This is a genomic window from Streptomyces sp. NPDC060064 (assembly GCF_042736455.1).
Lineage (GTDB): Bacteria > Actinomycetota > Actinomycetes > Streptomycetales > Streptomycetaceae > Streptomyces.
Genome location: NZ_JBHWWF010000001.1, coordinates 153,885 through 209,643, shown reverse-complemented (window position 1 = coordinate 209,643; position 55,759 = coordinate 153,885). Strand labels below are relative to the sequence as shown.

Genomic DNA, 55,759 nt, shown 5'->3' with positions numbered 1-55,759 from the left:
CCCGGGCGGCGTACTCGACAAATGCAAGGGCGGATCGCAACACGGCGGCAAGGACGACTGCAAGAGGGGAGCGACGGGCCCGACCGGCCCGAAGGGCGCGACCGGTGCAACTGGCGCCACCGGTGCGACTGGCCCCACAGGGACGGGTTCGACCGGTCCGACGGGCCCGCAGGGTGTGCCGGGTACGCCGGGCGGCCTGACTGGTCCGACTGGTCCGACCGGTGCACCGGGAACGGGCACGACCGGCCCGACCGGACCGACCGGGACGGGAACGACCGGCCCAACCGGACCGACCGGCACACAGGGGGACCCAGGCACGCCCGGCGGACCTGGCGCCACCGGCCCGACCGGACCGACCGGGACGGGAACGACCGGCCCAACCGGACCGACCGGCCCGCAGGGTGACCCAGGCACGCCCGGCGGACCTGGCGCCACCGGCCCGACCGGACCGACCGGGACGGGAACGACCGGCCCAACCGGACCGACCGGCACACAGGGGGACCCAGGCACGCCCGGCGGACCAGGTGCCACCGGCCCGACCGGACCGACCGGTGCACCGGGAACGGGTACAACCGGTCCGACGGGCCCGCAGGGTGACCCAGGCACGCCCGGCGGACCTGGCGCCACCGGCCCGACCGGACCGACCGGGACGGGAACGACCGGCCCAACCGGTCCGACCGGCCCGCAGGGTGACCCAGGTACGCCCGGCGGACCTGGCGCCACCGGCCCGACCGGACCGACCGGGACGGGAACGACCGGACCGACGGGCCCGCAGGGTGTGCCGGGTACGCCCGGCGGACCAGGTGCCACCGGTCCGACAGGACCGACCGGACCGACCGGCACGCAGGGTGTGCCGGGTACGCCGGGCGGGCCTGGCGCCACCGGTGCGACCGGACCGACAGGGGCGACCGGGCCCACGGGACCTGCCGTGCCCACACCGAATGTCGGCGTGGGTGTCACATCCACCACCGGCCAGACCATCGCGTCCGGCGTCGTCACTCAGATCGCTTTCGACGCCGCCATCTACGACACGAACGCGATGTTCGATAACCCGTCCGACACTTTGGTGGTCAACACGCCTGGGCGCTACCTCCTCAAGTCAAGGCTGGAATGGAACATCTTCGTTCCGATTCCGAACCAGAATCGTCAACTACGCATCCGAGTCAACGGCAACAACGTCGCCCTCGACCTGCAGGACACCCTAATTACGTCGCAATTCGGACTGATTTCGCAGGAGGCATCCGTGATTGTTCCGCTGAATGTCGGTGACAGGATCTCCCTCGCTGTCTTCCAGAACACTGGAAACAACGCCTTGTCTGTGGGGGCCCCTCCCCTCGCTCCGCAGCTCCAGGCGGAGTGGCTGGCGCCGTAGACAGCGCCCTCGGTCCGGTGGATTCTGTGACGGCCTGCCGGTTTGTCCGGCAGGCCGTCTCGCTGAGCCTCGCGGCTCGGCCACAAACGAAACATCGTCAAGTCGTCTCACGGCAGCGCCAGTTCCGCCCAGATTGTCTTGCCGACGACACGGTCGGCCGTGCCCCACGTCGTGGCGAGTGCCTCGACCAGCAGCAGGCCGCGGCCCGTCTCCGAGTCGGGGGTCGGGGGCCTCGGGGCCGGTTCGCGGTCTGCGCGGGCGTCCGAAACCTCGATGCGGAGCGTCGTCGGGCAGAGCGTAAGGCGCAACTCGAAGTCACGGCCCGGGACGCGGGCATGGGTGACCGCGTTCGCCGCGAGTTCCGCGACGATCAGCGCGGCCGAGTCGGAGAGGTCGCTCCCGTACGGGATGCCCCAGCCGTCGAGTTGGTGGACCGCGAGGTGGCGGGCCAGGCGGGCGCCCCGGCGCGTGGCGCTGAAGCGCTGCGTGAACTCGGCGGCGGGGGCGGCTGTTTCGGCTTTCATGTCACTGAGCGTGGTCGGTTCGCCGTACCCTGACCAGGAGCGAGATCGCGACGCTGGGTAACTGTACGGGTACGGACGGCGGGCTGTACGGGGCGTCGGCCGTGACCGAGAAGGCGGTACGGCATGACGGAAGAACGGCCGGAGCGGCCGGCTGAAGTGGACGGAACGGCGCATCTCTTCAGCGCTCTCGGCAAGCAGATCAAGGTCCTGCGGGAGAACGTCTCGATGAGCCAGCGGGAGCTGGGGGTGGCGGCGCACTGCGGGGAGGACCTGATTTCCGCGATGGAACGGGGCGTACGGACACCGCAGCCCGACTTTCTGGTGCGGGCTGATGAGTTGCTGGCAGCCGGAGGCGTGCTGAAGGCCGCGGTGGAGGACGTACGAGAGGCACAGACGAAGGCGCGGACGCGGCATCCGGATTGGTTCCGGGACTTCGCGAAGGCCGAGGCAGAGGCCGTCGCGCTGCACGAGTACAGCAACCAAGCGGTGCCTGGGCTCCTGCAGACCGAGGAGTACGCACGGGCGCTCTTCACTCAACGGCGGCCTCTGCTGGACGAGGCGACCATCGAAAAGCGAGTGACGGACCGACTGGCCCGTCAGCAGATCTTCGAGCGCTGGCCTGCACCGACCTCCAGCTATGTGCTCGAAGAAGCCATGCTGCAACGGCCGCTCGGTGGACGGACGGTCCACGCCCACCAGTTGCGAAAGCTATTGCGCATCGGACGTATGCGGACTGTAGAGCTCCAGGTGATGCCGACTGATCGCGAGGAACACTCAGCGATGGACGGCGCGTTCACCCTACTGACTCCCAAGGGACGACAGCAGGTTGCGTACATGGAGATCTACGGACACCCCAGGTTGATCACCGATCCGGAGGTGGTCCATGTCTTCACCGAACGCTATGGGATTATCCGGGCGCAGGCTCTCACGCCCCGGGAGTCACTGGCTTTCATCGAGAAGATGCTGGGAGAACGATGAGCACCGAGCAACTCCACTGGTTCAAGAGCAGCTACAGCGGTGCCGAAGGTGGCACATGCGTCGAGGTCGCCGCCTGCCCCTCAGCCATCCATATCCGGGACTCCAAGGTCACCGAAGGTCCCCAACTCGCCGTCGCCCCAGCCACCTGGTCCGCCTTCGTCTCGTACGCGCAGCGACACCCGACCGGCTGAGGTCCCCGCGTGTCTGACTGATTCGGCGACGACCTGTCGGCAAGCTCGGGCCACGTGACCACATTACGACTGATCGCCATCGCCCTGCTGACCGTCGCCGCCGTGCCCGCCGCCGCCCTGCTCCCCGCCGACGGGCCCCGCACCGGCGCGCCCACCGTGCAGGCACCCGGTGCGCCCGGCGCTCCCGGTGCGCCCGGGGGCTACAGGTACTGCGCGTACTCGTCCAGCACCCTCAGCACCTCCGGCTCACCCGCCGGCGGCAGCTGCAGCACGACCTCCTCCACGCCCAACTCCACGTAGTGCGCCATCTTCCCGGGCGTCGGCAGGACCGCGTACGGCACCACCTGCAAGCTCTCCGGGTCGCGGCCCGCGGCCGACCAGGCCTCCCGAAGCATCGGGACCGACTCCGCAAGGCCCCGGCCGCCGATCGGGAGCCAGCCGTCCGCGTACTCCACGATGTGCGAGAAGAGCTTCGGGCCGGCCGCTCCCCCGATGAGCGTGCGCGGGCCGCTCACCGGCTTGGGGTAGGCGTAGGAGGCCCTCACGGAACCGAACTCGCCCTTGTACGGGGTCGGTTCCGGCGCCCACAGCGCCCGCATCAGTGCCATCCGGTCCCGGACCAGCTCGCGCCGCTTCGTCCACTCCACGCCGTGGTCCGCGGCCTCCTCCTTGTTCCAGCCGTAGCCGAGGCCGAGCGTGAACCGGCCGCCCGACAGATGGTCGAGGGTCGCGATCTGCTTGGCCAGGTCGATCGGGTCGTGCTGGGCGACGAGCGTGATGCCCGTGCCGAGGCCGAGCCGCGACGTGACCGCCGCGGCCTGGCCGAGTGCGACAAACGGGTCGAGGGTGCGGCCGTACTCCGGCGGCAGCTCGCCACCCGCCGGGTACGGGGTCGCGCGCTCCACCGGGATATGGGTGTGTTCCGGCAGATAGAGCCCGCCGAATCCGCGCTCCTCCAGCTCGCGCGCGAGCCGCACGGGCGTGATCGTCTCGTCCGTGAGGAAGATCGTGGTCGAGATCCGCATACGGAACCTCCGTCATCGTCTGTGGTGGCGGCCCAAACGTATGCCGTACGGTGCCACATGCCGAGAGCTCGGCAACCTAAGCAACGACAGCAACCACGGGGAGAAAACACATCATGATGCGTATCCGCATCGCCACCACCGCACTTGTGCTGTCCGGGGCACTGTTCGCGGGCGCGCCCGCCGCGTCGGCGGCCTACGCGCCCACCGCGGCCGTCGCCGCGCAGACGACCGTGCAGAAAACCGTTCAGAAGACCGCCGCCGCGCCCGGGGCCGGGTCGTCCGTCGCCAAGGCGTCGACGACCGTGAGCACCCTGAGCACGGCCGGCAAGAAGAGCAAGAAGAAGAAAAAGAAGAAGAGCGGCCTCTCCGCCGGGCTGATCATCGGTCTGATCCTCGGCCTCGCGGTGCTCGTGATCATCGTGCTGCTGCTGATGCGGCGCAACCGGAGTGACGCCTGAGCCGTAACGGTGGCCGGAAATCCCACTTGAAAGCCAGGAGCAACCCGGCACGCCCCTTCCCTTGCCCAGCAGTTCACGGCTCAATACCAGGGTTCGAGTACATCACTCCTGTCCCTCTCACCACCCCTGGGGAGCCGACGGCATGTGCAACGACGAACACGCGATGGACAGACGCGGACTGCTCGTGACGGGAGCCGCTGCGGCGCTTACGTTGGGCACTGTGAGCTTCGCGAACGCCGCGCCGAACAACGGTGGACAGACCAACAGCGAACCCAGCCAGGTCGTGCGCGGCACGCTGCCGCCCGGCTCCCCCGACTTCGTGTATCTCCCGGTCGAGATCCCGAAGGGCGTACGCGAGATCCACGTGGCGTACACCTACGAGCGGCCCGTCGTTCCGCCCGGCACGCAGGGCAACGCCCTCGACATCGGCATCTTCGACGAGCGCGGCACGGAGCTGGGCGGAGACGGCTTCCGCGGCTGGTCGGGCGGCGCGCGCACGGAGTTCTTCATCCGCGCGGACGAGGCGACGCCGGGCTACATCCCGGGCCCGGTACGCGCAGGCACCTGGAACATCGCGCTGGGCCCGTACACCGTCTCGCCGCAGGGTCTCGCGTACGAAGTCACCATCACGCTCCGGTACGGCGCGCCCGGCAAGACCCCCGAGCCGGTCTATCCGCCGGAGCGGGCCAAGGGCCGCGGCCGCGCCTGGTACCGCGGTGACTGCCATCTGCACTCCTGGTACTCGGACGGCAAGCGCACTCCCGCCGAGATCGCGGCGCTCGCCCGTGCCGCCGGGCTCGACTTCATCAACACCTCCGAGCACAACACGCACTCCGCGCACGCCCACTGGGCCGACCAGGCGGGCGACGACCTGCTGATCCTCACCGGCGAGGAGGTCACCACGCGCAACGGCCACGTCGTCGCGCTCGGCACCGACCCCGGCACCTTCATCGACTGGCGCTACCGGGCCCGCGACAACCGCTTCGGCCACTACGCGCGCGAGATCAGGCGCTCCGGCGGCCTGGTCGTGCCGGCCCATCCGCACGCCACCTGCATCGGCTGCAACTGGAAGTTCGGCTTCGGAGAGGCGGACGCGGTGGAGGTGTGGAACGGCGCGTACACGCCCGACGACGAGGTCTCGCTGCAGTCCTGGGACAACACGCTGGTCGCGTCCGTACGCTCAGGACGGCGCTGGACCCCGGCGATGGGCAACAGCGACGCGCACCGCGACCCGGACCCCGTCGGCACTCCGCAGACCGTGGTCCTCGCGGACGACCTGACGCGCGAGGCGATCCTCGACGGCATCCGGGCCGGGCGCAGCTATGTCGCCGAGTCGAAGGCGGTGTCGCTCTCCTTCTCGGCGGCGGGCGGCCGCGGCCGCCATGCGGGCATCGGCGAACGGCTGCACGTCGACGCCGACGACGCGGTGACCCTGCGCCTGGAGGTCGGCGGCGCCCCGAGCTGCTCGGTCCGCTTCGTCACCGACCAGGGTGTGCTGCACACGGCGGCACTCCCGGCGACGGGGGCGGGCACGGTGGAGTGGCACACGACGGCGGCGTACGCGGCGTATGTACGGGCGGAGGTCCGGCACGCGGTGGTGATCCCGGGGCTGCCGGGGCCGTTGGCGGCGTTCACCAACCCGGTGTTCCTCGGCGCCTGACCCGTTTCGCGAACTCGTCGGAACGAATCGCCGGTTCGGCTCCTCTGTGGGGTGACGTATCCGCTCACCGAGGAGGTCCTCATGGAAACGAACCGGCGTGCCGCCGCCCGGGCTGTGGCGGGCGTACTGACCGCCGACGGGCTGTTGCACGTGTTCTGGGCGACCGGCAGCCACTGGCCGGCCGACGACCCGAAGGCCCTGTCGTACGCGGTGCTCGGCGCCGATGTGCCGTTCACCCCGCCCGTGCTCCTGCCGCTCGCCGCGCTGCTGTTCACTGCGGCGGGCCTGGTGACCGCGTGCGCCCGGCGCCGGGGGCGACTGCTCCAGGCGGCCACCGTTGCCGTTGCCTGCGGTACGGCACTGCGTGGGCTGGTCGGTCTGGCCTGGGCCTTCGGGGTACGGGCGGGCCTCGACGACGGCGCCGGATCCACCTTCTACTGGCTGAACCTGGCGCTCTACACTCCGCTGTGCCTGGCTCTGGCGGCCGCGGCACTGCGGGTGGCGAGGGAGCGGAGTGAGTGACGACGTCCAGCGGCTGGTGCGGGCCGCGCAACGCGGCGACACCATCGCGATGAACGACCTCCTCGATGTCCTCACCCCGTACGCGGGCCGCATCTGCACCCCGATCGCGCTCGCCGACGGCCCGGACGCCGTCCAGGAGACGCTGGTCGCCGTCTTCCGAGGGCTGCGTTCCCTGAAGGAACCGGCGGCGCTCTACGGATGGGTACGGGCGATCGCCTGCCGGGAGGCGGTCCGGGTCGCCCGCAGGTCCGCCCGTTCAGTACCGGCCGATCTCACCACCCTCCCCCAGCGGGGCGATCCTCAACTCGCCGCGGACATCGGGGACGTACTGACCCGGCTCTCGCCCGAACACCGGGCGGTCCTCGTCCTGCGGGACATCGAGGGCCTCGACGAACAGTCCGCGGCCGAACTGCTCGGCCTCCGCGTCGGCACCGTCAAGTCACGGCTGCACCGGGCCCGGGACTCCTTCAGGAAGGCGTGGTCATCGTGACAACCGTCAACTGGCCGCCCGCCGCGGGCCTCGACCCGGTGCGGCGGCTGTACGCACTGGCCGCCGGCGTCCCCGGCGCCACGATCACCGAGCGCGAGATCGAGGCGGACTACGCCGAGGTCTGGCCGCTCCTCGCCGACCTGGACGGCGAACTCGCCCACCTGGTCCCCGACATGCGCCGCCTGCGGGTGACCCGTATCGACGGCGACCGCGTGGAGGCGGTTGCGCGGAGCCGCTTCGGCATGCGGGCCCGCTTCGACGGCGTACTGCGCCCGGGCTGGGTCTGGCTCCAGAGCCGCTTCATCCTGATGGGAGTGGCGGCGATCCCCTGCGGCGAGGGCCGCACCCGGGTGGCTTTCACGGGCGGCATCCGCATCCCGGGACGCGCGGCGCTGATCCCGGTGGGGGTGGGGCGCGCGGGGCGCAGGGTGCTGGGACGGCTCGAGAGGCGGGTGGCGGCGGCGCGAACGGGGTGAGGCGGTCGGCTGCCGTGGGCGCCCGCCGCGGGCAACCGCCAGACCCCGGACTGCCAACGGGGTCTGATCACGAGGCGTGTCGCGGCGCGCGGGGCCGGCGTCGAGCCTCAGCCCGGCCACACCACCGCCTGCAGCTCGCTGTACGCCTGCAGCGCGTACGAGCCCACATCCCGCCCGACCCCGCTCTTCTTGAACCCTCCGAACGGCGCCTCCATGTTCCGGCCGATGGTGTTCACCCCGACCCCGCCCGCCCGCAGCTCTCCCGCCACCCGGAACGCCCGCGCCACGTCCCCCGACCAGACATAGTCGATCAGGCCGTAGTCGCTGTCGTTCGCCAGCGCGATGCCCTCGTCCTCGTCGTCGAAGGGGACCACGACGACCACCGGGCCGAAGATCTCCTCCCGCACCACTCGCATGTCGTTCGTGCAGTCCGCGAACAGCGTCGGGGCGACATAGAAACCCTTGTCGTACGCAGGTCGCTCGCCGCCCGCAACCAGCCGAGCGCCTTCCTTCCTGCCCAGTTCGACGTACGACTCGACCCGGTCGCGGTGGGCCGCCGAGATCACCGGGCCGACCACCGTGCCCTGCGCCGCCGGATCGCCGACCCTCATACGGGGCAGACAGCCGGTCAGCTTCTCGACCAGGAGGTCGTGGATCCCGCGCTGCGCGATCACCCGCGTCGGCGCCGTACAGATCTGGCCGCTGTAGAAGGAGAACGTCGTGCCGATGCCCATCACCGCCAAGTCCACGTCCGCGTCGTCGAAGACGAGCGCCGCGCCCTTGCCGCCCAGCTCCATGAGCTGCCGCTTCATCCCGCGGCCGCAGACTTCCGCGATGCGCTGTCCGACCGCCGTCGAGCCGGTGAAGCTGACCATGTCGACGTCCGGGGAGTCGACGGCGGCCTCGCCGACGGCCGGTGCGGAGCCGGTCACCACGTTCACGACACCGGGCGGCGCGCCCGCCTCCGCCAGGGCCTCGGCCATCCTGTAGACGGACAGGGGGTCCTGCGGGGCGGGCTTCACGACCACCGTGTTGCCCATGGCGAGCGCGGGAGCGACCTTGCCGGCCGGGTTGGCCCAGGGGTTGTTGTACGAGGTGATGCAGGTGACGACGCCGACCGGGCGGCGTACGGCGAGCGCCCCGAAGACGCCCGCCTTCCCCATCGGTCCCGCGGCGTTGATCTGCGGGGGCAGCCCCTCCTCCACGGGCTCCAGCGCGCCCTTCGCGTACCGCCGGAAGCGGGCCGCGCCGACGGCGACCTGCATGCCGCGCGCCGTCGCGGTCGTCGCGCCGCTCTCGGCCTGGGCGAGGCGGGCGTACGGCTCGGCCTCGCGCTGGATGACATCGGCGGCGGCGTCCAGGATCCGGGCGCGCTCCTGCGGTTTCGTACGCGACCAGGCGGTGAAGGCCTCGCGGGCGGCGGCGGCCGCCGCGTACACCTGCTCGCGGCTCGCCTCGGGCGCGAACCCGACGACCTCCTCGGTGGCCGGGTTGACGACCTCGTAGTGGCCGCCGTCCGGCTCGACCCACTCCCCGCCGATGAACAGCTTCTGCCGCACCGCTTGCCGCACCGGCTCGGGCCCACCCCGCCCCGCCGTCACTGGAGTTCGCCCTGCCCTGACGCATCGGCTGTCCCCTGCGGCCTGCTTTCCGGCCGGGGGTTTGGCGGTTGTCCCTGGGGAAGATGCAGCGTACTCACGGTGCTCGTGTCACGGCCGGACCTGAGCACCGCGCCCGGTACCGCGCCCGTCACCTCGTCGTCCCGTATCGTCTCGACGCCGTTGACGCGCACCGACACGATGCCGATGGCCTTCGCGTCCAGGCGCGGGCTGTCGCCGGGCAGGTCGTGTACGAGCGTGGCCGGGCCCGCCTCGATCCGTTCCGGGTCGAAGAGGACGAGGTCGGCGTGCCAGCCCTCCTGGACACGGCCGCGTTCGCGCAGACCGAAGAGTTGTGCCGGGTCGTCGGTCAGCATCTTCACGGCCTCCTCGAGGCCGACGAGTTTCCGGCCGCGCAGACAGTCGCCGATGAAGCGGGTCGTGTACGGCGCTCCGCACATCCGGTCCAGGTGCGCGCCCGCGTCGGAGCCGCCGAGCATGACGTCCTCGTGCTGCCAGGTCTGCCGGCGCAGGTCCCAGGAGTCGGGGTCGTTGTCGGTGGGCATCGGCCAAAGGACCGTACGCAGCCCGTCGTTGGCGCAGATCTCGACCAGGCAGTGGAAGGCGTCCTGGCCGCGCTCGGCGGCGATGTCCTTCACGACGCGCCCACTCAGGCCCTCGTTCTCCTTGGAGTATGTGTCGCCTATGACATAGCGGCCGAAGTTCGCGAGCCGACGGAAGACTCCGGCCTCCTTGGAGTCGGCGTGGCGCAGCATTTCGGCGCGTACGTCCGCGTCGCGGAGTTTCGCGATCCGCTCGGGGACGGGGAGGGAGAGAATCTCGCCCCAGCCGGGGATGAGGTTCAGTGCGCAGAAGGTGCCCAGCGACATGTTCATCGGCGTGAGGATCGGCATGGTCAGCGCGACGATGCGGCCACCGGACTTCCTCGCCCGCTCACTCGCCTCGAGCTGGCGCGGCACGCGCTCGGGCACGGACGCGTCGATGGTCAGCACATTCCAGTTCAGCGGCCGTCCGGCCGCGGCGCTCATCTCGACGAACAGGTCGATCTCCTCGTCGGCGAACTGGTCCAGGCAGCCCGCGACAATCGCTTCGAGCTGGGTGCCTTCGTGTTCGGCGACGGCCCGCGAGAGGGCGAGGAGCTCCTCGGGCTTCGCGTGGCGGGATGCGACCGGCTTTCCGTCGCCGTCGGAGTGGGTGGAGGACTGGGTGGTGGAGAGTCCCCACGCCCCCGCGTCCATCGCGTCGTGGAAGAGCCTGATCATGTCGTCGAGCTGCTCGGGCGTGGGTTGCCCGCCGACCGCGTCGGGGCCCATGACATGCCGGCGCAGCGCGCAATGGCCCACCATGAAGCCCGCGTTGACGGCGATCCGGCCTTCCAGGGCGTCCAGATACTCGCCGAAGGTGTGCCAGCTCCACGGCGCGCCCTCCTCCAACGCGACCAGCGACATGCCCTCCACCTTGGACATCATGCGGCGGGTGTAGTCGGCGTCCTCGGGACGGTCGGGGTTGAGCGGGGCGAGGGTGAAGCCGCAGTTGCCGCCGGCGACGGTCGTCACTCCGTGGTTCATGGAGGGGGTGGCGAACGGGTCCCAGAAGAGCTGGGCGTCGTAGTGCGTGTGCGGGTCGACGAAGCCGGGGGTGAGGACGAGCCCCGACGCGTCCTCGCTCGTCCTGGCCTCCTCGGCGACGGTCCCGGGTTCGGCGATGAGGGCGATGCGCCCGTCCCGTATCCCGACGTCGGCGAGGTACGCGGGCGCGCCGGTCCCGTCCACGACGGTCGCCGAGCGAATGAGGTGGTCGAGCATGACGGGTCCCTCCAGCGCGGGGTTGGTCGTTGTCGGTCGTTTCATGGCTCCGGCCGGGGCGCGTGCGGCAGGCCGCTGCCGACGGGCACCCGGCCGGAACCCGGGGACGGCGGTCCGGGAGGCCGCCGCCGTTCTGTGGGGGCGGGGGGTTTTCCCCTACCCGCCCCTTCCCGTAACCGGGGGCTCCGCCCCCGGACCCCCGCGCCTCAATCGCCGGCGGGGCTGAAGTTTCCGCCGGCGATCAGCCCGCCGCCTGGCGGAAGCGGGTCGTCCGATGCACCGGGTCCGTGTCGATCTGCGGGATCACATGTTCACCGATCAGCTTGATCGTGTTGATGGTGTCCTCGTACGAGATCCCGATCGGGAGCCCGAAGGAGAGCTGGTCCGCGCCCGCCTGCTCCCAGCGCTTGCACTGCTGCAGCACCTCGCCCGGGTCGCCGCAGATCATCAGCTCCTCCGCGATGAGCAGCTCGATGATCTCCGCGCTGTACTCGGGCAGCAGCTCCGGCCACTCGGGGATGCCCTCGGGCCGCGGGAAGGTGTCGTGGTAGCGGAAGAGCAACGACTGCAGATAGTTCAGTCCGCCGCCGACGGCTGTCTCGACGGCCTTGTCGTGCGTCTCGGCGCAGATCGCCGTCGACGTCACCATCACGTTGTCGTTGACGAAGTCGCCGATCGCCTTCGCCTCCTTGACGGCCGTCTTGTACGACTCGACGACCCACTCCATGTCGGAGACCTTCTGCACGCTGAAGCCCAGGACGCCGAGGCCCTTCTTGCCCGCCATGGCGTACGAGGACGGGGAGCCGGCCGCGTACCACATCGCCGGGTGGGACTTCCCGTACGGCTTCGGCAGAATCTTCCGCGGCGGCAGCGACCAGTGCTTGCCCTGGAAGCCGACGTACTCCTCCTGGAGCCACATCTTGGGGAATTCTGCGATGGTCTCTTCCCAGAGTTCTTTGGTGTGGTTCATATCGGTGATGCCGGGCATGAAGCCGAGAATCTCGTGGCTGCCGGCGCCACGGCCCGACCCGAACTCGAAGCGTCCTTCCGAGAGATGGTCGAGCATGGCGACCTTCTCCGCGACCTTCACAGGGTGGTTCACGGGCGCCAGCGGGTTGAAGATGCCCGAGCCCAGATGGATCCGGTCCGTCGCGTGTGCGAGGTACCCGAGGTACACATCGTTCGCCGACAGATGCGAGTACTCCTCCAGGAAGTGGTGCTCGGAGGCCCAGGCGTACTTGAAGCCGGACTTGTCCGCCTGGATGACGTACTCGGTCTCCTCCATCAGCACGTTGTGCTCCGCGAGCGGGTCGGTCTCGGCGCGCTTGCCGACGTATCCCTGTACAAAGAGCCCGAATTCCAAAGGGGTTCACCGTCCCTTTTACTTTCTGACGTACCGTCAGATCCCGATGCGGTCGACTGTTCCACCGCCTGCGCGAGGCGTCAATACCTGACGTCCAGTCAGAAAAGGCTCACTCCGGCGAGCCAGCCGCCGTCGATGACGAACGGCTGCCCGGTGATGTACGAGGAGTCCTCACTGCTCAGGAAGAGCACCAGCTTCGCCACCTCCTCCGGCTCCCCGACCCGGCCGAGCGGCACAAGCTTCCGGTACAGCTCGCCGACCGCCGCCGGGTCCACGCCGCCCGGGTTGCTCATCGGCGTGTCCACCGCACCCGGGCAGACCGCGTTGACGCGGATCTTCCTGGCGGCCAGCTCCAGCGCGGCGACCCGGGTCAGGCCGAGGATCGCGTGCTTGGTCGCGGCGTACGCACCCACGCCGGCCATGCCCGTCAGGGCCGTGTACGAGGCTGTGTTGACGATCGTCCCGCCGCCGGCCGCCTCGATCTCGGGCGCGACGTTACGTATGCCGAGGAAGCAGCCGATCTGATTGACCTGGATGATCTGCTGGAACTCCTCCAGCGGCGTGGAGACCAGCTCGTTGAAGCGCAGGATCCCCGCGTTGTTGACCAGCCCGTCGATCTTCCCGAACGCGTCCTTCGCCGCGGCCACGGCGGCGGTCCAGTCGGTCTCCCGGCTCACATCCAGATGGACGTACGCGGCCGTGCCCTCACCCAGCTCCTTGGCGAGAGCCTCGCCCTGGTCGTCCAGCACATCTGCGAGCACCACCTTCGCGCCCTCCGCCACGAAGAGCCGCGCCTCCTGCTCGCCCTGCCCGCGCGCCGCGCCCGTGATGAGGACGACGCGTCCGTCGAGCTTTCCCATCCCACTCTCCTCAGTTCAGGTGCGGAGCAACGTCGGCGGCGAAGGCCGCCATCTGATCGGTGAGTTCGGTGCGGCTCCGGCTGCGGAACCGGACCTGGATCTGGTGCACGCCCATCGCGGCGTAGGCGCGCAGCGACTCGGCGAGCGCGTCGGGCTTTCCGTTCAGGGTCCGCCGGCCGGTGTCCCAGTCCGGCTCGCCCACGTACAGCGGCTCGGTGATGGCGCCGATCTCGATGGGATCGGTGACGCCTGCTTCCTCGCGCAGCGTCCTCAACCTGGCGATCTGGGCGGGGAGTTTGCCGCGCGGGTCGCCCTGGGGCAGCCAGCCGTCACCCCGTACGGCGGCCCGGCGCACGGCGGCGGGCGAGGAGCCGCCCACCCAGATGGGTATCCGCCGCTGAACGGGCCTGGGCCGCTGCCCGAGCCCGCTGAAGGAGAACCGCTCGCCGGTGAACTCGGGGTACTCCTCCGGGCCGAGCGCCGCCCTGAGCGCGTCGATGGTCTCGTCGAGTACGGGCCCCCGCGCGGCGAAGTCCACGCCGAGCGCCTCGAACTCCTCCTGCACATGCCCGGCCCCGACCCCGAGGATCAGCCGTCCGCCGGAGAGATGGTCCAGGGTCGCGTACTGCTTGGCGCTCAGGAGCGGGTGCCGCAGCCCGACGACGGCCACATGACTGAGCAGCAGCACACGCTCGGTGATCCCCGCGAGGTAGGAGAGCGTGGCGACGGGGTCGTACCAGACGGTGGACATGGCACCGGCGAGCCGGCGCGGGATCGCGACATGGTCACAGCTCGCGAGATACGCGAACCCGGCCCGGTCGGCGACCCTGGCGATCTCGGCAAGATCCTCGGCTCCGGCGCCGGTCTCCCACGGCTCCGCGTAGATGGTGCTCTGCGACTGGATCGGGAGCTGCATCCCGTACGACAGCCGCCCCTCGGGCAGTACGTGCACGGCGCCGCCTCCTCACCTGATCTGACGCTTCGTCAACTATCGGGACGGGGTCATCGTCATACCTGACGGTTCATCAGACAAGGGGTGCGGTGACGCGAGTGTGGCTCGCTGCCGGGGGGCGTCGCCTCAGCCGAGCAGGGCGTACACGGTGGAGGCCCGCGCGGCGACGTCCTGCGAGCCGTCGGCGGTCATGGTGACGTCCGCGAACGCCATGCGCCGGCCGAGCTTGGTGATCCTGACGTCGATCAGGACGTCCGTGCCGGTGATCGCGCGCTGGAAGGTGCTGGACTGCTGGACGGTCGTCATCGGCGCGAAGCCGCCGAGGGCGGAGGCGACGGCGACGACGGTGGCGGTGTCGGCCGCCGCCATGAGCGCCTGCCCGGAGAGAGCGCCGCCTTCACGGGCGAGGCGATCGCTCCAGGGGAGGCGGAGGATCGCATGCCGTTCACCGGCCTCGACGACGGAGAGCCCGAGGTCGAGCACCCAGGGGGCGAAGTTGTCGGCAAGGATCTTGTCGGCTTGAGCGGGGGTGAGCGTCATCCCCCGATAGTGCCGCGCACCCAGTCATGTGGCGAGCGTCGGCCTCAGTTGCCCGGTCATGTGGCGGAGGTGGGCCGAGCGGTGCGGGGTCACCGGGGGTGATTCCCCTATCCCGCCCCTTCCCGAAACCGGGGGCTGCGCCCCCAGACCCCCTGCCGGGGAAGGGGTACGTGGGGGCTGGCGCCCCCACGCCCCTGAGCGGCAGCTTCGCCAGTTGCTCGGTCATGTGGTGAGCGTGGGCCGGGGGCGTTGTCGGTTGCTGTCCGGTGGGTGGTTTCCTCCGGCGAACCGCTGTACCCCCGCGGCGGGCCCCGGGCCGCTGGTCAACCCCGGCGGACCGCACCCGTGCCGTCCGGGTGGGGAGGGGGCGTGCAGTGTCGCCCCCGTTGCTGTAGCCATGGCGGGCTCCAATAGTTCGCTGGGCGAACTTGTCGACGGCGGTGACAACCATGGCGGGGCGAGGCGGTGGAGCAGGCACAGGCGGCGCTCCTCCGGCTCCTCGGAGGCCCCCGGCGGACCGGGGCCCAGCGGGTCGTCGATCGGCAGGAAGACGGCCGCCCGGTCGTCGGGGAACGCGGCCGCTCGATCCTTGAGGTACCGCCGGACCTGTCGCTTCGCCCGCGGCCCACGTCCGTGGTGCGATGGAACTGGGGGCGGAAAGGAGAGCGATCATGCCCGCAGCGAAGCGAACGAGTGTCGCCGCCTCGGTGTCGGTCCGCCCGCTGCTTGAGCCGGACCTGGATCGGGCCGACGAGATCTTCAGGGTCGCCTTCGGGACCTTCCTCGGGGCCCCTGAGCCGGAGACGTTCTTCGGGACCGCCGACTATGTCCGCACCCGCTGGGCGGCAGATCCACACGCGGCCTTCGCAGCGACCGTCGAGGGCGAGGTCGTCGGATCGAACTTCGCCGCCAACTGGGGCAGCGTCGGGTTCTTCGGCCCGCTGACCGTACGTCCGGATCTGTGGGACCAGGGCATCGGCAGGCGCCTCATGGAACCGGTCATGGCCTGCTTCGACACCTGGGAGAACCGCCACCTCGGCCTGTTCACCTTCTCGCACAGTCCCAAGCACCTCGAGCTCTACCGCCGGTACGGTTTCTGGCCCCGATTCCTTACAGCCATCATGAAGAAACAGGTCGCCGTCAGTGCCGCAGTCCCCGGCCGAGTGCTGTACGGGGAGCTGACCGCCGCTGAGCGGCCCGACGCACTGAGCCTCAGTCGCGCACTGACGGGGGCCGTGTACGAGGGCCTGAGCTTGGAGCGCGAGATCATGGCCACACAGGCGCAGGGGCTCGGTGACACCATCCTCCTCGAGGGCGCCGACTCCGACCTCGACGGTCTGGCTGTCTGCCACTGCGGAGCGGGGTCGGAGGCCGGTGAGGACGTGTGCTTCGTCAAATTCGGCGCCGTACGCCCTGGCCCGGACGCCGCGGACCGGTTCGAACGACTGCTGAATGCGTGCGAGCAGCTGGCCACCGAGAAGGGACTGGGGCAACTGGACGCCGGAATGAACCTGGCCCGCCAGGATGCCTACCGGCGCATGGTCGACCGCGGCTTCCGTACCTGGCTGCAAGGCGTGACCATGCACAAGCCCAACGAACCTGGCTACAGCCACCCAGACGCCTACGTGATCGACGACTGGCGCTGAGTCCACCGCCATACTCGGCTTCGGGGAAGACCCGATGCCGTCAGGCCGCCTCCAACCGCAACTGCTCGCGGAAAGCACGCCGTTCGTCGGTCAGCCCGCCCCCTTGCGCATACCTCATGCAGTCGGCATACCGCAGGGACCACGAGACGTCAGCCCCTACGACACCACGCTTTGAAGGTCAGTAGTTGCTCGGTCATGCGGTCGGGGTGGGCCGGGGGCGTTGTCGGTTGCTGTCCGTGGGTGGTTTCCTCCGGCGAACCGCGAACCGCGAACCGCGAACCGCGAACCGCGAACCGCGAACCGCGAACTGCGAGCACGCGGCGGGCCGCACCCGTGTCGTTCGGGTGGGGAGGTGCCGTGCAGGGTCGTCCCCGCAGGGGATTGGCGGCAAAACCGGGGTCACGCACCAAGACCCTGTACGCCGCCGACCCCGAGGAGTCGAGCCCGGAGGGGCACCGGAGCCCGCACCCGACAAGACCGGACGCCCCAGGCCCGGGCAACAAGCACCCGCACCCCGCCGGAGGCAACCCGCACCCGACAAGACCGGACGCCCCCGCCGGAGGCAACCCGCACCCCAGGCCCGGGCCACAAGCACCCGCACCCCGCCGGAGGCACGGGCCCGGGCCACAAGACCCCGCGCTACCCGCCCAACCACAGGCCCTCCGGTGTCAGGCCCAGCAGCTCAATCGCGTTGCCGCGCACTATCCGGTCCACCACATCCGGCGCCAAGTGGCCCATCTGGCTCTCCCCGACCTCCTTCGACTTCGGCCACGTCGAGTCCGAGTGCGGATAGTCCGTCTCGTACAGCACGTTCCCCACTCCGATCGCGTCCAGGTTCTTCAGCCCGAACGCGTCATCGAAGAAGCACCCGTACACATGCTCCGCGAACAGCTCCGACGGCGGCCGCAGCACCTTGTCCGCCACCCCGCCCCACCCGCGGTTCTCCGCCCAGACCACATCCGCGCGCTCCAGGATGTACGGGATCCAGCCGATCTGACCCTCCGCGTACATGATCTTCAGAGCCGGGAAGCGTTCGAACTTGCCGCTCATCAGCCAGTCGACCATCGAGAAGCAGCAGTTGGCGAAGGTGATCGTCGATCCGACGGCGGGCGGCGCATCGGCGGACGTCGACGGCATCCTCGACGACGAGCCGATGTGCATCGCGATCACCGTCCCCGTCTCGTCGCACGCCCGCAGGAACGGGTCCCATTCGTCCGTGTGCACCGACGGCAGCCCGAGGTACGGAGGTATCTCCGAGAAGGCCACCGCCCGCACGCCCCGCGCCGCATTGCGCCGGACCTCCTCCGCCGCCAACTCCGCGTCCCACAGCGGGATCAGGGTCAGCGGAATCAGACGCCCGCGCGCCTCGGGGCCGCACCACTCCTCCACCATCCAGTCGTTGTACGCCCGCACCCCGAGCAGCCCCAGTTCGCGGTCCTTCGCCTCGGTGAAGGTCTGGCCGCAGAAGCGCGGGAAGGTCGGGAAGCAGAGCGCCGACTGGACGTGGTTGACGTCCATGTCGGCGAGGCGCTCCGGCACGCCGAACGAGCCGGGCCGCATCTGCTCGTACGTGATGACCTCGAGTTTGATCTCGTCGCGGTCGTAGCCGACCGCCGTGTCGAGGCGGGTCAGCGGCCGGTGCAGATCCTCGTAGACCCACCAGTCGCCGATCGGCCCGTCGTCGCCCTTCGCCCCCATCACCGGGGCGAACCTGCCGCCCAGGAACGTCATTTCCTTCAGTGGCGCCCGGACGATGCGCGGGCCGATGTCCTGGTACTTCGACGGGAGCCGGTCCCGCCAGACGTTGGGGGGCTCAACCGTGTGGTCGTCCACCGAGATGATCTTCGGGAAGGTCTCCATGCGCCCCACGGTAGCGCCAATCTGACGAGCCGTCAGCTAGCGGGGCGGCGCGGAAAACCTCCCGGACGAGCGCCCGCGGTTCACTATAAACCCCGTCTATACATCGTGTGTATAGTGCGATGGCGTGCGCGGCCGGTCAACGGCAGAGCGCCGTATTCCGTGTGCCCGCCATCCACCGAGGGGGATATTCGCCATGCCCGGAAAAAGGACGAAAGCGAAGGTCACCGCCGCCGCGCTCGCAGTCGCCGCCCTGGCGCTGACACTCGGCGGCTGTTCGATGGAGACCACCTCACCGGGCGCCGCCAGGAACCACGCGGCCTCGGACGCCAAGCCGCTGTCCGCCGGGGGCGTCGACTGCGGAAAGGCCACGTGCATAGCCCTGACCTTCGACGCCGGGCCCGGCAAGGACACGGCCCGACTCCTCGACACCCTGAAGGAGAAGAAGGTTCACGCAACCTTCTTCCTGCTCGGCAAGAACCATGTGCTCAAGCACCCCGACGTCGTACGCCGAATGGCCGACGAGGGGCATGAGGTGGCCAATCACACCTGGTCGCACCGTCGGCTCGACGAACTGGGCGCCGACGAGATACGCGAAGAGCTCTCCCGTACGCAGGAGGCCATCGCCAGGATCACCGGCCGCAGGCCCACTCTGATGCGCCCGCCGCAGGGCCGTACCAGCGACGACGTCACCAAGGTCAGCCGGGAGCTCGGCCTCGCCCAGATCCTGTGGAGCGCCACCGCCAAGGACTTCTCCACCACCGACTCCGAGCTCATCAAGAGCCGGATACTCGACCAGGCGGGGCGCGACGGCATCATCCTGCTGCACGACATCTACGACGGAACCGTGCCCGCCGTGCCCGGCATCATCGACGAGCTGAAGAGGCGCGGCTACACCTTCGTCACCGTGCCCGAGCTGCTCGCGCCCGGCAAGGCCAACCCGGGAGAGGTGTACCGCCCGTGACGGGAGCTTCCGGCAGAGATCACGGACGGAGATCGGCAACAGAGGGTTAGCGCACAAGCCGACGCGGGCAGGGGCGATGTGGAGGTGCCCCGCTGCTGACGGGGCCACCATGCACAGGGCAGACTGTCGAGGGCGATTCCGGCAGTACGGGGGCAGGGAGCAGCTATGGACCGTGACAGCGGGCCACGCGTACCGGAGCAGCGGACTCCGATGCAGAGCAGCATCATTGACCTGCGCTTCAGCGTGCTCGGCCCGGTGCGTGCCTGGCGCGGCGGGGAGGCTCTGCCGTCCGGTTCGCCGCAGCAGCGCGCCCTGCTGGCCGCGCTGTTGCTGCGAGACGGCCGCACCGCGACCGCTTCCGAGCTGATCGACGCGATCTGGGGCGAGGACCCTCCTTCGCAGGCGCTCGCGGCGGTACGGACGTACGCCTCGCGCCTGCGCAAGGTGCTGTCCGCGGACGCGCTGGTCAGCGAGTCGGGCGGCTATGCGATACGGGTCAGGGGCGAGGCCCTCGACCTCGTGGTGGCACAGGAGTTGGCGGCGGAGGCGGACAAGGCGCGCGCGGCCGGGGACCGCAACCAGGCCCGCGCACTGGTGGACAAGTCGCTGGGCCTGTGGGACGGCGAGCCGCTGGCCAATGTGCCGGGGCCGTACGCCGAGAACCAGCGGGCCCGGCTGGAGGAGTGGCGGCTTCAGCTCCTCGAGACCCGGCTCGACCTCTGCCTGGAGGTCGGCGCCCATGCGGAGGCGGTGTCGGAGCTGACCGCGCTCACCGCGGCACATCCGCTGCGGGAGCGGCTGCGCGAGCTGCTGATGCTGGCGCTGTACCGCAGCGGACGCCAGGCCGAGGCGCTGGCCGTGTACGCCGACACCCGCCGGCTGCTCGCCGAGGAACTGGGCGTCGACCCGCGCCCGGAGCTCGCCAAGCTCCAGCAGCGCATTCTGCAGGCCGACGCGGAACTGGCCCGGCCGAGCGAGGAGCCGGCCCGGGCCCCGCATGTCGCCCGGCCCGCGCAACTTCCCGCCACAGTGCCGGACTTCACCGGACGTGCCTCCTTCGTGCGCGAACTGGGCGACCAGCTGGCCACCGCCGAGGGCTCCGTCATGGCCGTCTCGGCGCTCGCGGGCATAGGCGGCGTCGGCAAGACGACTCTCGCGGTCCATGTGGCCCATGAGGCCCGCCCGCACTTCCCGGACGGCCAGCTGTACGTCGACCTGCAGGGCGCCGGCAATCGCGCCGCCGATCCGGAGACGGTCCTGGGCGCGTTCCTGCGGGCCCTCGGCACCGCGGACTCCGCCATTCCGGACTCGCTGGACGAGCGGGCCGCGCTCTACCGCTCGACGCTGGACGGCCTGCGCGTCCTGCTCCTCCTCGACAACGCGCGGGACGCCGCCCAGATCCGTCCGCTGCTGCCCGGCACGGCGGGCTGCGCGGCGCTGGTCACCAGCCGGGTCCGGATGGTGGACCTGGCCGGGGCACACCTCGTCGACCTGGATGTGATGTCGCCGGAGGAGGCCCTGCAGCTCTTCACCAAGATCGTGGGTGAGGAGCGGGTCACCTCCGAGCGTGAGGCGGCGCTCGATGTGGTCGCCGCGTGCGGGTTCCTGCCGCTCGCGATCCGTATCGCGGCCTCGCGCCTCGCGGCCCGCCGTACCTGGACGGTCTCGGTGCTGGCCGCGAAACTCGCCGACGAACGCCGCCGCCTGGACGAACTGCAGGCGGGCGACCTCGCGGTCAAGGCCACCTTCGAACTGGGCTACGGCCAGCTGGAGCCGGCCCAGGCCCGCGCCTTCCGCCTCCTCGGCCTCGCCGACGGCCCGGACATCTCGCTCGCCGCGGCCGCGGCGGTGCTCAACCTCCCGCCCCAGGTGACGGAAGACCTGCTGGAGGCCCTCGTCGACACCTCGCTGCTGGAGTCGGCGGCGCCGGGCAGGTACCGCTACCACGACCTCGTACGGCTCTACGCGCGTGCATGCGCCGAGCGGGACGAAGAGCCGCCCGAGGAGCGGGAGTCGGCGCTGTCCCGGCTGCTGGACTTCTATCTGTCGACGGCGGCACGGGTGTTCGCGATAGAGCGTCCGGGCGACCGGCTGGTGGGCCACCTGGAGCGTACGGAGTACGAGGGCCTGGTCTTCACCAACGGGCACGACGCGCAGGACTGGCTGTACGCGGAGGCGAACTGCCTGCTTGCGAGCGCACGACAGGCATCGAGCGGTAAGCGGCTGCGCCTCGCCGTGGACCTGCTGTGGGCGGCACAGGATCTGGCTGAGTCCGGCGCCAACTCCAAGCTGTACGAGACCGTGGCCCTTTCGGCACTCGACTCGGCCCGTGCCGCCGGCGACGTCCGTACCGAAGCGCGGGCGCGGACCTCGCTGACCAACGTGCACATGGTGGCGGGCCGTTACGAGGAAGCCGACGAGGAGGCCAAGCAGGCTGCGGTCCTCGCGAAGTCCGCCCAAGACCCCGCTCCGGTCTACTGGTCGGACAACGACCGCGGCATCATCGCCTTCAACCAGGGGCGGCACGCCGAGGCCGAGGAGCACCTTCGCCGGGCGACGGAGGGCTCCCGTGCCGACGAGAACCGCCCGGGCGAGGCCAGCGCCCTGTGCAATCTCTCGCGCATCCACCTGTCCATGGGCCGTACCTCGCAAGCCATCACGCTCGCCGAGCAAGGGGTCGAGATCTACGACCGCATCGGGCACACCCTGCGGCTGGCCAATGCCCGCTACGCCCTGGGGGTCGCGCTCACCCATGCGGGGCGCCACACCGAGGCGTTGGAGGAGCTTCTCGAAGCGCTGGAGCGGTTCGAGACGAACCGGCAGCGTCTGTGGGAGGGAACGACACACTTCCGTATCGCCCAGGCGCACCTCACGGCCCGCCGCCCCGCACAAGCCGCCCAGCATGCCGAGCAGGCGCTCGCCATCGGCTGCATCGGCGGCGACCGGACCCGGGGCAACGTACTGATTACGCTGGGCAGGGCGCTGGACAGCCTCGGCCAAGCGGACCGCGCGCGTGCCTGCTGGCGCGAGGCATTGTCCCTCCACGAGCAGTCGGGTGCCGCGGAAGTGGAGGAAGTACGCGGGCTTCTTGCCCCTCTCAGCGCAGCGTGAGGGCCCCCCGCCAGGGCGTTCATTGAACGTTTATGCTCATCCGACATGCTCAGTGCATTCGATCCGTCGCGTCGGGGGGCAGGCGGATCCCGGGACCTACACCTCCGCGTGGGGGCGAGCGGTCCCCCTGGCCTTCTGTCCGGCGACCCTCGGGGGAGCCTCCGGGCAGAAGGCCACCTTCGGTAACGTCGGGCAATCCCATGGGGGACAGAAAGATGAGCAACACCGAGAAGAAGCCGGAAGAGATCACCACACTGGGCGACCACCACACGCCGGCCCCGCCGCAGGGCGCCGCCATCGTGCAGGGTGACCACCACACGCCCGCACCGCCGAAGGACACCGCCACCACGATGGGCGACCACCACACTCCGGTCCCGCCCGCGGACGGCGTCACGACGCTGGGAGACCACCACACGCCGGCCCCGCCCGTGGACGGCATCACCACGATGGGCGACCACCACACGCCGGCCCCGCCCAAGATCTGACCCGGACTTCACTGGACGGGGTGCGGCCGCGGCGGCGCGGAGGGGGAGCCGCCGCGGCTGCGGCATGTCCGGTGCCCGGCCGCCGAGGTGCTCGCCGGCCGGACGGTCAGACGCGCTCGCGCGACCGCAGTTCCGTCTTCAGCACCTTCCCGCTCGCGTTCCTGGGCAGCTCGCTCACGAACTCGACCTCCCTCGGCACCTTGTAGTTCGCCATCTCCCGTCGCGACCAGGCGATGAGATCGTCCGCCGTCAGTGTCGAGTCCCTGCGCCGTACCGCGTACGCCTTGCCCACCTCGCCCAGCCGCGGGTCGGGTACGCCGATCACCGCGACATCCGCGATATCCGGGTGCAGGCCGAGCAGTTGCTCGATCTCCGCCGGATACGCGTTGAAGCCGCCGACGATGAACATGTCCTTGATCCGGTCGGTGATACGGAGATTGCCCGCATCGTCCAGGACGCCGACGTCGCCCGTGCGCAGCCAGCCGTCCTCGGTGATCGCCTTCGCCGTCTCCTCCGGGTCCTCGAAGTAGCCCTGCATCACATGGTGTCCACGCACCAGCACCTCGCCCGGTTCGCCGGTGCCTGCCAGCACGCGGACCTCTGTGCCGGGGATCGCGCGGCCCGAGGTGGACGCGATCGTCTCCGGGGCGTCGCCGCGGCGGCACATGGTGACGATGCCGCTCGCCTCGGAGAGGCCGTACGCCGTGAGGACCGTGGCGATACGCAGCTCACTGCGCAGCCGCTCGACCAGCTGGAGCGGCACGACCGCCGCGCCGGTGACGACGAGCCGCAGCGCGCTGAGGTCGTGCTGGTCGCGGGCCGGGTGGTCGAGCAGGGACTGGTGGAGGGTCGGGGGGCCAGGCAGTACGGAGATGCGTTCGGAGGCGATATTGGCCAGGACCGTGTCCACGTTGAAGACCGGCTGCGGGACCATCGTCGCGCCCCGCGTCAGGCAGGCGATGATGCCCGCTTTGTAGCCGAAGGTATGGAAGAACGGGTTCACGATCAGATAGCGGTCGCCTTCGCGCAGCCCGGCGAGTTCGCTCCAGACGTCGTAGCAGCGCAGCGTCTGCGCATGAGTGATGACGGCGCCCTTGGGCCGGCCCGTGGTACCCGAGGTGAAGATGATGTCGGAAGGCGCGGACGAGTCGATCGCGTCGGCGCGGGCACGGACGTCCGCGGCGTCGATGGCGTCGCCGCCCGCCAGGAAGTCCTTCCAGTCACGGAAGTCCTCGGGTGCGCTGTCCGCCAGCACCACCACCTGCTCCAGATGCGGCAGGTCCACCTCCGCGCGGCGCAGGGACGCGACGTACGAGGTGCCCAGGAACGTGCCGGTGATGAAGAGGAGTTTGGCGCGGCTGCGCTGGAGGACGTACGCCGCCTCGCCGCCCTTGAAGCGGGTGTTGAGCGGCACCAGCACCGCACCGGCCGTCACCGCGCCGAGTGCCGAGACGATCCAGTCGAGGGTGTTGGGCGCCCAGACCGCGACCCGGTCGCCCGGCTCGACGCCGGACGCCATGCAGGCGGCGGCGGCGCGCTCGACGCGCTCGCCCAGTTCGGCGTACGAGACCCTGACGCGGCCCTCGACGACGGCCTCCCGCTCCCCGTACCGTTCGGCAGCGCTCCGTACCAGCCTCGGGATGCTGCCCCACTCCAGGTCGCCGCGCATCGCAAGCCCTCCCACCGCAGTAGCTGACTATCCGTCAGATTAGCTGTAGCCTGACGCGCTGTCAGCAGTGAGAACGATCGCGGAGGTGGCGCACCGTGGCGACGCTCAAGGACGCAGCGGCGATAGTCGGCATCGGGCAGACGCCCTTCGCCAGGCAACTCCCCGAATCCGAGAAGACCCTGGCCTGCCGCGCCGTCCTCGCCGCGCTCGACGACGCCGGTGTCGACCCTTCCGAGGTCGACGGCTTCGCCTCGTACACGATGGAGGAGACGGACGAGGTCGAGGTCGCCAAGGCCATCGGCGCCGGGGACGTGACCTTCTTCGCCAAGGCCGGTTACGGCGGCGGTGGTTCCTGCGCCACCATCGCCCATCTCGCGGGCGCGATCGCCACCGGCCAGGCGAGCGTCGGCATCGCCTGGCGCTCCCGCAAACGCGGCAGCGGCCCAAGGCCCTGGAAGAACACGGCAGTTCAACTCCCCACACCCGCCCAGTGGACCCGTCCCTTCGGTCTGCTGCGGCCCGCCGACGAGATCGGCATGCTGGCGCGGAGATATATGCACGAGTACGGCGCGACCCGCGACCATCTCTTCAATGTCGCCCTCGCCTGCCGCAACCGCGCCAACCAGAACCCCGCCGCCGTCATGTACGAGCGGCCGCTGACCCGCGAGATGTATATGACCGCCCGCTGGATCAGCGAGCCGCTCTGCCTCTTCGACAACTGCCTGGAGACGGACGGCGCGTTGGCCTGCGTGATCGTCTCGGCCGAACGGGCCCGCGACTGCCGGCAGAAGCCGGTGTACGTCCACTCCGCCGCCCAGGGCCTGCCCGCGCAGCACCACGGAATGGTCAACTACTGGAACGACGACCCGCTCACCGGACCCGCCTGGACGGCCGCCAGGCAGCTGTGGAAGACCGCCGACTTCGGTCCGCAGGATGTCGATGTGGCGCAGATCTACGACGCGTTCACCCCGCTCGTCCCGCTCTCGCTGGAGGGGTACGGCTTCTGCGGACGGGGGGAGGGCGCGGCCTTCACCGAGGGCGGCGCGCTGGAGATCGGCGGCCGGCTGCCGGTCAACACCGGCGGCGGAGGTCTGAGCGAGGCGTACGTCCACGGCTTCAACCTCATCACCGAGGGCGTGAAGCAGCTGCGCGGCACCAGCACGGCGCAGGTCCCGGACGCCGCGACCTGCCTGGTCACGGCGGGCGAGGGAGTGCCCACTTCGGCTGTACTGCTGAGGAGTTGAGATGGACTCGCTACTGACGCCGGTCGTCGACGACGACGGTGCGCCCTTCTGGGAGTACGCCGCGCAGGGCGAACTCCGCGTGCAGGCCTGCGCCGACCCGGACTGCGCCGAACTGCGCTTCCCGCCACGGCCCTGCTGCCCGCACTGCCGGTCCTTCGACAGCGAGTGGCGCAGGATGAGCGGGCGCGGCCGCATCTGGTCCTACGTGCTCCCCCATCCGCCGCTGCTGCCCGCGTACGCCGCCCAGGCGCCGTACAACGCGGTCGTCGTCGAGCTCCTGGACGCGCCCCGTATCCGCCTGGTCGGCAATGTGGTCGCGGCGCCGGACGCGCCGCTGAACTCGGTCGATCCGGCGCGGCTGCGCATCGGGACCGGAGTGAGGGTGGCGTTCACCGAGCTGGACGGGGTCACCGTGCCGCGCTGGCTGCTGGAGCGGGCATGAGCCTGGGCATCGACACGTACAAGGAGACGGGTGTCGCGCTGGTCACGCTGGACCGGCCCGAGCGGCACAACGCGATCGATCTGGCGATGGCCGGTGAACTGACCGCCGCCTGGCGTCAGTTCCGCTTCGACGACTCCGTACGGGCGGTGGTGGTGACCGGAGCGGGCACCAAGGCGTTCTGCACCGGCATCGACCGCTCGGTGCGGGTGCCGCAGCCCTCGTCCCCGTACACGATCGACGATCCGCTGATCGCGATCGGGCCGAAGGCGAACGAACTGTGGAAACCGGTGATCGCGGCCGTGGAGGGGATGGCCTGCGGCGGGGCGTTCTATCTGCTCGGGGAGAGCGAGTTCCTGGTGGCCTCGCGGGAGGCGACGTTCTTCGATCCGCATACGACGTACGGCATGGTCAGCGCGTACGAGGCGATCTCCATGGCGCAGCGGATGCCGTTCGGCGAAGTGGCGCGGATGGCGCTGATGGGGACGGCGGAGCGGCTCTCGGCGCAGCGGGCCTACGAGACGGGTCTGGTCTCGGAGCTGACGGAGCCGGGCGAGGCGGTGGCGGCCGCGCTGCGCGCCGCCGCGGTGGTGGCGTCGTACCCGACCGAGGCGGTGCAGGGGACCGTACGGGCGGTGTGGTCCGCGAAGGAGGCGGCCAGATCGCAGGCGCTCGCCCATGCCCCGCACTTGATCACGCTCGGGAATCTGCCGCCGGAGCGGCAGGCGGAACTCTTCGAGGGCGGGCGGGGCCGGGGGAGCTACACGTTGCGGTAGCCGCATCCCAGCCCCACCGGCGGACATCCCCGGCCCCTCCGGCGATTGAGGAGCGGGGCTCGGGGCGGAGCCCCAACAGGGCCGTCAGCTCGCCGTACGGCTCGCGCTGATGACTTCGCACTTCTTGTACTCGGAGCCGTCACCGGAACCGGTGTACGGGGTGCTCGCGTTGCCGGGCGCAGAGGCACCGGGCTGCACCTGGAGATCCTCGACCTTGGCGATGGCGAGGTTGACCTTCGTGTCGCCGAGGTTGCCCTTGAACTGCAGGCTCACGTCGTACTTGTACGCCAGCGAGTCACTGTTGGTGACGGTGATCTTCGCGGTGAGGTTCTTGCCGGAGGCGTCGAGGCCACACTCGTCGATCTTGACGTCACGCTCGGCCTTGTGGGCGCTGGAGCCGCCGGTCACAGAGCCGGTGGAACCACTCGAGGTGCTGCTGTCGTTGTGGTTGCTGCCGCCGCTGCTGCTTCCATGGCTGCTGCTGCCGCCGCAGCTGCCGCCGTGGGAGCCGCGGGCTCCGGTCAGCGCGACGACTGCGATACCGAATACGGCAATGGCGCGGACATGACGGATCTTCACGTTTCAACCCCCGTTGAAAGTCGTGTCGGTGAGTGGGGCTCAATTGACGAGCGCACGTCACCCTAGCAGCGGTTGATCGCCGCCCCGTCCACGAAACCGACCACGCGGCCGCCCCGAAGCGGCACCGAAGCGGCCTCCCGCACTCAGTCGTCGAGCAGCGCCTCGGCTTCGCATTTCTTCACCCGTGCCACCAGCTTGGGGCTCCGCATGGCGACCTTGACGGTCCTGGTCTCGCCGCCGTCCAGCGTGACCTCGGTGTTTCCGCGGTCGACCACCGCGCCCGCGGCGTCCACGAACACCACGTCGACCTCGTACCTGTGCGAGACCCCGCCGTCCGCAACCACCTTCACCGTGGCGGACGTTGTGGCCTTGCGCTTTCCACGACCCTTCTTCACACAGGTGACGACAGTCGCCCGTGCGGTGGCAGTGGCAGTGGCGGTCGCCGTGGGCGTCGGATCCTCGGTGTACGAGTCCGACCCCGACGAGCCGGATGAACCGGACGACGAGCTGTAGTCGTCGTTGTCGTAGTCGCGGTAGCCGCCGTTCGACTTCTTGGAGCTGGAGCAGCCGCCTCCGCCACCACTGCTGCCGTGCGACCTGCTCTTGCCACCCCTGCCGCCCTTGCCGGTCGAGGCCGAACTCGAGAAACCGGTCAGCGCCAGCACTACCACGACCAGTACGGCCGCGAGCTTGAGACGTCGGCCCAGCATCGCCCGCCCTCCCCCTGTGCTTCACAGCACTTATATGTACCTGACAATCGCGCGACACCGTAGCAGTCGCGAATCAGGGGTGGGTACTCGCGTGCGTGACGGCCGTCGTAGCAGTCACGGAAGGGGCTCCATACGGCGGCCGCCGCTCAGACGAGAGCGAGGATCAGCCGATGAAGGATCATCGCCGGCCTCCTTGGGGGTACCGCTCTCGATCACGACGCTACGCCCGGACGGTGCCGGTCGCCATCGGGGCACCCGCCGGACAGGCCGCGTTTCCGGCCGTCCGGCGATGGAGGACAAGCCCTAGCGTGCGCCGCCCGGACCGCCCCGGCCGGTGGCCGTGCCCTTGACCGCGTCCAGCGCGTACACACAGCGGTCCTTGCTGCACGCGTACACCACACCGCCCTGCGCCACCGGGGAGCCCGTGATCTCGCCGCCCGTCGCGAGCTTCCAGCGGAGCTGGCCGCCGCTCGCGTCCAGGGTGTACAGCACATGGTCCGCGGAGCCGAAGTGGACCCGGCCGTCGGCGACCACCGGGGCGCCGATGACCTCGCCGCCCGCCGCGAAGCGCCACATGGGTGTGCCCGTCACCGCGTCCAGGGTGTAGAGCGCGCTGCCGCTGCCGACATGGATGTTGCCGTTCGCGACCAGCACCGGCTCGATGGACTGCCGCGATTCCGTGGCGATGCGCCAGCGGTCCTTGCCGGTCGTGGCGTCCAGGGCGTACACCGTGCCGAGGTAGTCGACGAGATAGACACCGCCGCCCGTCACCGCCGGGCCCGGCGCGAAGACCGGCGGCGAGAGGAAGACCGCGGGCGACTCGAAGTGCCAGCGCACCCGGCCGTTGGCGATGTCGATGGCGAGGGCGCGGGTGCCGGCCGCGACATAGAGATAGCCGTCGGGCGCGGGCTGCACCCGTACCGGCACATTGCCGCAGGACGCCGCGTCGCCGACGGGGTACGACCAGCGCTCGACACCCGTACGGGCCTCCAGCGCACGCAGCCTCGTGTCCTTCCACACGTACACCGTGTCGTCGAAGATCGCGGGCCCGGCCTCGGGCGTCTCGAAGTCCGTCTGCGCCCCGGCCGTCTCCCAGAGCTTCTCACCGCTGGAGGCCTCCCAGGCCTGTACGCCGCCGCCGCGCGTCCCGGTGAGGACGGTGCCGCGGTCGGCCTTGAGGGAGTACACCCAGGCATCGGTCTGGAGCCGCCACCGCTCCTGGCCGTTCGTCGCGTCGAGTGCGTACAGCGTCGGCCCGTCCGAGGCGTGGATACGGCCGCCGGCCACCGCCATCGCCCACGCCACGTCCCTGGTCTTGAACTGGCGCCGGCCGCTGCCCACGTCCAGGGCATGCACCTCGAAGGACGTCACGTACAGCAGGTCACCGGCCACCACCGGCGTACCCCAGACGTCGTTCGACATCCGGAAACGCCACGGCCGCCAGTGTCCGGCCGCGCCGTCCGGCGGCGAAGCGGGCGGCGGCACCGGCGCCGCAACGGCGGAGGGTACGGCGGACGGTCCCGGAGACGGTACGGCGCTGGTCGCGGCCTCCGCGCCGTTCAGCCCGCCGGGCGGGCGGACCCACCCGGTCGCCGGACCGGCCTCGACGACCCCGCCGCGGCCCGCGTCCGCGACCCTGGGGCCTGGACCGATCGGCACCTTGGAGCCGGGCAGCCGGACCGGCCCTGCCGGGGCGGGCGAGGCTGCGGCCTGGCCCGTACGCGGGTCGTTGCCGCCCCGCCAGGCGGAGTCCCAGTCCGCGCCCTGCCGGGAGGGCGGCGGCTGCTGCGGCTGCGGCGGCGCCTGAGGGCGCGGAGGCGTGGGCTCGGCGGGGCGCTGCGGGACCGGGGCCGGCGCCGGAGCCGGAGGGCGTCCGCCGCGGCGCTGCTCGATCATCGCGGTGGCCCGCGCCGGCAGCCAGGCGGACGCCGTACCGCTGTCGTCGCTGCCGGAGGAGAAGAGATGCGGAGCGAGCTGCGCCTGCAGATCCTCCGGCGTCGGCCGCAGCCCGGCCTCCATCTGCATACAGGAGTCGATGAGCGGCCGGAGCTCGTCCGGCAGCCCCTCCAGGTCCGGGCCCTCGCGCAGCAGCATGAACACGGTCTCGACGGGGTTCGCGCCGTGGAAGGGCGCGTGTCCGGTGGCCGCGAAGACCAGCGTGGAGCCGAGCGAGAAGACATCGCTCGCGCCGGTCACGCTGCGTGAGTCGCGCGCCTGCTCCGGCGACATGTACGCGGGTGTACCCACGGCGACGTTGGTCATCGTCAGCCGGGTGTTGGAGACGCCGGACGCGATGCCGAAGTCGATGACCCGCGGTCCGTCCTCCACGACCAGGACGTTCGACGGCTTGAGGTCGCGGTGGACGAGACCCGCGCCGTGGATGGACTGCAGCGCCTCCGCGATGCCGGCCGCCAGCCAGCGCACCGCCTGGGCCGGCATCGGCCCGCACTCATTCACTATTTCTTCGAGGGAGGGGGCGGGGACGTACGCGGTGGCCAGCCACGGCACGGCCGCCCGCGGATCGGCGTCCACCACGGCTGCGGTGTAGAAGCCGCTGACGGCGCGGGCGGCCTCCACCTCACGGGTGAAGCGGACGCGGAACAGCTGGTCCTCGGCAAGCTCGGTACGCACAGTCTTGATCGCCACCCGGCGGCCGGACGCCGACCGGGCGAGATAGACCAGTCCCATGCCGCCGGCACCGAGCCGGCCCAGCACCTCGAATGGACCGATCCGTCTCGGGTCATGCTGCGTCAGCTGCTCCATCACTTGCCTGCCACCTCCCCGTACGGGCCCCAGAAGAAATGGGGCCCGTCACAGCCCCGTGCAGCGTCTCACCGCCGAGACCCTCAGCGGTTGCACACCCTGATTCTTCCTGTCGGAGGCGACGGTTGCGAACCCGGGGGCGGATCGGGGTGTCTCACCCGGATTCGGGCACGGTTCGGGGGGCGGAATGGTTAGCTGTGCGCCTCCAGACGGCCGGTTGCACGCAGGGAGCCGCCGCAGGAGATCGAGTCGCTGCCGTCCCCGGTGCGCCAGGCCCCGTACAGGGTCTTGACGCGGGCCGGCCACTTCGGGTTGCTCACGTCGTCGCAGTCGACAACCAGTCGCCAGGTGTATGAGGAGCCGCTGTAGCAATTGGCGGAGGCGGTGTCACCGCTGCCGGCGAGGTTGCAGGGCAGCCGGGCGGCGGAGGCGGGGGTCGCGGTGAACAGTCCGGCGGCGACGGCAGCGCCGACGGCGAGTGCCAGGGCGGTCTTGGTACGCAGCACGAGGGGGTCCTTTCGCGGTGGGGGAAGGACCACCACTATGGATCAGCCCACAGCTCCAGGTCTAGACCATTTGCCGCCCCAACTCCCGCCCTTTCAGGCCGCCTTGGACTCCTCCTCGGGTTCGGCGAGTACGGCGAAGGAAGCGCCCTGATTGTCGGCGAGCACCGCGATACGGCCGTAGGGGATGTCGACGGGCGGCGCCTGGACCCGACCGCCGAGGCGGGTGACCGCCGCAGCGGCCTCGTCGCAGTCCTCGACGCAGAAGTAGATGAGGAAGTGGCCCGGCATCTCGGCCGGGAAGGCGTCGGTGAGCACGCTGCGGCCACCGATGGCGGTGTCCTCCCCGGGCTCCGTACCGGCGGGCGACCACGTCCGGAAGTCGATGGGCGCGTCCGGCAGATCCATTCCCTGGAAGCCGAAGATCGACTCGTAGAAGGGGTCGACGCTCTCCTTGTCGCGCGTGTACACCTCGGTCCAGCAGAAGGAGCCGGGCTTGCCCTGCTTCTCGAAGCCGGGCTTGTCGCCGGCCTGCCAGAGCCCGAAGACCGCGCCGCCGGGGTCCGCGGCCTCCACGATCGTGCCGGCGGTGCCGACCGGCTGCGGGTAGGTGATCACCTGGCCGCCGGCCTCCGTGATCTTCCGGCCGAGGGCGGCGGCGTCGCGAGTGGCGAAGTAGACGCCCCAGACGGTGGGCATCCGCCCGTCCCGCTTGGGCGCGAGGCCGGCGACGAGCTTTCCGTCGCTGAAGGCGTTGACGTACCCGCCGCCCCCCTCGTCGAAGGTCCAGCCGAACAGCTCGCCGTAGAAGCGCTTGCCCGCCTCGACATCGGGGAGCGCTGCGTCCACCCAGCAGGGCATGCCCTCCGTGAATGCGGCCATGGACCCGATTCCTTCCCTCGTCACGGGATGTGGTGCCCGTCACACTCAAGCTAATGGCGCATCACGCGTGCCGCAGGGAATCAAATCGAACAAATTGCTCAATTGTCAGGATCCGGAGCCCGGGGTCCACGATCCGGGGCCGGGGTCTTGTTTCGTTGAGTTATGCACAGAAGTTTTCCACAGGCTGTTGATAAGACTATTGAGGCACCCCATTTGCACTCGGCCGAATCGCGCGCCGATCACCCCTCGGTAAGCTGACGGCATGACAGGACAAGTACGCACCGTCGACGGCCGAGTGGCCGGACGACGCGGCCAGGCGACGCGGCAGAAGCTGCTCGACTGCCTCAGCGAGATGCTCAGCTCCTCGCCGTACCGGGACGTCAAAGTCATCGACGTGGCCCGGAAGGCGGGCACTTCACCCGCGACCTTCTACCAGTACTTCCCGGACGTCGAGGGCGCGGTCCTCGAGATCGCCGAGGAAATGGCCAAGGAGGGCGCGGGGTTGACCGAACTGGTCGCCGGCCGCTCCTGGGTCGGCAAGGCGGCCTGGCAGACCTCGGAGGAGCTGGTGGAGGGCTTCCTCGACTTCTGGCGCCGCCACGACGCGATCCTGCGGGTGGTCGACCTCGGCGCGGCGGAGGGCGACAAGCGGTTCTACAAGATCCGCATGAAGATCCTGAACTCCGTCACCAACTCCCTTACGGACGCGGTGAAGGAACTCCAGTCGAAGGGCAAGGTCGACAAGGACGTCAGCCCGGCGGCGATCGCGGGCTCGCTCGTGGCGATGCTGGCGGCGGTGGCGTCGCATCAGAAGGGGTTCACGGCCTGGGGTGTGAAACAGGCGGAACTGAAGCCGAATCTGGCGCTGTTGGTGCATTTGGGCATCACGGGCAGGAAGCCGACGAAGTAGGCGCGGCGGCGTCGCGTCACCCCAGGTCCTGTCACGCCGACGCGGCGCCCGCACCGGCCGAACACCCTACGAACGCCTCCGACAGAGGCCGGAACCCACGGTCACAGGCCTCCGTCAGCCGCCCACCTGGCGGCGCGACAGGCGGAAGACGCGGATCTCTCTCTCCACCCGGGACTGGTACGTCGCGTACGGCGGCCAGAACGTCAGCGCCGCCCGCCACGCCCTCTCCCTCTCCTCACCCTCCAGCAGGCGTGCCCGCACCAGGACGTCCTTGCCCCTCCAACTCACCTCCGCCTCCGGGTGTTCGATCAGGTTCGCCGTCCACGCCGGATGGCCCTCGCGGCCGAAGTTGGAGCCGATCAGGATCCAGTCGCCCGACTCCTCCGGCATGCACGCCAGCGGGGTGACTCTGGGCAGGCCGCTCTTCGCGCCGCGGGCCGTGAGGACGACTCCCGGCAGCATCTGCGCGCTCAGCAGCACTTTGCCCCGCGTCAGCCGGTGGACGGCACGGTCCAGCGCCGGGACGAAGTGAGGCGCGATCCTCGCGAAGGCGCGGGTCGACGAGACCTTCTGGACCAGGCGCACACCGCGCGCCATCAGACCGCCACCGCCTCGGGCCCCGGCGCCGCCGCGGAACCCGACCCCGACGCGGCCCCCGGCGCCGCTCCCGACCCCGCCCCCGGCGCCGTTCCCGACCCCGCCCCCGACGGCGCTCCCGACGGCGGGACGAAGAGTCCGGCCCGTTCGGCCGCACGGGTGCGCAGCCTGTGCACCGGGCCGAAGAGCAGCTCGTCCGCCGCCGCCCGTTTGAAGTACAGATGCGCCTCGTGTTCCCAGGTGAAGCCGATGCCGCCGTGCAGCTGCACCGCCTCGCCCGCGACCACCCGCAGCGTTTCCAGGCCCTGCGCCAGCGCCAGGCCCCCCTCCCCCGGGTCCCAGGCCGCGTAGTACGCCGCCGAGCGGGCCGCCTGGACCCGCACATAGAGATCGGCCAGCCGGTGCTTGACCGCCTGGAAGGAGCCGATCGCGCGGCCGAACTGCTCGCGCGCCCGGACGTACTCCAGCGTGCGGTCCAGCGCACACGACGCCGCGCCGACCGCTTCCGCCGCAAGCAGCGTCGCCGCCCGGACCCCGGTCGCCGCCAGCGCCCCCGGCACATCCGCCGCGTCGTCCGCGTCATCCGCGTCGTCCGCGCCCAGCAACTCCGCCGCGCAGTCCCGCAGTTCCACCCGGGCCTGCGGCCGTGTCTCGTCCAGCGCGGTCTGCCGGGTCCGCGAAAGCCCCGCCGCATCCGCCCGGACCAGGAAGAGGAGCGTACGGCTACGGGCGAAGCCGCCCGTATGGGCCGCGACGAGCAGCAGCCCCGCGCTGTGGCCGTCCAGGACCTGGCAGGCCTCCCCGTACAGCAGCCGGCCGCCTCCATCACCCGGCCGTGCCTGGACGCCGCCGGCCCGGCCACCGCCCGCCCACTCCCCCGACGCGTTGTCGCCGCTCAGTCCGAGCGCCGCCGCGAGGCTGCCGCCCGGCACGGCGAGTGCGCAGGTCAGCGAGCCGTCCGCGATGCGCGGGAGCAGCTCGTCGCGCTGCGCCGGCGTGCCGAGCGCGGCGATCAGCGGCGCCGCCAGCCCCGCCGTGGCGAGCAGTGGCGAGGGCAGCAGTGCCCGCCCGGTCTCCTCACAGGCGAGTGCGAGCTCCGTGAGACCGCAGCCCACGCCTCCGTACGACTCCGGCAGCGCCAGCCCCGGCAGGCCCAGCTGCGCGGACAGCTGCGTCCACAGCTCCGCGTCGTATCCGGCGGCCGTGCGCACGGCGGCCTTGACCTCGTCCGGGCCCGACCGTTTGGTCAGCAGCTCGCGCAGGGTGCGGCGGATCTCGTCCTGCTCCGCGGTGAAGGCGCTGTCCATGGGATCCCCTCCGTATCTGACGGGCCGTCATGTTAGAGCGGACGGATACAGATGCACAGAGGCGTGCGCCCATCGAGGGGCACGCCTCCCGGTATCTGATGTACCGTCAGATTCATGCCTTCAACTCCGCGCACCCCGCGCAAGGTCGCCATCGTCGGCATATCCCTCTCGGACTGCGGACGCGTCGACGGCCCCACGCCGTACACCCTGCACGCCCAGGCAGCCCGCCGCGCACTCGCCGACTCCGGCCTCGAGCGCTCCGTCATCGACGGCTTCGGCTCGGCCGGCCTCGGCACCCTCGCCCCGGTCGAGGTCGCCGAGTATCTGGGCCTGCGGCCGAGGTGGGTGGATTCGACCGCCGTGGGCGGGGCCACCTGGGAGGTCATGGCGGCCCACGCCGCCGACGCGATCGCGGCCGGTCACGCCAATGCCGTACTCCTCGTCTACGGATCGACCGCCCGCGCCGACATCAGGGCGGGGCGGCGCACCTCCAACCTCTCCTTCGGCGGCCGCGGGCCGCTGCAGTTCGAGGTCCCTTACGGGCACACGCTCATCTCCAAGTACGCGATGGCCGCCCGCCGCCATATGCACGAGTACGGCACGACCCTGGAGCAGCTCGCGTCGGTGGCGGTCCAGGCGCGGGCGAACGCCGCCGCCAATCCGGACGCGATGTTCCGGGAGCCGATCACCGTCGACGAGGTGCTCGACGGGCCGTTGATCGCGGACCCGTTCACCAAACTGCACTGCTGCATCCGCAGCGACGGCGGCTGCGCGGTGCTGCTCGCGGCCGAGGAGTACGTACCGGACACCGCGAAGGACCCGGTGTGGATCCTCGGCACCGGGGAGTACGTCTCGCACACCACCATGTCGGAGTGGGAGGACTTCACCGTCTCCCCGGCGGCGATCTCGGGCCGCCTCGCCTTCGAGCGCGCGGGCGTCTCCCCTGCCGACATGGATATCGCCGAGATCTATGACGCCTTCACCTATATGACTCTGGTGACCCTCGAGGACCTGGGCTTCTGCGCCAAGGGCGAGGGCGGCCCGTTCGTCGAAAAAGGGCGGCTGACGCGGGACGGCGAGCTGCCGGTCAACACCGACGGCGGCGGTCTCTCCGCCTGCCATCCGGGGATGCGCGGACTGTTCCTGCTGGTCGAGGCGGTGCGGCAGCTGCGCGGCGAGGCGGGCGGCCACCAGGTGCGCAAGGCGGACGGCGGGCCGCCGCGACTGGCGGTCGCCTCCGGTACGGGTGGCTGGTTCTGCTCCTCGGGGACGGTGGTGCTGGGCAGGGACTGAAGAATCTATACAACCGTCATAGACAAACGTATGGGACGCTCGTACAGTCGGGTCATCGGCAAGCGCGAACGCGCGCCGACGCTCACCACTCGACACAGGAGTCCCGATGACGAAGCGCTCCGGCACCAGCGGCAAGCTCGCCAACAAGACGGTTCTGATCTCCGGCGCCTCGATCGCGGGCCCGGCCCTCGCTCTCTGGCTGCACCGCTACGGATTCACGCCGACCGTCGTCGAGCGCGCACCGGAGCTCCGCCCCGGCGGCTACAAGGTCGACCTGCGCGGCGTCTCCATCGACGTCTGCGAGCGGATGGGCATCCTCGACGACGTACGCCGCGCCTCCACCGATATGCGGGGCGGCTCGTACGTCGACAACGCCGGCGCCACCATCGCCGAGATGCCGGCCGACTTCTTCGGCGGCCGGGTGGACGGCGACGACGAGGTCATGCGCGGCGACCTCGCGCGGATCCTCCACGAGCGCACCCGCGACGACATCGAGTACATCTTCGGCGACTCCATCGCCACGCTCACCGAGGACGCGGACGGCGTCGACGTCACCTTCGAGCAGGGCGAGCCGCGCCGCTTCGATCTGGTGGTGGGCGCGGACGGGCTGCACTCGCACACCCGTCGGCTGGCCTTCGGCGACGAAAAGCAGTTCAAGCGGCACCTGGGCGCGTACATCTCCATCTTCACCGCACCCAACGACCTGGACCTGGACCGCTGGGAGACGTACCACGCGCTGCCCAACAAGCTGGTGTGCGCCTACAGTTCGGGCGGCGAGAGCACCGCCAAGAACATGTTCGTCTTCGGCGCGCCGGAACTCTCCTACGACTACCGGGACATGGCACAGCAGAAGAAGATCCTCGACGACGTCTTCACGGGCGACGGCTGGGAAATCCCGAAGATGCTGGACAACGCCGCGGCCGCCGACGACTTCTACTTCGACTCCATCAGCCTGATCGAGATGGACAGTTGGTCGAAGGGGCGCATCGTGCTGCTGGGGGACGCGGCCCACTGCGCCTCCCCGGCCTCGGGCCAGGGCACCGGCCTCGCCCTGATCGGCGCGTACATCCTGGCGGGCGAACTGGCTGCGGCGAACGGCGACCACTCGGTGGCGTACGAGCGCTACGAGAGCCTGATGCGGCCCGGCGTCGAGGTGAACCAGAAGTTCGCGGAGGGCTTCGCCAAGGAGATGACGGTCTCCTCCAAGGGCAAGATCCGGCTGCGGATGGCGCTGGTGCGGATGCTGCCGTACATGCCCTGGAAGAACCTGATCGCGAAGAAGATCACCGAGGATGTGCAGAAGGCGGCCTTCGCCGTCCCGGTCAAGGACCACAAGGAGTACAGCGTGTACGAGGGCTGACGCCGACCGCTACTCGTCGGGCGGGAGCAGCCGCTCGACCAGGGCTGTGATGAGATCACCCGCCTGCTCCTCGGGGAAGACGTCGGGCAGCGTGAGGCGCTCCACCACCAGCCAGTTGGCCGCCAGATAGATCATCCTGACCGCGTCGGCGTCTCCGGGCAGGCCGGAGGCCAGATGGTTGGCGACATTCGCCTCGACGTCCTCGCTGACGCGTGCGGTGAGCACGGCGCGCAGCTCGGGGCGGCGGGTGGCTTCCAGCCGCAGTTCGAGGAGAGCGAGGTAGCCCGTGCTGTACGCCGAGACGCGCTCCACCACTTCGCGCACCAGCTCCGCGGTCCGCGCGCGGGTGGCCGGGCCGGTGAACATGGCCTCCATCGTGGCGTCGTCCGGGCGCAGGCACTCATAGATCCGCCCCCCGGCCTGGGTGAGCAGGTCGTCGCGGTTGGCGAAGTAGTTGGACGCGGTGCCCTTGGGGACGTCCGCCTCGGCGTCGACGGCCCGGAAGGTGAGGCCGCGGGCGCCCTCGCGGGCGAGCACTTCGATGGCCGCGTCCACCAGCGCCGCGCGCCGGGCCAGGTTCTGCCTCATCTGCGTCCTCTCGATCACCCCCGACCGATACCACTCCGAGTGTAGTACTTTGCCCTTATGGACAACGATCGGCAGGAAACCTTCCGTGAGCTGCTGCACGCACAGCGGGTCTGGGACACCACACTGCCCGCGTTCGACCCGGCTTCCGCGCCCCTCGCCCCACTGCCGCTCTTCCACCGTTGGTTCGCCGAGGCCGTGGCAGCGGGCCAGACCGAGCCGCACACCATGACCCTGGCCACCGTGGACGAGCAGGGGCGTCCCGACGTACGCACCCTGATGCTGCACGGCGCCGACGAGCGCGGCTGGCACTTCGCCTCGCACGCCACCAGCGCGAAGGGCCGGCAGCTCGCCGCGCACCCGGAGGCCGCGCTGGGCTTCTACTGGGCGGCGCAGGGCCGCCAGATCCGGATCCGGGGCCGCGTGACGGCGGGCGCCTCCGCGGAGGGCCAGGCCGATCTGCACGCCCGCTCGACGGGTGCGCTGGCCGCCGCTCTCACCGGGCGGCAGAGCGAAGTCCTCGGCTCGCAGGACGAGTTGGCGGCGGCGTCACAGGCGGCGTGGGAGCGGGCCGGGGCCGAGCCGGACGCGCCCGTGCCGACCTGGACGCTGTATGTGCTCCAGCCGTACGAGGTGGAGTTCTTCCAGGGCGACGAGCGGCGGCGGCACGTACGGCTGCGCTACCGCCACGAGGAGAGCGGCTGGGCGAGGGAGCTGCTCTGGCCGTGATCAGCGCCTCCGGGCCGGACGGAAGACGGGCACCGCCACCTCACCGTCCTCCCGGCGGAAGGTGACCTCCAGCTCCATGCCGATGCTCAGCCCGCCCTGCGGGCACGCCACGACCTCGGTCATCATCCGCGGGCCTTCGGCGAGATCGACGACCGCGGCGGTGTACGGGACGCGGTCACCGAAGGGCGGCAGGTCATTGCGGTGCACAACAGACCAGGTGTAGAGCGTGGCGCGGCCGCTCGCGCCCTCCCACCCGACGTCCTCGCTCCAGCAGTGCGGGCAGAACTCGCGCGGATAGTGGTGCGCCTTCGCGCAGGCGCGGCAGCGACGGATCAGCAGCCGGCCATCGGCTGCGGCGTCCCAGAAGGGGCGGGTGAAGTCGTCGACTTCAGGCGTCGCGGTCATCAGAAAAGTCCGATCGCACTGTCCAGGGACCAGGTCTGCCATGCCATGGCGAAGAGGGCGACGAACGATATGAGCGCCATCATGCCGTTCTGACCCTGTTCCGCCCAGTCATGGATCATCAGGACCAGATAGAGCAGATTGAGAAGGAGCCCGCCGAGGAGGGCGACCGGCGTCAGAAAGCCGACGATCAGACCGAGGCCCAGGGCGAGTTCGGCGTAGACAACGACGTACGCCATGACCTTGGGGCGGGGCTGGACCACCTTGTTGAAGCCGTTCTTCACCCACGGCCACTGGTGCTTGCCCGCGACGTCCGCCGCCCAGGCGATGCCGGTGCCGCGCTCGAACCAGTCCTTCTTGTCCTTGTGGCGCCAGCTCTCCAGCCACCACAGGCCGAGACCGATGCGGAGGACGGCGAGCCATTCGGCACCGGTGAGCCAGATGGTCTCCATCCGGGTCCCCTCTCTCTTCGCGACTTCATTTCTGACGACACGTCAGTTCAGCGGATGCCACGGCGTGTGCGCAAGAGGTGTGCGGGCGTGATCAATTCGCAACCGATTCCCGTCTTGACTGAGACCCATCATGTAATCGCGCGATTACGCTCACGGTTCATGGCCGCCGAAAAGGACATTGACCTCACGAACGACCGGCCCGTCTATGTCATCGGCGGCGGCCCGGGCGGTCTCGCGGCTGCCGCCGCGCTGCGGGAGCAGGGCATACGGGCCGTGGTGCTCGAGAAGTCGGAATCCGTCGGCGCCTCCTGGCGCCGCCACTACGACCGGCTGCATCTGCACACGACCCGGCGGCTGTCGGCACTGCCCGGTCTGGCGATGCCACGGTCGTTCGGGCGCTGGGTCTCCCGCGACGACGTGATCCGCTACCTGGAGAATTACGCGGAGTTCCACGAGCTGGAGATCGTGACCGGGGTCGAGGTCTCCCGGATCGAGCCCTCCGGTCCCGACTGGGTGCTGCACGCGACAGGCGGCCGGGAGCTGACCGGGCGGGCGGTCGTGGTGGCCACCGGCTACAACCACACCCCCCGGCTGCCCGACTGGCCGGGCCGCGATGCGTACACCGGCGAACTGCTGCACGCGGGCGAGTACCGCAACGCCGCCCCGTACGCGGGCAAGGACGTACTGGTCGTCGGCGTCGGCAACACCGGCGCCGAGATAGCCGTCGACCTGGTGGAGGGCGGCGCCGCCCGGGTCCGCCTCGCCGTGCGGACGACCCCGCACATCGTGCGCCGCTCGACGGCGGGCTGGCCGGCCCAGCGGACCGGCATCCTGGTCCGTCGGCTGCCGGTCCGCCTGGTGGACCGGGCGGGCGAGATCATGTGCAAGGTCTCCGTCCCCGACCTCACGGAACAGGGGCTGCCGCGCCCGGACACGGGCCTGTACTCCCGCGTGAAGCAGGGCGCGATCCCGATCCAGGACGTGGGCCTGATCGACGCGGTACGGGCCGGCAAGGTCGAGCCGGTCGCGGCGCTGGATTCCTTCGAGGACAGCAAGGCGGTCCTGGCGGACGGCACCCGGATCTCCCCGGACACGGTGATCGCGGCAACGGGCTACCGCCGGGCGCTGGAGGGTCTGGTCGGCCATCTCGGCGTCCTGGACGAGCGGGGCAAACCGGTGACACACGGCGGCCGCGCGGCGGCGCAGGCGCCGGGGCTGTACTTCACGGGGTTCACGAACCCGATCAGCGGGATGTTCCGCGAGATGGCGCTCGACGCGCGCAAGATCGCCAAGTCGCTGGCGAGGTAGCCGGGCGCCAGGAACCCACCGCCCTGACTCCTGGCGGCTCCTGGCGACGCCGGCCGGCCGTCCGAGAGTTCGCCCACCGCACTCGCACTCGCACTCGCAAGGAGCTCGTCGCAGCTCGGCTCGCCGCTCGACAGGCATACGGGAGCCCGGCTGGCCGAAACACTCCCCCACGGCGAAGGCCGTGGGATAGCGGGATCACTCACGTGGGTACGGGTGGGACAGCGGCCCATCGTGAGCGGCCGACGCCATCCCTGAGAACTGCGCGCGCGGTCCTGCGAATCTGCAATCCCCTGTCGTCACCAGGCTTTGCCCGCAGGACTGTTCCTGACGCGTCGTCAGGTCTGTAATCTGACTATGCGTCAGTTGCCTAGGCCAACAAGCAGGAGCGGGGCTCAGCGATGCTTGGATCTACTCACGGCACCCTCACCTCCGACCTCCGTGCCCGAGTGGTGGCCTGTGGGGAGCACCCCCGCAATGCCGTCCACGACACAGCTTCGGCCACCGCGGCCGACGGCGATCTGGACGTCAGCGGGCGGCCGCTGTACGCACCCGTGCCCGATCTGGACCGGTTCTTCCGGCCCGCCTCCGTCGCCGTCGTCGGGGCGTCCGACAGCGAGGGGCGGCCCAATGCCGGGATCACCCGGCAGCTGATCGGCTGGGCCGAGCGCGTCGGGGCGCGGCTCCATCCGGTGCATCCCACCCGGGAGACCGTCTTCGGGCTGAGCTGTGTCCCTTCCGTCAGCGACCTGCCCGAGCAGGTCGATCTCGCCGTGCTTCTGGTCGCCGACCCGCTGCCGGTGATCGGGGAACTCGCTGAGGCCAAGGTGAAGTTCGCGGTGGCCTTCGCCTCCGGGTATGCCGAGACCGGCGAGGAGGGGGCGGCCGCGCAGAGGCGGCTGGCGGCCGCCGTCGAGCGGTCGGGGCTGCGGCTGCTCGGGCCGAACACCAATCTCAACGCCTTCGAGAAGTTCCGCGACGACCTCGACGGACCTGCGATCGCGCTGATCACCCAGTCCGGGCACCAGGGTCGGCCCGTCTTCAGCATGCAGGAGCTGGGCGTACGGCTCTCCCACTGGGCGCCGACCGGCAACGAGGCCGACCTGGAGACCGCCGACTTCATCTCGTACTTCGCCGAGCGCCCCGAGGTCGGGGCCATCGCCTGTTACGTGGAGGGGCTCAAGGACGGGCGGTCCTTCCTGCTCGCCGCCGACCGGGCCGCGCGGCGCGGGGTGCCGGTCGTCGCGGTCAAGGTCGGGCGTACCGAGGCCGGCGCGCGGATGGCCGCCTCGCACACCGGCAAGCTGACAGGCGCGGACCAGGTGGTGGACGCGGCGATGCGGCAGTTCGGCGTGGTCCGGGTGGACGGGCTCGACGAACTTCAGGACACCTCAGCCCTGTTGGCGCGGGCGCGCAGGCCCGTGGCCGAAGGGGTCGTCGTCTATTCGATCTCGGGCGGCACCGGCGCGCACTTCTCGGACCTCGCGACAGCGGCCGGGCTGAAACTGCCGCAGCTCTGCGAGGCCAAGCAGGCCGAGCTGCACGAGTGGATACCGGAGTATCTGAGTGTGGCCAACCCGGTCGACAACGGCGGGCACCCCGTGGGCGACTGGCGCGGACGCAAGATCATCGACGCGATCCTGGCCGACCCCGATGTCGGTGTGCTGATCTGCCCGATCACCGGCCCCTTCCCGCCGATGAGCGACAAACTGGCGCAGGACCTGGTGGACGCGGCGGAGGACACCGACAAGCTGGTCTGCGTGGTGTGGGGATCGCCCGTGGGCACGGAGGCGGCGTACCGCGAGACACTGCTGGGATCCTCGCGGGTCGCCACCTTCCGTACGTTCGCCAACTGCATCACCGCCGTGCGCGCCTATCTGGACCACCACCGCTTCAGGGCCGGCTACCGCTCGCCCTTCGACGAGGCGCCGCGCACCCCTTCGCCCTCCTTCCGCAAGGCGCAGGCACTGATGCGCCCGGGCAAGCAGCTGAGCGAGCACGCGGCCAAGCAGCTCCTTCGGGCGTACGGGATCAGGGTGCCGCGCGAGCAGCTGGTGACCAGCGCGGCGGCGGCGGTGCGGGCGGCGGGCCTGGTCGGCTACCCGGTCGTCATGAAGGCGTCCGGCACACAGCTCGCCCACAAGAGCGAACTCGGCCTGGTCAAGGTCGGGCTGACCTCGGCCAGCCAGATCCGCGACGCCTACCGCGATCTGACGGACATCGCCCGCTACGAGGACGTCGGCCTGGACGGGATCCTGGTCTGCCAGATGGTCGAGCGAGGCGTCGAGATGGTCGTGGGGGTCACCCAGGACGCCCTCTTCGGCCCGACGGTGACCGTGGGCCTCGGCGGGGTGCTGGTGGAGGTCCTGCACGACGCGGCCGTACGCGTACCTCCCTTCGGCGAGGACCAGGCTCGCGCGATGCTCGGCGAACTGCGCGGCCGCGCACTGCTGGACGGCGTACGGGGCGGCCCGCCGGTGGATGTGGACGCGCTGGTGGAGGTCGTGCTGCGGGTCCAGCGGATGGCGCTGGAGCTGGGCGACGAACTGTCGGAGCTGGACATCAACCCCCTGATGGTGCTGCCGCGCGGGCAGGGCGCGGTGGCGCTGGACGCGCTGGCCGTCTGCCGGTGACGTCGACCGTACGAATCGGAGCTGCTCCCCCATGACTTCCTCCCCCGAAGAATCCACTGAGTCATTGATACTGCACAGCACTGACAACGCGGTCTCGTGGATCACCCTCAACCGCCCCGAGGCCATGAACGCGGTCACCTGGGACCAGCGGGAACGGATCATCGCGCTGCTGGCGGCCGCCTCCGCCGACCCCGGGGTCCGGGCCGTCGTCATCACCGCCACCGGCAAGGGGTTCTGCGCGGGCGCGGATCTGCGCGGGACTCCGCCGACCGCTCGGGAGCGGATCCCCGGGGACGTGGCGCGGACGATCCGGCTCGGCGCGCAGCGCCTGATCGGGGCCGTACTCGACTGCGAGAAGCCCGTGATCGCCGCCGTCAACGGCACCGCCGCCGGCATCGGCGCGCATCTCGCCTTCGCCTGCGATCTCGTACTGGCCGCGGAACCGGCCAGGTTCATCGAGGTGTTCGTACGGCGGGGGCTCGTCCCGGACGGCGGCGGTGCGTATCTGCTGCCCCGGCTGATCGGGCCGCAGCGTGCGAAGGAGCTGATGTTCTTCGGCGACGCGCTCCCGGCCGCGGAGGCCGAGCGGATCGGACTCGTCAACCGGGTCGTACCGGCGGAGGAGTTGGAGAAGACCGCTCGCGAGTGGGCGGAGCGGCTGGCGGCGGGGCCGACGAGGGCGCTCGCGCTGACCAAGCAGCTGGTGAACGTCTCGCTCGACGCCGACCGGGCGTCGGCCTTCGCCGCCGAGGCCGCCGCGCAGGAGATCAACATGACGACGCACGACGCGAATGAGGGCGTGGCGAGCTTCGTGGAGCGCCGCACGCCTCAGTACCGCGGGCTGTAGAGCGGGTTCCTCGAATTCCCGGGCTACGCGCCCTGCCCAAAGCCGAGTTGGGCACAGAGTTGTTGCATAACTGACATGCCCCCGCCATGCTGTACCCGCGAGTAGATCTACTCGTGTAGATCGCTCCGTGCCACCGCTCTCACGCTCCATCCGAATGCGACCCAGAATCCCCCACTCGCTTCAGGAGGACCCCTTGAGCAGTAGACGCGCACGGCCCAAACTCCTTGCCGGCGCCCTCATTTCCGTCACCTGCCTGGCCACCGTCCAGCTTGCCGCGTTTCCCGCGGCAGGCGCCCAGGCCGACACCGCGGCGGCCGACCGGGCGACCGCCTCGGCCCCGTCGTCCCGCGCGGCAACGTCGGCCGCGGTCAGCCGCATCGAGGACCGTACCGCCCGGGCTTTCGCCGTTTCGCTCGCCGACGCGGGTTGGCGCTCCCAGGTGCGGGACGCTGCCGTGACCGATGAGCAATTGGATCTGCGCGCCCTGACCGGCCGGGCAGCCGCGGCGCAGGCCGGCAAGCGCCTCGCATCCTCGCTGGTCTCGGCCGATCGGCAGATCGTCGCCGCCAAGGGCCTCGGCGCGGACACCGGCTCCCTGCTGCGCCTGCGCCTGGGCGCGGACTCGATGCGCAAGGGCCTCGAGGCGGGCGCCGCCCCGCTCGTCGCCGCCGCCTCGGCCGACGACCACGCCAAGACGATTACCGCGTACGACAGCCGTGGTGCCGCCCACACGCTGGACGCGCGCAAGGCGCCCGACCGGCCCGTCTATGTGCTCGACATCGACGAGTCCAAGGCCCTTGCGGCGGGCATGAAGGTCATGCGCCAGGAGCTCGGCAAGCACGGCCTGAACGTGCCGCAGGCGAGCACCGCCGGCGCGGGCTTCTGGACCACACGCATCACCGGCGTGGAGCTCTCGGACGACGAGGAGCCCTGGATCAAGGGCGACGCCGAGATCTACTCGCTCGTGACCGGCTTCGGGCTGGACGGCAAGGTGCGCGTCGACCCGGTCGAGATGCCCTATCTGGACAACGACGGAGTCGCCTACCACCCCAACCAGATCCTGGTGAACTGGTCCAACTACAAGTACAACCTCGCCGACGCCGTGATGATGGAGGAGGACGGCAGCACCAACTACCGCGACCTCGCCAAGGCCATCGCCGGCATCCTGCTCACCATCGCCGACCAGGGCACCTACATCCCCCTGGTGAACGCGGTCCTGGACGCCATTCCCGACGACTGGTGGACCGACGACCCGGACTACGTCGACTCCTGGTACACCCTGGCCAAGAACGACACCGGCCGCCGCGCCGGCGCCCGCGCGAATGGCTGGATGACCCTCGAGCCGTACTGCGTCCAGGGGTTCTGAGACCTCGCCCGACCCTCCGCTCGCAGCCTTGGCTCTGCGGCGCTTGCCGTGACGGCCCCTGTGGCCGGGCTGATTGCCCGGCCACAGGGGCCGATGGCGCCCCGGCTCAACAGCTCACCCATCGCCTGAGCTCTGAGCGCGGGTCGCGCGGACACCCCTTCCCATCTGACGAACCGTCAGGTTCAATGGGGGTGTGATGGGACACGCAGGGATGGCGGCCACCGCCGTCCGATACCTCAGGTCGGTCGGGGCCCCCACGGCCACCGAGCCGTTCGACGCCTTGCCGCGCCCGGACCTGCGGGCCGTCGGCGACGACGAGCGGCTGCCCGTCGACGCGGCCGAATTCCGCCGCGTACTGGGGCACTTCGCGACCGGCGTCACCGTCATCACGGCGTACGACGAGGACGGACCTGCCGGTTTCGCCTGCCAGTCCTTCGCCTCCCTGTCGCTCGACCCGCCGCTGGTCGCCTTCATGGTCGCCCGTACGTCCACGACCTGGCCGCGCATCGCCCGCGCCGGGGCCTACTGCGTCAACGTCCTCGGTGCGCACCAGGGCGAGCTGTGCCGGGGCTTCGCGGTGAGCGGCGCGGACAAGTTCGCCGGGGTCACGCACACCGGAGCGCCGGTGACCGGGGCGCCGCTCCTGGAGGGCGTACCGGCCTGGATCGACTGCACGATCCAGACCGTGCACGCCGGCGGCGACCATCTGATCGTCGTGGGCCGGGTGGCGGCGCTGGGCGCGACGGCCGGGAACGCGGACGACGAGGGCGCGCCGCTGCTTTTCCACCGGGGGAGGTTCGGGCGCTTCAGCGCGTGACCGTGTCGGCCGCGGTCGTCGGCTTCGCCGGCGACACAGATGACACGGGTGACACGGGTGACAGCTTCGGCAGCGGCTTGCGCCGGATCACCAGCGCCATCAGCGCCGCCGCCGCGCACAGCGCCCCCGACGCGTACCAGACCACGTCGTACGAGCCGAAGGTGTCCCGCGCCAGGCCGCCCGCGAAGGCTACGATCGCCGCGCCCACCTGGTGTGAGGCCAGCACCCAGCCGAAGACGATCGCGCTGTCGTCGCCGTAGTGCTCGCGGCACAGGGCGATCGTCGGCGGGACCGTCGCCACCCAGTCCAGGCCGTAGAAGACGATGAAGAAGATCATCGGCGGGTGGACTGACGGGGCCAGCAGCATCGGCAGGAAGAGCAGGCTGATGCCGCGCAGCGCGTAGTAGACGGCCAGCAGCCGCCGCGCCTCGAAGCGGTCGGTGAACCAGCCCGAGGCGATCGTGCCGGCGACATCGAAGACGCCGATCACCGCGAGCAGCGAAGCGGCCGCCGTGATCGGCATGCCGTGGTCGTGGGCGGCGGGCACGAAGTGGGTCTTGACCAGGCCGTTCGTCGAGGCGCCGCAGATCGCGAAGGTGCCTGCCAGCAGCCAGAACGGGCCGGTGCGGGCCGCCCGGAACAGGACGGTGACCGCGCGGCGGGCCGCGCCGGGGACCGGGTCGGGCTTCGGCGTGAAGCCCTCGGCGCCGTACGCCGCGATGCCCACGTCCGCCGGGTGGTCCCGCAGCAGCAGCCAGACGAACGGGACCACGGCGAGAGCCGAGAGCGCGACCGTGATCGAGGCCGGGCGCCAGCCGTGGTTCTCGACCAGCCAGGAGAGGAGTGGCAGGAAGACGAGCTGGCCGGAGGCGCCGGCCGCGGTGAGGATGCCGGTGACCAGTCCGCGCCGCTGCACGAACCACCGGTTGGTGACCGTCGCGGCGAAGGCCAGCGCCATCGAGCCGCTGCCCAGGCCGACCAGAATGCCCCAGTACATCACCAGTTGCCATGACGTCGTCATAAAGACGGTCAGTCCGGATCCGACCGCGATGACCGTCAGCGCGACCGCGACCACCCGGCGGATGCCGAAGCGGTCCATCAGCGCCGCGGCGAACGGCGCGGTGAGCCCGTACAGCGCCAGATTCACCGAGACCGCGAAGCCGATCGTGCCGCGCGACCAGTGGAACTCCTCGTGCAGCGGTTCGATCAGCAGGCCCGGCAGCGAGGCGAAGGCGGCGGCACCGACGATCGTCACAAAGGTGACGACAGCGACGAACCACGCGCGGTGGATACGGGGAGGACGACGAAGGGGCTGCGGGCCGCCGTGCGGCGCGGTTGTCTGGGTCACGTCACCCAGCATCCGGGGATCGATCACCGCCAACGAGTGGCCCGAAGGACAGTGTTCGTTAGGATCGGGCCATGGCCGACGCGAAGAGACGCGACACGACGAGCTCCACCACTACGAGACGCGAGACGACGAGCTCCGCAACCAGGAAGCACCGCATCGCCGTCCTCGCCATGCCCCAGGTGATCCCCTTCGAGCTGGGGATCCCCCACCGCATCTTCGGCCGCGCCTTCTCCCCCGATGGCGACCACCTCTACGAGGTCGTCACCTGCGCACCGACACCCGGCTTTGTGCAGGCCGAGGCGGACTTCTCGCTGTACATCGAGCACGGCCCGGAGGCACTGGCCGAAGCCGACACGGTGATCGTGCCCGCCGCGTACGAGCCCGATGTGCTCTACCAGGAGGGCCGCCTCCCCGAGGAGCTCGTCCAGGCGTTCCGTCATGTCCGCCCCGGCACCCGTATGGCGTCCATCTGCACCGGCAGCTTCGTCCTCGCCGCCGCCGGCTATCTGGACGGCCGGCCCGCCACCACCCACTGGCACTGGGCAGACCTCTTCCAGCGCCTCTTCCCCTCCGTCAAGGTCGACCCCGACGTGCTGTACATCGACGACGGCGACGTCCTCACCTCGGCGGGCGTCGCGGCCGGCATCGACCTGTGCGTACACATGGTGCGGCGCGACCACGGGGCGGCCGTGGCCAACGACGTCGCCCGGCGCAGCGTCGTACCGCCGCACCGGGACGGCGGGCAGGCCCAATACATCCAACGCCCGCTCCCCGAACCGCAGTTGGCGACCACAACCGCCGCACGCGGCTGGGCGCTCGGCCGCCTCCACGAGCCGATCCAGCTGCGCGACATGGCGGAACAGGAGTCCATGAGCGTACGAACGTTCACGCGCCGCTTCCGCGAGGAGGTCGGCGTCAGCCCCGGCCAGTGGCTGACGCAGCAGCGTGTGGAGCGGGCCCGGCATCTGCTCGAATCCACGGAGCTGTCGGTCGACCAGGTGGCGCGCGACGCGGGCTTCGGTACGGCGCAGTCGATGCGCCAGCACCTACAGGCGGTGCTCGGCGTCCCGCCGACCGTCTACCGCCGCACTTTCCGCGCCGGAGTCCTGAACGGCAGCGGCCTCGGTGGCGGATGACATCCGCCGCTCCCCCAGGGCGCTGACCACGGCCAGTACGACCGTCAGTCCCACGCCCGCCAGGATCGCCGCCGACGGCGACGCGACGCTCAGCAGCGCGCCCGACAGCGTCGCGCTCGCCGCGTAACCGACGCCGGCGGCCGCGTACATCACCGAGAAACCGGCGGCGAGCATCCGCGCGGGGAGCGCCTGGCGCAGCGCGAGCGTACGGGTCAGCTGCACCCCTGACGTGAGTACCCCGGCCAGCAGCAGGCCCACCGCGACGCCGACGAGCGCCGGTACGAGCGCGACCGCCGCGACCACGGCGGAGACGGCGAAGAGCAGCACCAGGCTCTGTGTACGGACCCGGCCCGGCCAGGTTCGCAGGCCGTAGCCGAACGAGCCGAGGGCCGCGGCCACCGAGTACCCCGCGAGCAGCGGGCCCGCCCAGCCGACCGCGATGTGCCGCTGCTCCAGCAGGGCCGGCAGGACCAGTTCGGCGAGGGCCAGCAGGCCCATACCGGCCGCGCCCGTGACGTACACCGGCCAGGCGGCGGCCAGTACGCGCAGCGTCGAGCCGCCCTCGGCGGGGGCTTCCTCGGCCTTCCATCCCACAGGCAGCGCCCACAGGCCCGCGGCCCCCGACACGGCGAGCCCGGCGGCGAGCAGCAGCGGCACGGACGGATTCACGCCGAGAGCGAGAGAGGTGGCGAGCACCGGGGTCGCGGCCCAGATGACGAAGGTGAGCATCGACTCGAAGCTCATGGCCTGAGCGGCGGCGCGCTCGGGAACCAGCGAGAGCAGCATGGTGCGAAGACCGCCCGGCGATGCGGCGGGCGCTGCACCGGCGGTCAGTGCGAACGCGCCGAGCAGTACGGGGTGTTCATGCGGGAAGACCCCCAGTGCGGCGAATGCGGCGGCCCCGGCGACCAGGCCGGCGGCGATCTGGAAGCGGGCGCGTTCCGGGGTGAGGCGGGGCCCGAGCAGCAGCGCGCCGAGGATCTCGCCGAGCACGTACACGGCGGCGAGCGTGGCGCCGAGCCCGTAACCGCCGGGCCGTTCGCGCACCAGGAAGACCAGCGCGAGCGGCGCCATCGCGACCGGGGAGCGGGCCCCGACGGCGACAAGTGACCAGGTCAGCACGGGCCGAGTGGCCAGTTCGCGGTAGGGCATGGGGCGACCGTAGCGCGGACCGGTGGGGCGGGCTCAACCAGTTTTCCGGGGGTCGGCGCAGGGCGCGTGCTCAGGCTCGTGCCGCCGGTCGCCGCGCTCAGGCTTGTGCCGAGGGTCGTGCTGAGGGGCGTGCTGAGCGCCGCCCCGGGGTCACAGCGTCAGGGCTCAGAACGTCAGAACGCCGCGCGCAACCCGCCCATGGTGTGCGTCGTCCGCCGCCTTCGCGAAGTCCTCGATCGGATAGGTCTCGGTGACCAGTTCGTCCAGCAGCAGCCGGCCCTGACGGTACAGCTCGGCGTAGAGCGCGATGTCGTGCTGCGGGCGCGAGGATCCGTAACGGCAGCCCAGAATGGACTTGTCCAGGAACATGGCCGCCGGCACGAACGACGCCTCCGCCGTCGCCGCCGGCATACCGAGGAGAATCGCCTGCCCGTGCCGGTCGAGCAGATCGATCGCCTGGCGGATCAGCGCGGTGTGACCGACGCACTCGAAGGCGTGGTCGGCGCCGGTCGGCAGGATCTCCCGTACCCCGTCCGCCGATTCGAGGAAATGCGTCGCCCCGAACTGCCGGGCCACCCCCTCCTTCGCCGGATTCGAGTCCACCGCGACGATGACGGACGCACCCGCGATCCGGGCGCCCTGGATGACGTTGAGCCCGATGCCGCCCGTACCGATGACAACGACGGTGTCGCCGCGGTCGACCTTCGCGCGGTTGAGTACGGCCCCGACTCCCGTCAGCACCCCACAGCCGATCAGCGCGGCGGAGGTCAGCGGCAGGTCGGAGGCGATCTTCACGGCCTGGACGGCCTTGACGATCGTCCGCTCCGCGAAGGCGGAGTTGGAGGCGAACTGGTAGAGCGGTTCGCCACCGCGCGAGAAGGGTCGGCCGGGCCGCCCGATCGCCTTGCGGCACATGGTGGGCCGGCCGCGGTCGCAGTCCGCGCACGCGCCGCAGTTGGCGAGGGTGGAGAGCGAGACATGGTCGCCGGGCACGACATGGCCGACGCCCGCGCCGACCGCCTCGACGACGCCCGCGCCCTCGTGCCCGAGGACCACCGGCACGGGAAAGGGGATCGTGCCGTCGATCACCGAGAGATCGCTGTGGCAGAGCCCGGCGGCGGCGACGGCGACCAGGACCTCGCCGGGGCCCGGATCCCGTATCTCCAGATCGTCAACCACCTGCGGCTGCTTGCCGTCGAAGACGACGCCTCTCATCGGGGCTCCCTCGGTAGGCCGAGCACCCGCTCGGCGATGATGTTGCGCTGGATTTCGTCCGAGCCGCCGTAGATGGTGTCGGCGCGGGTAAAGAGGAACAGCCGTTGGAGGGCGTCGAGTTCGTACGGGTTCTCGGCGCTCCAGTCGTACGGACCTGCCGCCGCGCTCGCACCCCGTACGGCCATGGCGAGCTCGCCGAGCCGCTGGTGCCAGCCGCCCCAGAGCAGCTTGGCGACGCTGGGCGCTCCGGGGTTCTCCTCAAAACTGCCCAGCGTGCGCAGCGCGTTCCAGCGCATGGTGCGCAGTTCGGCCCACTGCCGTACGAGACGGTCTCTGAGTACGGGGTCGTCGGCAGCGCCGCTCTCGACTGCCAGCCGGACGACCTGCGCCAACTCCTCTTCGAACCCGATCTGTTGGACCAGGGTCGACACGCCGCGCTCCAGAGCGAGCAGGCCCATGGCGACGCGCCAGCCGTTGCCCTCGCCGCCGACGACATGTCCGGCGGCGGCGAGGGCGCCGTCGAAGAAGACCTCGTTGAACTCCGCGGTGCCGGACATCTGGCGGATCGGCCGTACGTCGATACGGCCCGGCTGGTCCATGGGCAGGAGCAGGAACGACAGGCCGTGGTGGCGCTGCGATCCGGACTCGGTGCGGGCGAGGACGAAGCACCAGTCGGCTTCGTGCGCCAGGGAGGTCCAGATCTTCTGTCCGCTGATCCGGTAAGTGTCACCGTCCCGTACGGCGGCGGTCCGCACCCCGGCGAGGTCCGAGCCCGCGCCGGGCTCGCTGTACGCCTGGCACCAGAGCTCCTCGCCGCGCGCGACGGCAGGCAGGAAGCGGTCCTGCTGCTCCTGACTGCCGTACGCGATGAGAGTGGGCGCAAGGAGGTTCTCGCCGATGTGCCCGACGCGGCCGGGGGCGCCGGAGCGGGCGTACTCCTCGGCCCAGACGACCTGTTGGGTCAGCGTGGCCTGCCGGTTCCCGTATCCGTCCGCGCCCCAGCCGAGCCCGATCCACCCGGCTCGGCCGAGCTCCCGCTCCCAGGCGCGGCGGGCCGCTACGCGCTCGTGCTCGCTGCCGGGGCCGCCGTGGCGGGCGGCCTCGGCGTGGCTCCCGACGAGGTGGGCGTCGAGCCAGGCCCGTGCCTCGCGGCGGAATTGCTGGTCCGCGGGCCCGAACGCGAAGTCCACGTCTCCTCCAAGGAGTTGAAGTTCCCCACCCCGCCCCTTCCCGAACTGGGGGCGGGGCCCCGTACCCCGGGGGCCGGCTAGGCGTTCGGGCGCTCACCCGACGTCGCCGCCCGCGCCATCTCCTCCAAGCGCGCCAGCATCGGCATCGGGTCCACCCCCACCGTCCCCGGCAGAAAGTCCGCGATCTTCTCCGGGGTCCACGCCCCCTCCGCGTAACCGGCCCGCAGTTCCCTCGGCTGCGCCCACACCGCGATCTTCGGGCCCGCGATCGTGTAGACCTGGCCCGTGATCCGCTCCTCCCGCGCCCGCTCGGAGAGCAGGTACACGACCAGCGCCGCCACGTCCTCCGGCTCCCCGATCTCCTTCAGCTCCATCGGGACGTTCGCCGACATCCGCGTACGCGCCACCGGCGCCACCGCGTTCGCCGTCACCCCGTACTTGTTCAGGCCCAGCGCCGCGCTCCGCACCAGCGAGATGATCCCGCCCTTCGCCGCCGAGTAGTTGGCCTGCGCCACGCTCCCCTGGTGGTTGCCGCTGGTGAACCCGATCAGGGTTCCGCCGCCCTGCTTCCGCATCACCGCCGACGCCGCCCGGAACACCGTGAACGTCCCCTTCAGATGCGTCGCGACGACCGGGTCCCACTCCTCCTCGGACATGTTGAAGAGCATCCGTTCGCGCAGAATCCCGGCCACACAGACCACACCGTCGATACGGCCGTACTGCGCCAGCGCCACGTCCACGATCCGCTGACCGCCCGCCATCGTCGAGATGTCGTCCGCGACCGCGACCGCCTCTCCGGCCGCCGCCTCGATCTCCTTGACCACGGCCTCGGCGATCTCACTCGTCGGCTCGCCGCCCTCGATCGAGACGCCGTAGTCGTTGACGACGACCCGTGCGCCCTCCGCCGCGGCAGCCAGCGCGACCGCCCGACCGATGCCGCGCCCCGCACCCGTGACGGCGACGACCTTGCCTGCCAAGAAGTTCCCCACGTCCGGCCCCTTTCCGCGGTTTCTGACGGACCGTTAGATTCTACGGTCAGTCAGATACTCGAGCACAAGACCCGGGAGGCCCGATGTCACTGCCGGCCGAGTTCCACGACATCGCCAAACGCGTGAACAACTGGGGGCGTTGGGGCACGAGCGACGAGATCGGCACGCTCAACCTGATCACCGACGAGGTCGTCAGGAACGCCGCCGCCGAAGTCCGCGGCGGGCGCCGCGTCGCCCTCGCGCTGCCGCTGCAGCAGGACGGCGTCCAGAGCGGCCTCATCCCGGGCCGGGTGAACCCGCTGCACACCATGGTCCAGATCAACCAGGAGCTGTTCGGCCCCGGCACCGTCGCCACCAGCGACGACGCCGTGACCATGGGTCTGCAGGCCGCCACCCACTGGGACGCGCTGACCCATGCATCGCACTCCGGCAGGATCTACAACGGCCGCCCCGCCGACACCATCACCGCGCACACTCGCGCACAGTTCAGCGGCATCGACAAGGCACGCCATATCGTCTCGCGCGGCGTACTGCTCGATGTGGCGCGCGCCAAGGGTCTGGACCGACTGCCCGGAGACCACGCCGTCACACCCGAGGACCTCGACGAGGCCGCGGAGTTCGCCGGCCTGACCATAAAATCCGGTGACATCGTTCTCGTACGGACCGGACAGATCCAGGTCTGCCTCGGCGGCGACAAACACGGCTACGGATACCCGTCCCCGGGCCTGTCCGTCCGTACCCCCGAGTGGTTCCACGCCCACGATGTCGCCGCCGTCGCGAACGACACCCTCACCTTCGAGATCTTCCCGCCGGAGATCGAGAACCTCTGGCTGCCCGTGCACGCCCTGGACCTTGTCGAGATGGGCATGCTGCAGGGCCAGAACTGGAATCTGGAAGAGTTGTCCACAGCCTGTGCGGAAACCGGGCGGTACGCGTTCCTGCTGTCCGCGATGCCGGAGCCGTTCGTCGGCGGTACGGGGACCCCCGTAGCCCCGGTCGCGATCCTCTGACGGCCGTCACCGGCAGACAAAGGGCGGCAACCCGGACTGCGCCACCCCGGGGCGGCCGTCCCGGACCGCGACCCCGGGCTGCTGTCCCGGGCTACTGTCCCGGGCTACTGTCCCGCGCCCTACGGCGCGGTGACATAACCCCGCACTCCCGGCTGCTCGTACGCTCCCGCCGCGACCGCAGGTGCGCCCCTGTCCACCTCGCACCAGATGGACTTGCCGGCGCCCTCCGGCTGCCAGCCCCACCGGTCGGCGAGTCCGTCGACCAGTTCAAGGCCGCGGCCGTTGGTGTCGTCGCCCTCGGCGTGACGCGGCTGCGGCGGGCGGGCGCTGATGTCGGCGACCTCCACCCGTACGGTCCCGGCCTCGGCCACGCCCGCCCCGAAGAGCATCCGCAGCACGGCCGGACAGCCGGTGTGGACGACGGCGTTGGTGACGAGCTCCGAGATCAACAGGATCAGCGTGTCGGCCAGCGGCTCGTCGTCCCCTATACCGGACCCGGCGAGCCTGGAACGAGCCCACCTGCGGGCGCGCCCCACCTCCGCGGGATCGGGCCCGACCTCCAACTGAACCAGAAGCACCTGCACCGCTCACACCATCCGAACCGGCGGACACATCGCCTCGCGCCTCGACAAGGTCCTGAACAAGGTCACTGA

General features: G+C 70.7%; 51 protein-coding genes and 1 pseudogene. 26 read left to right on the top strand and 26 right to left on the bottom strand.

The window, feature by feature from the left end; translation table 11 throughout:
- The first annotated feature begins 928 nt into the window (after positions 1–928).
- The gene (locus tag ACFWDI_RS01020) at positions 929–1,372 is read left to right on the top strand and encodes a hypothetical protein (RefSeq protein WP_385300557.1); all 444 of its coding nucleotides are present in this window, start codon (positions 929–931) and stop codon (positions 1,370–1,372) included.
- 107 nt (positions 1,373–1,479) lie between these two features.
- On the opposite strand, the gene ACFWDI_RS01015 is transcribed toward ACFWDI_RS01020, so the two are convergent.
- Positions 1,480–1,896, bottom strand: coding sequence for an ATP-binding protein (locus ACFWDI_RS01015; RefSeq protein WP_385300556.1), 417 nt, complete (start codon positions 1,894–1,896; stop codon positions 1,480–1,482).
- A 123-nt stretch (positions 1,897–2,019) separates the two neighbouring features.
- Between ACFWDI_RS01015 and ACFWDI_RS01010 the strand changes: the two genes are divergently transcribed.
- Positions 2,020–2,874, top strand: a complete 855-nt coding sequence (locus ACFWDI_RS01010) for a helix-turn-helix domain-containing protein (RefSeq protein ID WP_385300555.1) — start codon at positions 2,020–2,022, stop codon at positions 2,872–2,874.
- The gene (locus ACFWDI_RS01005) at positions 2,871–3,065 is read left to right on the top strand and encodes a DUF397 domain-containing protein (protein ID WP_385300553.1); all 195 of its coding nucleotides are present in this window, start codon (positions 2,871–2,873) and stop codon (positions 3,063–3,065) included. Before ACFWDI_RS01010 ends, ACFWDI_RS01005 begins: the two co-directional genes overlap by 4 nt.
- 200 nt (positions 3,066–3,265) lie before the next feature.
- Here the strand turns inward: ACFWDI_RS01005 and ACFWDI_RS01000 are convergent, their stop codons facing one another.
- Positions 3,266–4,090, bottom strand: coding sequence for an LLM class F420-dependent oxidoreductase (locus ACFWDI_RS01000; protein ID WP_385300552.1), 825 nt, complete (start codon positions 4,088–4,090; stop codon positions 3,266–3,268).
- A 113-nt stretch (positions 4,091–4,203) separates the two neighbouring features.
- Here ACFWDI_RS01000 and ACFWDI_RS00995 point away from each other — a divergent pair, with 113 nt between their 5' ends.
- The 5 genes from ACFWDI_RS00995 (at position 4,204) to ACFWDI_RS00975 (ending at position 7,696) form a co-directional block, all read left to right on the top strand.
- Positions 4,204–4,548, top strand: coding sequence for a hypothetical protein (locus ACFWDI_RS00995; RefSeq protein ID WP_385300550.1), 345 nt, complete (start codon positions 4,204–4,206; stop codon positions 4,546–4,548).
- 142 nt (positions 4,549–4,690) lie between these two features.
- Positions 4,691–6,208, top strand: a complete 1,518-nt coding sequence (locus tag ACFWDI_RS00990; protein ID WP_385300549.1) for a CehA/McbA family metallohydrolase — start codon at positions 4,691–4,693, stop codon at positions 6,206–6,208.
- An 81-nt stretch (positions 6,209–6,289) separates the two neighbouring features.
- On the top strand, positions 6,290–6,730 hold the full coding sequence (locus tag ACFWDI_RS00985) for a DUF3995 domain-containing protein (protein ID WP_385300548.1): 441 nt from the start codon (positions 6,290–6,292) through the stop codon (positions 6,728–6,730).
- A 49-nt stretch (positions 6,731–6,779) separates the two neighbouring features.
- Positions 6,780–7,220 (top strand): sigma-70 family RNA polymerase sigma factor, encoded by a 441-nt coding sequence (locus ACFWDI_RS00980; RefSeq protein WP_326655264.1) that lies wholly within the window; start codon positions 6,780–6,782, stop codon positions 7,218–7,220.
- The gene (locus tag ACFWDI_RS00975) at positions 7,217–7,696 is read left to right on the top strand and encodes a hypothetical protein (RefSeq protein ID WP_385300547.1); all 480 of its coding nucleotides are present in this window, start codon (positions 7,217–7,219) and stop codon (positions 7,694–7,696) included. Before ACFWDI_RS00980 ends, ACFWDI_RS00975 begins: the two co-directional genes overlap by 4 nt.
- Positions 7,697–7,803: 107 nt before the next feature.
- On the opposite strand, the gene ACFWDI_RS00970 is transcribed toward ACFWDI_RS00975, so the two are convergent.
- From ACFWDI_RS00970 to ACFWDI_RS00945, 6 genes and pseudogenes are all read right to left on the bottom strand, one after another.
- On the bottom strand, positions 7,804–9,255 hold the full coding sequence (locus tag ACFWDI_RS00970; protein WP_385300546.1) for an aldehyde dehydrogenase family protein: 1,452 nt from the start codon (positions 9,253–9,255) through the stop codon (positions 7,804–7,806).
- A 131-nt stretch (positions 9,256–9,386) separates the two neighbouring features.
- Positions 9,387–11,120: pseudogene (locus tag ACFWDI_RS00965) on the bottom strand (amidohydrolase family protein); the annotation flags it as partial.
- A gap of 241 nt (positions 11,121–11,361) precedes the next feature.
- Positions 11,362–12,483 carry an LLM class flavin-dependent oxidoreductase gene (locus tag ACFWDI_RS00960; protein WP_385300545.1) on the bottom strand — a complete coding sequence of 374 codons (1,122 nt, stop codon included), beginning with the start codon at positions 12,481–12,483 and terminating at the stop codon, positions 11,362–11,364.
- Positions 12,484–12,581: 98 nt separating this feature from the next.
- Complete coding sequence (locus ACFWDI_RS00955; protein WP_385300544.1) at positions 12,582–13,343, bottom strand: SDR family NAD(P)-dependent oxidoreductase; 762 nt, start codon at positions 13,341–13,343, stop codon at positions 12,582–12,584.
- Between the two features lie 10 nt (positions 13,344–13,353).
- Positions 13,354–14,259 carry an LLM class F420-dependent oxidoreductase gene (locus ACFWDI_RS00950; RefSeq protein ID WP_385300831.1) on the bottom strand — a complete coding sequence of 302 codons (906 nt, stop codon included), beginning with the start codon at positions 14,257–14,259 and terminating at the stop codon, positions 13,354–13,356.
- Between the two features lie 162 nt (positions 14,260–14,421).
- Entirely contained in the window at positions 14,422–14,835 is a 414-nt protein-coding gene (locus ACFWDI_RS00945; protein ID WP_327324293.1) for a PaaI family thioesterase, read from the bottom strand.
- A gap of 671 nt (positions 14,836–15,506) precedes the next feature.
- On the opposite strand from ACFWDI_RS00945, the gene ACFWDI_RS00940 reads away from it, so the two are divergent.
- Positions 15,507–16,481 carry a GNAT family N-acetyltransferase gene (locus ACFWDI_RS00940; protein ID WP_385300543.1) on the top strand — a complete coding sequence of 325 codons (975 nt, stop codon included), beginning with the start codon at positions 15,507–15,509 and terminating at the stop codon, positions 16,479–16,481.
- 639 nt (positions 16,482–17,120) lie between these two features.
- Here the strand turns inward: ACFWDI_RS00940 and ACFWDI_RS00935 are convergent.
- Complete coding sequence (locus ACFWDI_RS00935) at positions 17,121–18,341, bottom strand: amidohydrolase family protein (RefSeq protein ID WP_385300542.1); 1,221 nt, start codon at positions 18,339–18,341, stop codon at positions 17,121–17,123.
- A 193-nt stretch (positions 18,342–18,534) separates the two neighbouring features.
- Between ACFWDI_RS00935 and ACFWDI_RS00930 the strand changes: the two genes are divergently transcribed.
- From ACFWDI_RS00930 to ACFWDI_RS00920, 3 genes are all read left to right on the top strand, one after another.
- Entirely contained in the window at positions 18,535–19,302 is a 768-nt protein-coding gene (locus tag ACFWDI_RS00930; RefSeq protein WP_385300541.1) for a polysaccharide deacetylase family protein, read from the top strand.
- Positions 19,303–19,467: 165 nt separating this feature from the next.
- Positions 19,468–22,413: a BTAD domain-containing putative transcriptional regulator gene (locus tag ACFWDI_RS00925; protein ID WP_385300539.1), complete on the top strand. Its 2,946-nt coding sequence runs from the start codon at positions 19,468–19,470 to the stop codon at positions 22,411–22,413.
- A gap of 215 nt (positions 22,414–22,628) precedes the next feature.
- Positions 22,629–22,898: a hypothetical protein gene (locus tag ACFWDI_RS00920; RefSeq protein ID WP_327324297.1), complete on the top strand. Its 270-nt coding sequence runs from the start codon at positions 22,629–22,631 to the stop codon at positions 22,896–22,898.
- Positions 22,899–23,004: 106 nt separating this feature from the next.
- Here the strand turns inward: ACFWDI_RS00920 and ACFWDI_RS00915 are convergent, their stop codons facing one another.
- Positions 23,005–24,567, bottom strand: coding sequence for a FadD3 family acyl-CoA ligase (locus tag ACFWDI_RS00915; protein WP_385300537.1), 1,563 nt, complete (start codon positions 24,565–24,567; stop codon positions 23,005–23,007).
- A 95-nt stretch (positions 24,568–24,662) separates the two neighbouring features.
- On the opposite strand from ACFWDI_RS00915, the gene ACFWDI_RS00910 reads away from it, so the two are divergent.
- From ACFWDI_RS00910 to ACFWDI_RS00900, 3 genes are read left to right on the top strand one after another with little or no spacing between them, the layout of a single operon-like run.
- Positions 24,663–25,811: a lipid-transfer protein gene (locus ACFWDI_RS00910; protein ID WP_385300536.1), complete on the top strand. Its 1,149-nt coding sequence runs from the start codon at positions 24,663–24,665 to the stop codon at positions 25,809–25,811.
- Between the two features lies 1 nt (position 25,812).
- Positions 25,813–26,253, top strand: a complete 441-nt coding sequence (locus tag ACFWDI_RS00905) for a Zn-ribbon domain-containing OB-fold protein (protein WP_385300535.1) — start codon at positions 25,813–25,815, stop codon at positions 26,251–26,253.
- Positions 26,250–27,026, top strand: a complete 777-nt coding sequence (locus tag ACFWDI_RS00900) for an enoyl-CoA hydratase/isomerase family protein (RefSeq protein ID WP_385300534.1) — start codon at positions 26,250–26,252, stop codon at positions 27,024–27,026. The genes ACFWDI_RS00905 and ACFWDI_RS00900 overlap by 4 nt, the downstream gene beginning before the upstream one ends.
- Before the next feature lie 84 nt (positions 27,027–27,110).
- Here the strand turns inward: ACFWDI_RS00900 and ACFWDI_RS00895 are convergent, their stop codons facing one another.
- The 5 genes from ACFWDI_RS00895 to ACFWDI_RS00875 all read right to left on the bottom strand — a co-directional run bounded on the left by ACFWDI_RS00895 (position 27,111) and on the right by ACFWDI_RS00875 (position 32,463).
- Positions 27,111–27,605 (bottom strand): hypothetical protein, encoded by a 495-nt coding sequence (locus ACFWDI_RS00895; protein ID WP_385300533.1) that lies wholly within the window; start codon positions 27,603–27,605, stop codon positions 27,111–27,113.
- 143 nt (positions 27,606–27,748) lie between these two features.
- Positions 27,749–28,315: a hypothetical protein gene (locus ACFWDI_RS00890; RefSeq protein ID WP_385300532.1), complete on the bottom strand. Its 567-nt coding sequence runs from the start codon at positions 28,313–28,315 to the stop codon at positions 27,749–27,751.
- Between the two features lie 303 nt (positions 28,316–28,618).
- A complete protein-coding gene (locus ACFWDI_RS00885; protein WP_385300531.1) occupies positions 28,619–31,078 on the bottom strand; it encodes a PQQ-binding-like beta-propeller repeat protein in 2,460 nt (819 codons plus the stop codon).
- 191 nt (positions 31,079–31,269) lie between these two features.
- On the bottom strand, positions 31,270–31,584 hold the full coding sequence (locus tag ACFWDI_RS00880; protein ID WP_385300530.1) for a hypothetical protein: 315 nt from the start codon (positions 31,582–31,584) through the stop codon (positions 31,270–31,272).
- A 93-nt stretch (positions 31,585–31,677) separates the two neighbouring features.
- Positions 31,678–32,463, bottom strand: a complete 786-nt coding sequence (locus tag ACFWDI_RS00875; protein ID WP_385300528.1) for a VOC family protein — start codon at positions 32,461–32,463, stop codon at positions 31,678–31,680.
- Between the two features lie 262 nt (positions 32,464–32,725).
- Between ACFWDI_RS00875 and ACFWDI_RS00870 the strand changes: the two genes are divergently transcribed.
- The gene (locus tag ACFWDI_RS00870; RefSeq protein WP_385300527.1) at positions 32,726–33,373 is read left to right on the top strand and encodes a TetR family transcriptional regulator; all 648 of its coding nucleotides are present in this window, start codon (positions 32,726–32,728) and stop codon (positions 33,371–33,373) included.
- A gap of 114 nt (positions 33,374–33,487) precedes the next feature.
- On the opposite strand, the gene ACFWDI_RS00865 is transcribed toward ACFWDI_RS00870, so the two are convergent.
- Positions 33,488–33,970 (bottom strand): nitroreductase family deazaflavin-dependent oxidoreductase, encoded by a 483-nt coding sequence (locus ACFWDI_RS00865; protein WP_385300525.1) that lies wholly within the window; start codon positions 33,968–33,970, stop codon positions 33,488–33,490.
- On the bottom strand, positions 33,970–35,277 hold the full coding sequence (locus ACFWDI_RS00860; RefSeq protein WP_385300524.1) for an acyl-CoA dehydrogenase family protein: 1,308 nt from the start codon (positions 35,275–35,277) through the stop codon (positions 33,970–33,972). Before ACFWDI_RS00860 ends, ACFWDI_RS00865 begins: the two co-directional genes overlap by 1 nt.
- A 114-nt stretch (positions 35,278–35,391) precedes the next feature.
- On the opposite strand from ACFWDI_RS00860, the gene ACFWDI_RS00855 reads away from it, so the two are divergent.
- Positions 35,392–36,570, top strand: coding sequence for an acetyl-CoA acetyltransferase (locus ACFWDI_RS00855; protein ID WP_385300523.1), 1,179 nt, complete (start codon positions 35,392–35,394; stop codon positions 36,568–36,570).
- Positions 36,571–36,676: 106 nt separating this feature from the next.
- Positions 36,677–37,930, top strand: coding sequence for an FAD-dependent monooxygenase (locus tag ACFWDI_RS00850; RefSeq protein WP_385300522.1), 1,254 nt, complete (start codon positions 36,677–36,679; stop codon positions 37,928–37,930).
- Between the two features lie 9 nt (positions 37,931–37,939).
- Here the strand turns inward: ACFWDI_RS00850 and ACFWDI_RS00845 are convergent, their stop codons facing one another.
- Positions 37,940–38,518, bottom strand: coding sequence for a TetR family transcriptional regulator (locus ACFWDI_RS00845; protein ID WP_327324314.1), 579 nt, complete (start codon positions 38,516–38,518; stop codon positions 37,940–37,942).
- A gap of 57 nt (positions 38,519–38,575) precedes the next feature.
- Here ACFWDI_RS00845 and ACFWDI_RS00840 point away from each other — a divergent pair, with 57 nt between their 5' ends.
- The gene (locus ACFWDI_RS00840; RefSeq protein ID WP_385300521.1) at positions 38,576–39,244 is read left to right on the top strand and encodes a pyridoxal 5'-phosphate synthase; all 669 of its coding nucleotides are present in this window, start codon (positions 38,576–38,578) and stop codon (positions 39,242–39,244) included.
- Here ACFWDI_RS00840 and ACFWDI_RS00835 read toward each other — a convergent pair whose 3' ends face one another.
- Positions 39,245–39,649, bottom strand: coding sequence for a Zn-ribbon domain-containing OB-fold protein (locus tag ACFWDI_RS00835; RefSeq protein WP_385300519.1), 405 nt, complete (start codon positions 39,647–39,649; stop codon positions 39,245–39,247).
- Positions 39,649–40,098: a DoxX family membrane protein gene (locus ACFWDI_RS00830; RefSeq protein WP_385300518.1), complete on the bottom strand. Its 450-nt coding sequence runs from the start codon at positions 40,096–40,098 to the stop codon at positions 39,649–39,651. Before ACFWDI_RS00830 ends, ACFWDI_RS00835 begins: the two co-directional genes overlap by 1 nt.
- A gap of 159 nt (positions 40,099–40,257) precedes the next feature.
- Between ACFWDI_RS00830 and ACFWDI_RS00825 the strand changes: the two genes are divergently transcribed.
- The 5 genes from ACFWDI_RS00825 (at position 40,258) to ACFWDI_RS00805 (ending at position 47,066) form a co-directional block, all read left to right on the top strand.
- Positions 40,258–41,406, top strand: a complete 1,149-nt coding sequence (locus tag ACFWDI_RS00825) for a flavin-containing monooxygenase (RefSeq protein WP_385300517.1) — start codon at positions 40,258–40,260, stop codon at positions 41,404–41,406.
- A 398-nt stretch (positions 41,407–41,804) separates the two neighbouring features.
- A complete protein-coding gene (locus ACFWDI_RS00820) occupies positions 41,805–44,036 on the top strand; it encodes an acetate--CoA ligase family protein (protein WP_385300516.1) in 2,232 nt (743 codons plus the stop codon).
- A gap of 31 nt (positions 44,037–44,067) precedes the next feature.
- Entirely contained in the window at positions 44,068–44,883 is an 816-nt protein-coding gene (locus ACFWDI_RS00815; RefSeq protein WP_385300515.1) for an enoyl-CoA hydratase/isomerase family protein, read from the top strand.
- 193 nt (positions 44,884–45,076) lie between these two features.
- Positions 45,077–46,249 (top strand): DUF3103 family protein, encoded by a 1,173-nt coding sequence (locus ACFWDI_RS00810; RefSeq protein WP_385300514.1) that lies wholly within the window; start codon positions 45,077–45,079, stop codon positions 46,247–46,249.
- Between the two features lie 211 nt (positions 46,250–46,460).
- Complete coding sequence (locus ACFWDI_RS00805) at positions 46,461–47,066, top strand: flavin reductase family protein (RefSeq protein ID WP_385300830.1); 606 nt, start codon at positions 46,461–46,463, stop codon at positions 47,064–47,066.
- On the opposite strand, the gene ACFWDI_RS00800 is transcribed toward ACFWDI_RS00805, so the two are convergent.
- The gene (locus tag ACFWDI_RS00800) at positions 47,056–48,426 is read right to left on the bottom strand and encodes an MFS transporter (RefSeq protein ID WP_385300829.1); all 1,371 of its coding nucleotides are present in this window, start codon (positions 48,424–48,426) and stop codon (positions 47,056–47,058) included. The genes ACFWDI_RS00805 and ACFWDI_RS00800 overlap by 11 nt on opposite strands.
- A gap of 59 nt (positions 48,427–48,485) precedes the next feature.
- Here ACFWDI_RS00800 and ACFWDI_RS00795 point away from each other — a divergent pair, with 59 nt between their 5' ends.
- Entirely contained in the window at positions 48,486–49,550 is a 1,065-nt protein-coding gene (locus tag ACFWDI_RS00795; protein ID WP_385300513.1) for a GlxA family transcriptional regulator, read from the top strand.
- Here the strand turns inward: ACFWDI_RS00795 and ACFWDI_RS00790 are convergent.
- The 4 genes from ACFWDI_RS00790 to ACFWDI_RS00775 all read right to left on the bottom strand — a co-directional run bounded on the left by ACFWDI_RS00790 (position 49,461) and on the right by ACFWDI_RS00775 (position 54,096).
- A complete protein-coding gene (locus tag ACFWDI_RS00790; protein ID WP_385300512.1) occupies positions 49,461–50,702 on the bottom strand; it encodes an MFS transporter in 1,242 nt (413 codons plus the stop codon). The two genes, ACFWDI_RS00795 and ACFWDI_RS00790, sit on opposite strands and share 90 nt — an antisense overlap.
- Before the next feature lie 165 nt (positions 50,703–50,867).
- Positions 50,868–51,917, bottom strand: a complete 1,050-nt coding sequence (locus ACFWDI_RS00785; protein WP_385300511.1) for a Zn-dependent alcohol dehydrogenase — start codon at positions 51,915–51,917, stop codon at positions 50,868–50,870.
- The gene (locus tag ACFWDI_RS00780) at positions 51,914–53,107 is read right to left on the bottom strand and encodes an acyl-CoA dehydrogenase family protein (RefSeq protein WP_385300510.1); all 1,194 of its coding nucleotides are present in this window, start codon (positions 53,105–53,107) and stop codon (positions 51,914–51,916) included. The genes ACFWDI_RS00785 and ACFWDI_RS00780 overlap by 4 nt, the downstream gene beginning before the upstream one ends.
- A 77-nt stretch (positions 53,108–53,184) precedes the next feature.
- Complete coding sequence (locus ACFWDI_RS00775) at positions 53,185–54,096, bottom strand: SDR family NAD(P)-dependent oxidoreductase (protein ID WP_385300509.1); 912 nt, start codon at positions 54,094–54,096, stop codon at positions 53,185–53,187.
- A gap of 83 nt (positions 54,097–54,179) precedes the next feature.
- Between ACFWDI_RS00775 and ACFWDI_RS00770 the strand changes: the two genes are divergently transcribed.
- Entirely contained in the window at positions 54,180–55,106 is a 927-nt protein-coding gene (locus ACFWDI_RS00770) for a cyclase family protein (RefSeq protein ID WP_385300508.1), read from the top strand.
- 119 nt (positions 55,107–55,225) lie between these two features.
- Here ACFWDI_RS00770 and ACFWDI_RS00765 read toward each other — a convergent pair whose 3' ends face one another.
- On the bottom strand, positions 55,226–55,690 hold the full coding sequence (locus tag ACFWDI_RS00765) for an ATP-binding protein (protein WP_385300507.1): 465 nt from the start codon (positions 55,688–55,690) through the stop codon (positions 55,226–55,228).
- Positions 55,691–55,759: the final 69 nt, after the last annotated feature.

What these genes read in the sequence shown, in the direction of transcription:
- ACFWDI_RS00855 (WP_385300523.1), top strand. Translation starts at nt 35,392, where the DNA reads ATGCCTTCAACTCCGCGCACCCCGCGCAAGGTCGCCATCGTCGGCATA.
- ACFWDI_RS00955 (WP_385300544.1), bottom strand. Translation starts at nt 13,343, where the DNA reads ATGGGAAAGCTCGACGGACGCGTCGTCCTCATCACGGGCGCGGCGCGC.
- ACFWDI_RS00860 (WP_385300524.1), bottom strand. Translation starts at nt 35,277, where the DNA reads ATGGACAGCGCCTTCACCGCGGAGCAGGACGAGATCCGCCGCACCCTG.
- ACFWDI_RS00985 (WP_385300548.1), top strand. Translation starts at nt 6,290, where the DNA reads ATGGAAACGAACCGGCGTGCCGCCGCCCGGGCTGTGGCGGGCGTACTG.
- ACFWDI_RS00980 (WP_326655264.1), top strand. Translation starts at nt 6,780, where the DNA reads ATGAACGACCTCCTCGATGTCCTCACCCCGTACGCGGGCCGCATCTGC.
- ACFWDI_RS00870 (WP_385300527.1), top strand. Translation starts at nt 32,726, where the DNA reads ATGACAGGACAAGTACGCACCGTCGACGGCCGAGTGGCCGGACGACGC.
- ACFWDI_RS01000 (WP_385300552.1), bottom strand. Translation starts at nt 4,090, where the DNA reads ATGCGGATCTCGACCACGATCTTCCTCACGGACGAGACGATCACGCCC.
- ACFWDI_RS01005 (WP_385300553.1), top strand. Translation starts at nt 2,871, where the DNA reads ATGAGCACCGAGCAACTCCACTGGTTCAAGAGCAGCTACAGCGGTGCC.
- ACFWDI_RS00890 (WP_385300532.1), bottom strand. Translation starts at nt 28,315, where the DNA reads ATGCTGGGCCGACGTCTCAAGCTCGCGGCCGTACTGGTCGTGGTAGTG.
- ACFWDI_RS00795 (WP_385300513.1), top strand. Translation starts at nt 48,486, where the DNA reads ATGGCCGACGCGAAGAGACGCGACACGACGAGCTCCACCACTACGAGA.
- ACFWDI_RS00790 (WP_385300512.1), bottom strand. Translation starts at nt 50,702, where the DNA reads ATGCCCTACCGCGAACTGGCCACTCGGCCCGTGCTGACCTGGTCACTT.
- ACFWDI_RS00800 (WP_385300829.1), bottom strand. Translation starts at nt 48,426, where the DNA reads ATGCTGGGTGACGTGACCCAGACAACCGCGCCGCACGGCGGCCCGCAG.
- ACFWDI_RS00990 (WP_385300549.1), top strand. Translation starts at nt 4,691, where the DNA reads ATGTGCAACGACGAACACGCGATGGACAGACGCGGACTGCTCGTGACG.
- ACFWDI_RS00940 (WP_385300543.1), top strand. Translation starts at nt 15,507, where the DNA reads ATGCCCGCAGCGAAGCGAACGAGTGTCGCCGCCTCGGTGTCGGTCCGC.
- ACFWDI_RS00920 (WP_327324297.1), top strand. Translation starts at nt 22,629, where the DNA reads ATGAGCAACACCGAGAAGAAGCCGGAAGAGATCACCACACTGGGCGAC.
- ACFWDI_RS00900 (WP_385300534.1), top strand. Translation starts at nt 26,250, where the DNA reads ATGAGCCTGGGCATCGACACGTACAAGGAGACGGGTGTCGCGCTGGTC.
- ACFWDI_RS00815 (WP_385300515.1), top strand. Translation starts at nt 44,068, where the DNA reads ATGACTTCCTCCCCCGAAGAATCCACTGAGTCATTGATACTGCACAGC.
- ACFWDI_RS01010 (WP_385300555.1), top strand. Translation starts at nt 2,020, where the DNA reads ATGACGGAAGAACGGCCGGAGCGGCCGGCTGAAGTGGACGGAACGGCG.
- ACFWDI_RS01015 (WP_385300556.1), bottom strand. Translation starts at nt 1,896, where the DNA reads ATGAAAGCCGAAACAGCCGCCCCCGCCGCCGAGTTCACGCAGCGCTTC.
- ACFWDI_RS00995 (WP_385300550.1), top strand. Translation starts at nt 4,204, where the DNA reads ATGATGCGTATCCGCATCGCCACCACCGCACTTGTGCTGTCCGGGGCA.
- ACFWDI_RS00825 (WP_385300517.1), top strand. Translation starts at nt 40,258, where the DNA reads ATGGCCGCCGAAAAGGACATTGACCTCACGAACGACCGGCCCGTCTAT.
- ACFWDI_RS00820 (WP_385300516.1), top strand. Translation starts at nt 41,805, where the DNA reads ATGCTTGGATCTACTCACGGCACCCTCACCTCCGACCTCCGTGCCCGA.
- ACFWDI_RS00930 (WP_385300541.1), top strand. Translation starts at nt 18,535, where the DNA reads ATGCCCGGAAAAAGGACGAAAGCGAAGGTCACCGCCGCCGCGCTCGCA.
- ACFWDI_RS00835 (WP_385300519.1), bottom strand. Translation starts at nt 39,649, where the DNA reads ATGACCGCGACGCCTGAAGTCGACGACTTCACCCGCCCCTTCTGGGAC.
- ACFWDI_RS00830 (WP_385300518.1), bottom strand. Translation starts at nt 40,098, where the DNA reads ATGGAGACCATCTGGCTCACCGGTGCCGAATGGCTCGCCGTCCTCCGC.
- ACFWDI_RS00805 (WP_385300830.1), top strand. Translation starts at nt 46,461, where the DNA reads ATGGCGGCCACCGCCGTCCGATACCTCAGGTCGGTCGGGGCCCCCACG.
- ACFWDI_RS00905 (WP_385300535.1), top strand. Translation starts at nt 25,813, where the DNA reads ATGGACTCGCTACTGACGCCGGTCGTCGACGACGACGGTGCGCCCTTC.
- ACFWDI_RS00925 (WP_385300539.1), top strand. Translation starts at nt 19,468, where the DNA reads ATGGACCGTGACAGCGGGCCACGCGTACCGGAGCAGCGGACTCCGATG.
- ACFWDI_RS00850 (WP_385300522.1), top strand. Translation starts at nt 36,677, where the DNA reads ATGACGAAGCGCTCCGGCACCAGCGGCAAGCTCGCCAACAAGACGGTT.
- ACFWDI_RS00865 (WP_385300525.1), bottom strand. Translation starts at nt 33,970, where the DNA reads ATGGCGCGCGGTGTGCGCCTGGTCCAGAAGGTCTCGTCGACCCGCGCC.
- ACFWDI_RS00950 (WP_385300831.1), bottom strand. Translation starts at nt 14,259, where the DNA reads ATGCAGCTCCCGATCCAGTCGCAGAGCACCATCTACGCGGAGCCGTGG.
- ACFWDI_RS00770 (WP_385300508.1), top strand. Translation starts at nt 54,180, where the DNA reads ATGTCACTGCCGGCCGAGTTCCACGACATCGCCAAACGCGTGAACAAC.
- ACFWDI_RS00840 (WP_385300521.1), top strand. Translation starts at nt 38,576, where the DNA reads ATGGACAACGATCGGCAGGAAACCTTCCGTGAGCTGCTGCACGCACAG.
- ACFWDI_RS00935 (WP_385300542.1), bottom strand. Translation starts at nt 18,341, where the DNA reads ATGGAGACCTTCCCGAAGATCATCTCGGTGGACGACCACACGGTTGAG.
- ACFWDI_RS00915 (WP_385300537.1), bottom strand. Translation starts at nt 24,567, where the DNA reads ATGCGCGGCGACCTGGAGTGGGGCAGCATCCCGAGGCTGGTACGGAGC.
- ACFWDI_RS00785 (WP_385300511.1), bottom strand. Translation starts at nt 51,917, where the DNA reads ATGAGAGGCGTCGTCTTCGACGGCAAGCAGCCGCAGGTGGTTGACGAT.
- ACFWDI_RS00885 (WP_385300531.1), bottom strand. Translation starts at nt 31,078, where the DNA reads ATGGAGCAGCTGACGCAGCATGACCCGAGACGGATCGGTCCATTCGAG.
- ACFWDI_RS00845 (WP_327324314.1), bottom strand. Translation starts at nt 38,518, where the DNA reads ATGAGGCAGAACCTGGCCCGGCGCGCGGCGCTGGTGGACGCGGCCATC.
- ACFWDI_RS00875 (WP_385300528.1), bottom strand. Translation starts at nt 32,463, where the DNA reads ATGGCCGCATTCACGGAGGGCATGCCCTGCTGGGTGGACGCAGCGCTC.
- ACFWDI_RS00945 (WP_327324293.1), bottom strand. Translation starts at nt 14,835, where the DNA reads ATGACGCTCACCCCCGCTCAAGCCGACAAGATCCTTGCCGACAACTTC.